At 62.9% G+C, this 56,951-nt stretch carries 52 protein-coding genes, 1 tRNA gene and 4 pseudogenes (2 of these 57 cut by a window edge); 28 read left to right on the top strand and 29 right to left on the bottom strand.

The features are described from left to right. The 5 genes from QW861_RS19640 to QW861_RS19620 form a co-directional block, all read left to right on the top strand. Positions 1–1,161, top strand: partial view of an MFS transporter gene (locus QW861_RS19640; protein WP_316193405.1) — the 3' portion only. Its footprint begins 87 nt before the window's first position; the window shows 1,161 of its 1,248 coding nt (coding positions 88–1,248); its start codon lies off the left edge, out of view; the stop codon is at positions 1,159–1,161. A 64-nt stretch (positions 1,162–1,225) separates the two neighbouring features. Continuing rightward, positions 1,226–2,212, top strand: a complete 987-nt coding sequence (locus QW861_RS19635) for an MDR family oxidoreductase (protein ID WP_315717226.1) — start codon at positions 1,226–1,228, stop codon at positions 2,210–2,212. A 114-nt stretch (positions 2,213–2,326) separates the two neighbouring features. Next, complete coding sequence (locus QW861_RS19630; protein WP_315750438.1) at positions 2,327–2,995, top strand: hypothetical protein; 669 nt, start codon at positions 2,327–2,329, stop codon at positions 2,993–2,995. A 176-nt stretch (positions 2,996–3,171) separates the two neighbouring features. After that, entirely contained in the window at positions 3,172–3,405 is a 234-nt protein-coding gene (locus tag QW861_RS19625) for a DUF6894 family protein (protein WP_315717224.1), read from the top strand. Between the two features lie 650 nt (positions 3,406–4,055). Further along, on the top strand, positions 4,056–5,744 hold the full coding sequence (locus tag QW861_RS19620) for a methyl-accepting chemotaxis protein (protein ID WP_316167488.1): 1,689 nt from the start codon (positions 4,056–4,058) through the stop codon (positions 5,742–5,744). A 12-nt stretch (positions 5,745–5,756) separates the two neighbouring features. Here the strand turns inward: QW861_RS19620 and QW861_RS19615 are convergent, their stop codons facing one another. The 7 genes from QW861_RS19615 to QW861_RS19585 all read right to left on the bottom strand — a co-directional run bounded on the left by QW861_RS19615 (position 5,757) and on the right by QW861_RS19585 (position 11,834). Then, on the bottom strand, positions 5,757–8,438 hold the full coding sequence (locus QW861_RS19615) for a DUF2339 domain-containing protein (protein ID WP_316193404.1): 2,682 nt from the start codon (positions 8,436–8,438) through the stop codon (positions 5,757–5,759). 188 nt (positions 8,439–8,626) lie between these two features. Beyond that, positions 8,627–9,133 (bottom strand): protein tyrosine phosphatase, encoded by a 507-nt coding sequence (locus QW861_RS19610; RefSeq protein ID WP_315754022.1) that lies wholly within the window; start codon positions 9,131–9,133, stop codon positions 8,627–8,629. Positions 9,134–9,234: 101 nt separating this feature from the next. After that, positions 9,235–9,459: a hypothetical protein gene (locus QW861_RS19605; RefSeq protein ID WP_315717220.1), complete on the bottom strand. Its 225-nt coding sequence runs from the start codon at positions 9,457–9,459 to the stop codon at positions 9,235–9,237. Then, positions 9,456–9,695, bottom strand: a complete 240-nt coding sequence (locus QW861_RS19600) for a hypothetical protein (RefSeq protein ID WP_315717219.1) — start codon at positions 9,693–9,695, stop codon at positions 9,456–9,458. The genes QW861_RS19605 and QW861_RS19600 overlap by 4 nt, the downstream gene beginning before the upstream one ends. Position 9,696: 1 nt before the next feature. Continuing rightward, positions 9,697–10,314, bottom strand: coding sequence for an HD family hydrolase (locus tag QW861_RS19595; RefSeq protein WP_315717218.1), 618 nt, complete (start codon positions 10,312–10,314; stop codon positions 9,697–9,699). After that, the gene (locus QW861_RS19590; RefSeq protein ID WP_316193403.1) at positions 10,311–10,940 is read right to left on the bottom strand and encodes a DNA-3-methyladenine glycosylase I; all 630 of its coding nucleotides are present in this window, start codon (positions 10,938–10,940) and stop codon (positions 10,311–10,313) included. The genes QW861_RS19595 and QW861_RS19590 overlap by 4 nt, the downstream gene beginning before the upstream one ends. A 9-nt stretch (positions 10,941–10,949) precedes the next feature. After that, positions 10,950–11,834 carry a folate-binding protein gene (locus tag QW861_RS19585; protein ID WP_315826951.1) on the bottom strand — a complete coding sequence of 295 codons (885 nt, stop codon included), beginning with the start codon at positions 11,832–11,834 and terminating at the stop codon, positions 10,950–10,952. A 198-nt stretch (positions 11,835–12,032) separates the two neighbouring features. Here QW861_RS19585 and QW861_RS19580 point away from each other — a divergent pair, with 198 nt between their 5' ends. Beyond that, positions 12,033–13,367, top strand: coding sequence for a dihydroorotase (locus QW861_RS19580; protein ID WP_315717367.1), 1,335 nt, complete (start codon positions 12,033–12,035; stop codon positions 13,365–13,367). Positions 13,368–13,500: 133 nt separating this feature from the next. Here the strand turns inward: QW861_RS19580 and QW861_RS19575 are convergent, their stop codons facing one another. After that, positions 13,501–14,022, bottom strand: a complete 522-nt coding sequence (locus QW861_RS19575) for a protein phosphatase CheZ (protein WP_316193402.1) — start codon at positions 14,020–14,022, stop codon at positions 13,501–13,503. Between the two features lie 736 nt (positions 14,023–14,758). Here QW861_RS19575 and QW861_RS19570 point away from each other — a divergent pair. Both QW861_RS19570 and QW861_RS19565 read left to right on the top strand, forming a co-directional pair. Then, on the top strand, positions 14,759–15,202 hold the full coding sequence (locus tag QW861_RS19570) for a CBS domain-containing protein (RefSeq protein WP_315754033.1): 444 nt from the start codon (positions 14,759–14,761) through the stop codon (positions 15,200–15,202). Positions 15,203–15,417: 215 nt separating this feature from the next. After that, a pseudogene (locus QW861_RS19565) lies at positions 15,418–15,579 on the top strand (transporter); the annotation flags it as partial. A gap of 62 nt (positions 15,580–15,641) precedes the next feature. On the opposite strand, the gene QW861_RS19560 reads toward QW861_RS19565, so the two are convergent. Both QW861_RS19560 and QW861_RS19555 read right to left on the bottom strand, forming a co-directional pair. Next, positions 15,642–16,019: an Ig-like domain-containing protein gene (locus QW861_RS19560; RefSeq protein WP_315717213.1), complete on the bottom strand. Its 378-nt coding sequence runs from the start codon at positions 16,017–16,019 to the stop codon at positions 15,642–15,644. A 246-nt stretch (positions 16,020–16,265) separates the two neighbouring features. After that, a complete protein-coding gene (locus QW861_RS19555) occupies positions 16,266–17,525 on the bottom strand; it encodes an HlyD family secretion protein (RefSeq protein WP_315754037.1) in 1,260 nt (419 codons plus the stop codon). 357 nt (positions 17,526–17,882) lie between these two features. On the opposite strand from QW861_RS19555, the gene QW861_RS19545 reads away from it, so the two are divergent. Next, the gene (locus tag QW861_RS19545; protein WP_315754039.1) at positions 17,883–19,412 is read left to right on the top strand and encodes a DUF1254 domain-containing protein; all 1,530 of its coding nucleotides are present in this window, start codon (positions 17,883–17,885) and stop codon (positions 19,410–19,412) included. A gap of 53 nt (positions 19,413–19,465) precedes the next feature. Here QW861_RS19545 and QW861_RS19540 read toward each other — a convergent pair whose 3' ends face one another. Then, the gene (locus QW861_RS19540) at positions 19,466–19,924 is read right to left on the bottom strand and encodes a DUF4279 domain-containing protein (protein WP_315717209.1); all 459 of its coding nucleotides are present in this window, start codon (positions 19,922–19,924) and stop codon (positions 19,466–19,468) included. A 254-nt stretch (positions 19,925–20,178) separates the two neighbouring features. Between QW861_RS19540 and QW861_RS19535 the strand changes: the two genes are divergently transcribed. After that, positions 20,179–20,478: a hypothetical protein gene (locus QW861_RS19535; protein WP_315717208.1), complete on the top strand. Its 300-nt coding sequence runs from the start codon at positions 20,179–20,181 to the stop codon at positions 20,476–20,478. 852 nt (positions 20,479–21,330) lie between these two features. Here QW861_RS19535 and QW861_RS19530 read toward each other — a convergent pair. From QW861_RS19530 to QW861_RS19515, 4 genes are all read right to left on the bottom strand, one after another. Next, positions 21,331–21,597 carry a hypothetical protein gene (locus QW861_RS19530; protein ID WP_315717207.1) on the bottom strand — a complete coding sequence of 89 codons (267 nt, stop codon included), beginning with the start codon at positions 21,595–21,597 and terminating at the stop codon, positions 21,331–21,333. Between the two features lie 168 nt (positions 21,598–21,765). After that, a complete protein-coding gene (locus QW861_RS19525) occupies positions 21,766–22,164 on the bottom strand; it encodes a TIGR02301 family protein (protein ID WP_315782189.1) in 399 nt (132 codons plus the stop codon). A 31-nt stretch (positions 22,165–22,195) separates the two neighbouring features. Beyond that, on the bottom strand, positions 22,196–22,615 hold the full coding sequence (locus QW861_RS19520) for an NUDIX hydrolase (RefSeq protein WP_315754043.1): 420 nt from the start codon (positions 22,613–22,615) through the stop codon (positions 22,196–22,198). Between the two features lie 65 nt (positions 22,616–22,680). Beyond that, positions 22,681–23,202, bottom strand: coding sequence for a hypothetical protein (locus tag QW861_RS19515; RefSeq protein ID WP_315828341.1), 522 nt, complete (start codon positions 23,200–23,202; stop codon positions 22,681–22,683). An 86-nt stretch (positions 23,203–23,288) separates the two neighbouring features. On the opposite strand from QW861_RS19515, the gene QW861_RS19510 reads away from it, so the two are divergent. Further along, positions 23,289–24,059 carry an SOS response-associated peptidase gene (locus tag QW861_RS19510; RefSeq protein WP_316167507.1) on the top strand — a complete coding sequence of 257 codons (771 nt, stop codon included), beginning with the start codon at positions 23,289–23,291 and terminating at the stop codon, positions 24,057–24,059. 159 nt (positions 24,060–24,218) lie between these two features. Here the strand turns inward: QW861_RS19510 and QW861_RS19505 are convergent, their stop codons facing one another. The 4 genes from QW861_RS19505 to QW861_RS19490 are packed head-to-tail and all read right to left on the bottom strand — an operon-like array spanning position 24,219 to position 27,725. After that, positions 24,219–24,800 (bottom strand): NUDIX domain-containing protein, encoded by a 582-nt coding sequence (locus QW861_RS19505; protein WP_316193401.1) that lies wholly within the window; start codon positions 24,798–24,800, stop codon positions 24,219–24,221. A gap of 9 nt (positions 24,801–24,809) precedes the next feature. Next, positions 24,810–25,265 carry a GNAT family acetyltransferase gene (locus QW861_RS19500; RefSeq protein ID WP_315717201.1) on the bottom strand — a complete coding sequence of 152 codons (456 nt, stop codon included), beginning with the start codon at positions 25,263–25,265 and terminating at the stop codon, positions 24,810–24,812. Between the two features lie 15 nt (positions 25,266–25,280). Next, positions 25,281–26,708 carry an FAD-binding oxidoreductase gene (locus QW861_RS19495; RefSeq protein ID WP_316193400.1) on the bottom strand — a complete coding sequence of 476 codons (1,428 nt, stop codon included), beginning with the start codon at positions 26,706–26,708 and terminating at the stop codon, positions 25,281–25,283. Positions 26,709–26,726: 18 nt separating this feature from the next. After that, on the bottom strand, positions 26,727–27,725 hold the full coding sequence (locus QW861_RS19490; RefSeq protein ID WP_316193399.1) for an L-threonylcarbamoyladenylate synthase: 999 nt from the start codon (positions 27,723–27,725) through the stop codon (positions 26,727–26,729). Positions 27,726–27,954: 229 nt separating this feature from the next. Between QW861_RS19490 and QW861_RS19485 the strand changes: the two genes are divergently transcribed. Continuing rightward, positions 27,955–28,031, top strand: a tRNA-Pro gene (locus tag QW861_RS19485). Positions 28,032–28,205: 174 nt separating this feature from the next. On the opposite strand, the pseudogene QW861_RS34035 reads toward QW861_RS19485, so the two are convergent. Beyond that, a pseudogene (locus QW861_RS34035) lies at positions 28,206–28,598 on the bottom strand (tyrosine-type recombinase/integrase); the annotation flags it as partial. A gap of 177 nt (positions 28,599–28,775) precedes the next feature. On the opposite strand from QW861_RS34035, the gene QW861_RS19480 reads away from it, so the two are divergent. Together QW861_RS19480 and QW861_RS19475 are read left to right on the top strand one after the other, a co-directional pair. Further along, entirely contained in the window at positions 28,776–29,075 is a 300-nt protein-coding gene (locus tag QW861_RS19480; RefSeq protein ID WP_246741431.1) for a hypothetical protein, read from the top strand. 1,004 nt (positions 29,076–30,079) lie between these two features. Further along, positions 30,080–31,015, top strand: a complete 936-nt coding sequence (locus QW861_RS19475; RefSeq protein WP_315754057.1) for an AraC family transcriptional regulator — start codon at positions 30,080–30,082, stop codon at positions 31,013–31,015. On the opposite strand, the gene QW861_RS19470 is transcribed toward QW861_RS19475, so the two are convergent. After that, positions 31,008–32,216, bottom strand: coding sequence for a Xaa-Pro peptidase family protein (locus QW861_RS19470; protein ID WP_315754059.1), 1,209 nt, complete (start codon positions 32,214–32,216; stop codon positions 31,008–31,010). The two genes, QW861_RS19475 and QW861_RS19470, sit on opposite strands and share 8 nt — an antisense overlap. A gap of 253 nt (positions 32,217–32,469) precedes the next feature. On the opposite strand from QW861_RS19470, the gene QW861_RS19465 reads away from it, so the two are divergent. From QW861_RS19465 to QW861_RS19440, 6 genes are all read left to right on the top strand, one after another. Further along, positions 32,470–33,846, top strand: coding sequence for a M24 family metallopeptidase (locus QW861_RS19465; protein ID WP_315754061.1), 1,377 nt, complete (start codon positions 32,470–32,472; stop codon positions 33,844–33,846). A gap of 128 nt (positions 33,847–33,974) precedes the next feature. Then, positions 33,975–34,703 (top strand): ABC transporter permease, encoded by a 729-nt coding sequence (locus QW861_RS19460; protein WP_315754154.1) that lies wholly within the window; start codon positions 33,975–33,977, stop codon positions 34,701–34,703. Beyond that, positions 34,703–35,773, top strand: a complete 1,071-nt coding sequence (locus QW861_RS19455; protein ID WP_315754063.1) for an ABC transporter ATP-binding protein — start codon at positions 34,703–34,705, stop codon at positions 35,771–35,773. Before QW861_RS19460 ends, QW861_RS19455 begins: the two co-directional genes overlap by 1 nt. Positions 35,774–35,778: 5 nt before the next feature. Next, a complete protein-coding gene (locus tag QW861_RS19450) occupies positions 35,779–36,819 on the top strand; it encodes a PotD/PotF family extracellular solute-binding protein (protein WP_315754065.1) in 1,041 nt (346 codons plus the stop codon). Between the two features lie 2 nt (positions 36,820–36,821). Further along, positions 36,822–37,685 (top strand): ABC transporter permease, encoded by an 864-nt coding sequence (locus QW861_RS19445; RefSeq protein WP_315754067.1) that lies wholly within the window; start codon positions 36,822–36,824, stop codon positions 37,683–37,685. Positions 37,686–37,775: 90 nt separating this feature from the next. Then, positions 37,776–38,402, top strand: coding sequence for a GAF domain-containing protein (locus tag QW861_RS19440; RefSeq protein ID WP_315754069.1), 627 nt, complete (start codon positions 37,776–37,778; stop codon positions 38,400–38,402). A 666-nt stretch (positions 38,403–39,068) separates the two neighbouring features. Here QW861_RS19440 and QW861_RS19435 read toward each other — a convergent pair. After that, positions 39,069–40,004: a LysR family transcriptional regulator gene (locus QW861_RS19435; RefSeq protein ID WP_315754070.1), complete on the bottom strand. Its 936-nt coding sequence runs from the start codon at positions 40,002–40,004 to the stop codon at positions 39,069–39,071. A gap of 182 nt (positions 40,005–40,186) precedes the next feature. Here QW861_RS19435 and QW861_RS19430 point away from each other — a divergent pair, with 182 nt between their 5' ends. The 6 genes from QW861_RS19430 to QW861_RS19405 are packed head-to-tail and all read left to right on the top strand — an operon-like array spanning position 40,187 to position 46,253. Further along, positions 40,187–41,953, top strand: a complete 1,767-nt coding sequence (locus QW861_RS19430) for a CocE/NonD family hydrolase (protein WP_315754072.1) — start codon at positions 40,187–40,189, stop codon at positions 41,951–41,953. Next, positions 41,950–42,483, top strand: a complete 534-nt coding sequence (locus tag QW861_RS19425) for a GAF domain-containing protein (RefSeq protein ID WP_315754074.1) — start codon at positions 41,950–41,952, stop codon at positions 42,481–42,483. The genes QW861_RS19430 and QW861_RS19425 overlap by 4 nt, the downstream gene beginning before the upstream one ends. Next, positions 42,480–43,280: an ABC transporter permease gene (locus QW861_RS19420; protein ID WP_315754076.1), complete on the top strand. Its 801-nt coding sequence runs from the start codon at positions 42,480–42,482 to the stop codon at positions 43,278–43,280. Before QW861_RS19425 ends, QW861_RS19420 begins: the two co-directional genes overlap by 4 nt. Positions 43,281–43,300: 20 nt before the next feature. Beyond that, a complete protein-coding gene (locus tag QW861_RS19415) occupies positions 43,301–44,353 on the top strand; it encodes an ABC transporter ATP-binding protein (protein WP_315754078.1) in 1,053 nt (350 codons plus the stop codon). 32 nt (positions 44,354–44,385) lie between these two features. Further along, the gene (locus tag QW861_RS19410; protein ID WP_315828349.1) at positions 44,386–45,414 is read left to right on the top strand and encodes an extracellular solute-binding protein; all 1,029 of its coding nucleotides are present in this window, start codon (positions 44,386–44,388) and stop codon (positions 45,412–45,414) included. An 8-nt stretch (positions 45,415–45,422) separates the two neighbouring features. Continuing rightward, positions 45,423–46,253 (top strand): ABC transporter permease, encoded by an 831-nt coding sequence (locus QW861_RS19405; RefSeq protein WP_315828350.1) that lies wholly within the window; start codon positions 45,423–45,425, stop codon positions 46,251–46,253. A 92-nt stretch (positions 46,254–46,345) separates the two neighbouring features. On the opposite strand, the gene putA is transcribed toward QW861_RS19405, so the two are convergent. Continuing rightward, positions 46,346–50,044, bottom strand: coding sequence for a trifunctional transcriptional regulator/proline dehydrogenase/L-glutamate gamma-semialdehyde dehydrogenase (putA, locus tag QW861_RS19400; protein WP_315754156.1), 3,699 nt, complete (start codon positions 50,042–50,044; stop codon positions 46,346–46,348). A gap of 146 nt (positions 50,045–50,190) precedes the next feature. On the opposite strand from putA, the gene QW861_RS19395 reads away from it, so the two are divergent. Then, positions 50,191–50,661: an Lrp/AsnC family transcriptional regulator gene (locus tag QW861_RS19395; protein WP_315754084.1), complete on the top strand. Its 471-nt coding sequence runs from the start codon at positions 50,191–50,193 to the stop codon at positions 50,659–50,661. A gap of 340 nt (positions 50,662–51,001) precedes the next feature. Here QW861_RS19395 and QW861_RS34030 read toward each other — a convergent pair. After that, positions 51,002–51,169, bottom strand: a pseudogene (locus tag QW861_RS34030) (ion channel); the annotation flags it as partial. A gap of 223 nt (positions 51,170–51,392) precedes the next feature. Between QW861_RS34030 and QW861_RS34025 the strand changes: the two are divergent. Beyond that, positions 51,393–51,641 (top strand): helix-turn-helix domain-containing protein, encoded by a 249-nt coding sequence (locus QW861_RS34025; protein WP_409998687.1) that lies wholly within the window; start codon positions 51,393–51,395, stop codon positions 51,639–51,641. Positions 51,642–51,892: 251 nt separating this feature from the next. Here the strand turns inward: QW861_RS34025 and QW861_RS19390 are convergent. The 5 genes and pseudogenes from QW861_RS19390 to QW861_RS19370 form a co-directional block, all read right to left on the bottom strand. Next, a pseudogene (locus QW861_RS19390) lies at positions 51,893–52,877 on the bottom strand (NAD(P)H-dependent flavin oxidoreductase). Positions 52,878–53,086: 209 nt separating this feature from the next. Beyond that, complete coding sequence (locus QW861_RS19385; protein ID WP_315754086.1) at positions 53,087–53,758, bottom strand: nitroreductase; 672 nt, start codon at positions 53,756–53,758, stop codon at positions 53,087–53,089. A gap of 34 nt (positions 53,759–53,792) precedes the next feature. Further along, positions 53,793–54,770, bottom strand: a complete 978-nt coding sequence (locus QW861_RS19380; RefSeq protein ID WP_315754088.1) for an NADPH:quinone oxidoreductase family protein — start codon at positions 54,768–54,770, stop codon at positions 53,793–53,795. A gap of 513 nt (positions 54,771–55,283) precedes the next feature. Then, positions 55,284–56,519, bottom strand: a complete 1,236-nt coding sequence (locus tag QW861_RS19375; protein WP_315754090.1) for an ABC transporter substrate-binding protein — start codon at positions 56,517–56,519, stop codon at positions 55,284–55,286. Positions 56,520–56,595: 76 nt separating this feature from the next. After that, positions 56,596–56,951 carry the 3' portion of a CaiB/BaiF CoA-transferase family protein gene (locus tag QW861_RS19370; protein ID WP_315754092.1) on the bottom strand. Its footprint extends 853 nt past the window's final position, so the window shows 356 of its 1,209 coding nt (coding positions 854–1,209); its start codon lies off the right edge, out of view; it ends in the stop codon at positions 56,596–56,598.

Raw genomic sequence — 56,951 nt, 5'->3', positions numbered from 1 at the left:
ATTGCGCTGCTGAGCTTCGGTCCGCGCTCCAGCTTCGGCTTCTTCGTGCAGCCGATGAGCCGTGAATTCGCCTGGGGACGCGACGTGTTCGCCCTCGCGGTGGCGGTGCAGAACCTGTTGTGGGGACTCGGTCAGCCGCTCGCCGGCGCGATCGCCGATCGTTTCGGCGTGATGCGCGTCATCTGTGTCGGCGCGCTGCTCTATGCCGGCGGCCTGCTGATGATGCGCTATTCCAGCTCGCCGCTGTCGCTGAACATCGGCGCCGGCGTGCTGGTCGGCTTCGGCCTGTCGGGCTGCTCGTTCAATCTCATCCTGTCGGCCTTCAGCAAGCTGCTGCCGCCGGAGCGCCGCGGCGTCGCGCTCGGCGCCGGCACCGCGGCCGGCTCGCTCGGCCAGTTCCTGTTCGCTCCGTTCGGCGTCGCGCTGATCGACCAGTTCGGCTGGCAGAGCGCGCTGATGGTGTTCGCAACGCTGATGCTGTTCATCGTGCCGCTGTCGCTCGCCGTGGCGACGCCGCCGGCAGCCGAGGCCAAGCCGTCGGAGGCCGAGCAGCAGTCGTTCACGACCGCGCTGATGGAGGCGTTCGGCCACCGCTCCTACGTGCTGCTGGTGCTCGGATTCTTCACCTGCGGCTTCCAGCTCGCCTTCATCACCGTGCACCTGCCGGCGTTCCTGGTCGATCGCGGCCTGTCGGCGCAGGTTGGCGGCTGGGTGATCGCGGCGATCGGCCTGTTCAACATCATCGGCTCGCTCAGTGTCGGCTGGCTGCAGAGTCGGCTGCCGAAGCGCTACATCCTGTCCTTCATCTATTTCACGCGTGCGCTGGCGACGCTCGCCTTCATCTCGTTCCCGGTCACGGCGGCTTCCGCGATCGCCTTCGGCGCGGTTTCCGGGCTCGCCTGGCTCTCCACGGTGCCGCCGACCTCGTCGCTGGTCGCGATCATGTTCGGCACCCGCTGGCTCGCCACGCTCTATGGCTTCGCCTTCGTCAGCCACCAGGTGGGCGGCTTCCTCGGCGTCTGGCTCGGCGGCATCGTGTTCGAGCGCTACGGCTCGTACACGCCGATCTGGTGGCTGTCGATCCTGTTCGGCGTGTTGTCGGCGCTGATCAACCTGCCGATCGTCGAGAAGCCGGTGGCGCGCGCCGTTCCCGCGACGTGAGTTGCGCGGCCGATCCGATCGGCTAAACATGGCGTGAGACGAAGAAAGTGCAGGGAGTGCGGCTGTGGGAACGTTCAAGGCGATCCGGATCGACAAGGCGGACAAGGGAACGACCGCGACGCTGACGCAGTTCGATGAAGCCGAACTGATGGACGGCGACGTCACCGTGAAGGTCGAGTGGTCGGCGCTGAATTACAAGGATGGGCTGGCGCTGACCGGCAAGGCGCCGGTGGTGCGCCGCTTCCCGATGATCGCGGGGATCGATTTCGCCGGCACGGTCGAGCAGTCCAGCCATCCCGACTGGAAGCCGGGAGATGCCGTGATCTGCACCGGCTGGGGCATGGGCGAGACCCATCTCGGCGCCTATGCCGAGAGGGCGCGGGTCAAGGGCGACTGGCTGGTCGGCCTGCCGCAGGGGCTGTCAGCCCGGGACGCGATGGCGATCGGCACCGCCGGCTTCACCGCGATGCTTGCGGTGCTCGCCCTGGAGAAGCACGGGCTGACGCCGGCGAGCGGGCCGGTGGTGGTGACGGGCGCGGCCGGCGGCGTCGGCTCGGTGGCGACGGCTGTGCTCGCCAAGCTCGGCTACCATGTGATCGCCTCGACCGGCCGCTTGGCCGAGGCCGACTATCTCAAGTCGCTCGGTGCCGCCGAGATCATCGACCGCAACGAGCTGTCCGGGCCGGCCAAGCCGCTGGCGAAGGAGCGCTGGGCGGGCGGCATCGACAGCGTCGGCTCCAATACGCTCGCCAACCTGCTGGCGATGACCAAATATGGCGGCGCCATCGCCGCCTGCGGCCTCGCTGCCGGCATGGATTTGCCAACGTCGGTGGCGCCGTTCATTTTGCGCGGCGTGTGCCTCCTCGGCGTCGATTCGGTGATGTGCCCGCTGCCGGCGCGCAAGGCGGCCTGGCAGCGCCTCGCGACCGATCTGGATCGTGCAAAACTAGCTGAAATCACTCACGAAATCGCCTTGGACCAGGTGGCGTCGCTGGGGCCGCAGATCCTCGCCGGCCAGGTCCGCGGCCGTACGGTGGTAAGAATATCCTGAGGACGTTCAGACTTTTCAAACCATGCTGCTCCATTGTTGCCATGGTTGGTATGGTAAGCATGGGGTAAAGATACCGCCTTACCCGCTGCGTGGGGTTAAGTGGGAGTTTGATGCATGCTCGCGCGTATATTGCTGGGGACCGTGACTGCCGGTGCCGTGATTGCTCCTGCGATGGCGGGTTCGATGACAGCCGACGAGGCCCGCAAATTCGTCGCCGGAAAGGTGTTCGCCTTCACCTGCGTCGACGGCACCCGTGGCGCGGGCCGCATTCTGGACGACATGGGCGCGGCCGGTGCGGTGCAGTTCTCCGGCTCGGGGCCGGTGCGTCACATCCGCCTGCCGGGCAATACCCTGCAGATTCGCGGCCAGAATGTCTGCGCTGCCATCAAGGGCATGCCGTTCGAACCGTGCTTCAACCTCGACAAGAAGGACGATCGCAGCTTCCGCGGTTCGGTCTCCGGGCTCGGCGCCTTCGCCTATTGCGACTTCCAGCACCAGGGCGGAGCCACCATGCTGATGGCCCGCGCCGTGGCGCGGCCGCGCGCCGCACGCGCTGCTGGACCCGCGGCTGACGGCTCCCACACCGAAGTAGCGGCGCGGGTCGAGACCCCGCGGGTGGAACGCAGCAAGGTGGAACCCTTGAAGGCAGATGCCGCGAAGTCCGCCAAGGCGGAAAGTTCCAAGACTGAGAACATGAAGGCCGAAAACGCGAAGACTGAAATTACCAAATCCGATAACGCGAAGTCGGATGCGGCGCCGGAGCTGCGTCGCTCGACCGATTAGTTGTTAGTTCACCGATCATTGAAAAACCGGTTCCCTATTATCATAGAGTAATTTTTTAAGCTGACCGCACGTTAGTGGTCATTGCGCCGTAGTCGTACGGAATCTCAAATTCATGCCTCGGTAGCGACTCGTGTGCAGTTTGCAACCAGGGGGGTGGCCCACGAGAAAGGGTCGTTATGTCGCTTTATTTCTTCCGGATCAGCCAGGGCCGCTATTCTGGCGCGGCTGATCAGCCTTATGAATTCGCCAACCGGGAAACCGCCTGGAACGAGCTGACGGCTGTCTGCTCCGACCTGATCGGCGGGATCTCGAGGTCGTTGCAGCAGGGGGCCGAGTGGCAGATGGAGCTGCTCGACGAAGCCAAGCAGCCGGTGTTCCGGATTCGCCTGGTGTCCGAAGCGGTCGGCTGAGGTCTAGCTGTCCGGGGTGATTGCGCCGCTGGCCGTCGGATTCGAGTCCGGTTTGCCGTGGCGGCAATCTTCTGCGCGCAGGCGCCATTTGATGAAGTCCGCGTCCACCTCGGGCGCGTCAGTCGGGATTGATGGAGTTCGGCCTAGGCTCCGCGTCGTGCCCCGGCGCCGCCGATCTCCGTCACGCTCTCGTGCTCAGTCGCTTGTGATGCTGTCGGACGTCGGTCCTGGCCCGGCCACCTCATCTCCGGATTCATCCGCGCGGTGATCAGCGTCTTCCGGTTGCTGCGGCGCAGGTCGTGGCGGCAATCGTCCTTTGCCCCGTGCGCGCTCCAAAGGTCTTGCTTCGACGCGATCCTTTAGCGGTATCGGGAGACCAGGTGTAGCGGCGGACGGTTTCAGGGTACCGCGTCATCCCTGAGCGCCATCATTTTATGGGCATTGTCAGTAATCTTACGGTTCCAGCATTAACCTCTGATAAGCCTGTTTCGCGCCCAATGAGGTCGGCAGAGACGACATGCGGGTTCGGAATTTTCGGAGCCCTCTGATCCTCTGACCTCGACCGCGCAGCGCAGCGTAGACCTGGATCTTCGGGCCGTCTTTGGCGCTGGCAGAACGCGGCCGAACCACGCAGTCAGCTGGGGTCCTCCGTGTCAAAGATGTCCATCCGTACGAAGATCATATCGGTCATCGCCTTCATGCTCGTCACCATGTGCGGGCTCGGCGTGCTCGCCGTCACCAGCATGCAGTCGATCAATGCCAACACGGTCGACATCGCCACCAATTGGCTGCCGAGCGTGCGCGCGATCGGCGAGCTGCGCGCCGACATCAATCTGCTGCGCATCGCCTTGCGCGCGCATGTGATGTCGGAGACGGCCGAGGCCAAGCAGGGCGCGGAGAAGCGCGTCAACGGAATCCTCGAGACGATCAACAAGGACCGCAAGACCTACGAGCCGATGATCACCTCGGCCGAGGAACGGGCGATCTACAACAACTGGGTGCAGTCCTGGGAGAAGTACGTCGTCGCGGTCAAGCAGGTGATGGACGAATCCAACAAGAGCGTCGGAAAGATCCCGCGCGAAGCCACCGAAATGCTGGAAAAATCGGCCGCGGCGATCGCGCGCGACGCCGACAAGTATTTCATCCAGGACATCGAGTTCAACAACAAGGGTGCCGACAACGCGACGCGGCAGGCCGCGGAGAGCTTCACGCGTGCGATCTGGCTGGTGATGTCGATCATTGCCGCGGCCGTCATTGCCGGCGTCGCCGTCGGTTTCTATCTCGTGCAGAACGTCTCGTCCGGCATTGCGTCGATCATCAAGCCGATGCAGGAGCTCGCCAAGGGCGATCTCGGCGCGGAGGTGACGCATCGCGGCGAGCCGACCGAGATCGGCGCCATGGCCGATACGCTGCAGGTGTTCAAGGAGGCGCTGATCGCCAAGAAGGAGGCCGACGAGCTCGCGGCCCACGATGCCGAGGCCAAGATCGAACGCGGCCGGCGCGTCGACAACATCACCCGCCAGTTCGAGGCGACGATCGGCGAGATCGTGCAGACGGTGTCGTCGGCCTCGACCGAGCTCGAGCATTCCGCCGGCGCGCTGTCATCCACCGCGACGCGCTCGCAGGAGATCTCGACCGCGGTTGCGGCTGCTTCGGAGGAGGCTTCGACCAACGTACAGTCGGTCGCTTCCGCGACGGAGGAGCTATCGTCGTCGATCACCGAGATCAGCCGCCAGGTGCAGGAATCCGCCCGCATGGCCACCGAGGCCGTCGACCAGGCGCGCATGACCAATGATCGGGTGAGCGAGCTGAGCAAGGCGGCGGCGCGCATCGGCGACGTGGTCGAGCTGATCAACACGATCGCCGGCCAGACCAACCTGCTGGCGCTGAATGCGACCATCGAGGCGGCGCGCGCCGGCGAAGCCGGTCGCGGCTTCGCGGTCGTCGCCTCCGAGGTGAAGGCGCTGGCCGAGCAGACCGCCAAGGCGACCGACGAGATCGGCCAGCAGGTGTCCGGCATCCAGGCCGCGACGCAGGAATCGGTCGGCGCCATCCGGGCGATCTCCACGACCATCGAGCGGCTGTCGGAAATCTCGTCGGCGATCGCGGCGGCCGTGGAGGAGCAGGGCGCCGCCACGCAGGAGATCTCGCGCAACGTCCAGCAGGCATCGGAGGGCACGCAGCAGGTTTCCGTGAACGTCGTCGACGTGCAGCGCGGCGCGACCGAGACTGGTACGGCTTCCACGCACGTGCTGGCCGCGGCGCAGTCGCTGGCCTCGGACAGCGACCGGCTGAAGCGTGAGGTGGCGTCGTTCCTGGAGTCGGTGCGCGCAGCCTAATCCGACATGGCGCTATGCCGCCGGCTGAGCCGGCGGCGCCTGCTGCTGCCGTCGGAACAGCACCTTCTGGTACAGCCAGCCGATCGCGACCAGCACCAGGCCGAGCCCGATGAACGACAGGGCGCGCCACACGCCGGTCAGCGCCGACATGTCGATCAGGAAGGCCTTCAGGATCGTCAGCGCGATCACGATCGCGGATGCCAGACGCGCGCGCTGCGACTGCACGATGATTCCGATCCCGAGCAGCATCACGCCGAAGGCGAGCCAGGCGATCGAATAGGTGTACTGCTCGGCGGCGCTGGTCGGTCCTGCCGTCAGATCGGGGCCGTGATAGATGCGGCGGATCTCGAGGCTGACATAGGACAGCGCCAGGATCAGTGCGCCCGCGGCCAGCGTATTGCCATAGGCTGGCGGACGGCGGCCTGCGACCGCGTAGGACAACAGCAGCATCAGTACCGCCGGGAACGCATAGGCCAGGATCAGGATGTTGAGCAGGCCGCCCTTGATCGCGACGTCCGAGATCATCGGGTTTTCGAACAGCAGCAGGCCGAGCACGGTGGCGCCGCCGGCGAATCCGGTGAGGATCACGGCGCTGATGTTGTGCACGATGCTGCCGCTGCGCTCCCGCAGCCGCTCCAGCCCGATCGCCAGCGCCAGGGCCACGCAGACGTCGAGTCCCACTTCGGCGAGCGACGGCACCGCCAGCATGTCGCCGTCGTTGACGGCGTGGCGGATCTCCAGGAAGGCGAGCAGGGTCGTGAACAGGATCGCGGCGGCCTCCACCGCGCGCAGCGGCGCGTCGTCGCCATGGCGGCGCATCAGATAGCTCGCGCCCCAGAACGACGCCGCCGGCACGCCATAGCCCCACAGCAGCCAGTTGAAGATCGGCGTGGTGCCGACATCGGCGCCGACGATGCGCGGATCATGGCCGATGCGCAGCACCACGAGCCCGGCAAAGACGGCCGCGAGCGTGCGCAGGAACGGGATCGGCCGGCTCTCGAAGATCCAGGCGGTGCCGAGCGACATCAGCGCCAGCGCGATCGTCAGCCAGCCCTTCTCAAGCGCGAAGGTCAGGGCCAGCGCCAGCGCGGCCAGCGTGCCGGTCGCGAACAGCGCGATCGAGGCACTGAGGCCGGGACGTTCCTCGCGCCGCGTCAGCGCCTCGGTGGCGACGGCAAAGCCGGCGGCGAGCACGACGGCGAGGATCGCGAACGGGATCGAGCGGTCGAGATGGGCGATGCGCGTATAGAGCGCGACCAGCAGCGCCAGCGGCGTGAACACGCCGGCCGCCGACCACACCACCGGCACGACGGCGTTGTGCGCGCGCCCCTGCGCCAGGAAGCCGGCGCCGCCGAAGCCCAGCGCGAAGATCGCTGCCGTCACCAGATGCGACGTGACCGACGCGCCGAGCGGGTTCGGCCCCATCCCGGGCAGCGCGCCGCCGGGCAGCACCAGCAGGTCCGGATTGTCGCGCAGCGCCCATTCGGCGAACACGAGGAACACGGTCGCAGCGGCGGCGGCCACCGCGCCGACGGCGCTCGGCGCGCGCCAGGCGACCGCCAGCGTCGCCGCGACCAGCACCGTGAAGCCGATCAGCGCCAGGCCGTCATGGAAGCTCGCCAGCACGACTAGCATGGCGCCGAGCAGATAAACCGCCAGGCCGACGGATGAGATCGGCTCGACCTCGTCGTTCTCGGCGGCGGGTCCGAACATGAAGCCGCAGACCACGATCAGTGCGGCCAGCGCGAAACCAACCGCGACGTGGAAAACATGCGGCGCCACCGTCTCGACGCCCGCGTCGAGTCCGGGCAAGGTCCACAGGAACGACAGCCCGATCGTGGTCATCGCGAGCCAGCGCCACAGCCGCACGCGTGCCAGCGCGAACGCGGCGGCGGTGACGATGGCGAGGTAGATGTACAGCGCCCAGTAGTTCGGCTCGCCGGTCGACACCAGCACCGGCGTCGTGAACGCCGCGACGATGCCGAGCCCGGCGAGCGCCGGGCCGTGCAGCAGCGCAGCCGCCAGCGTGCCCAGCGCGACGATGCCGAGCAGCACGAAGGCGATCGCGGGCGGCAGGAAGTCGTACAGCGCGTAGGCCGCATAGATGGTGGCGAAGGCGACCGCCGTGCCGGCCGCCGTGAGCATCGCCGGAATGTTGGCGATCGGCAGCGCCGCGATCTGCGAGATGCTCTCCTTGCGCCGTGTCCATTCGCCGGCCGCGAGCAGCGCGGCGGCGAACAGCGCGCCGAGCGCGACGCGCACCTCGGGGCCGACGAGGCCGGCCTCGATCGAGTAGCGCACCATGAAGAAGCCGCCGAGCGCCAGGGTCAGCCCGCCGATCCACACCACCCAGCGGGTGCCGATGCGCTCCTCGAAGCCGGCCGCGGGCTGCGGCACGGGTGGCGGGGACGCGAGCGGCGGCTGTTCGGCCGCTGCATCGCTCGCCATCGCCGCCGGCTGCAGGGCAGCCTCGGTCACCTCCGGCAATGGGGGCGGCATTGGCGGGGCTTCAGCGGGCTCCTGCAGCGGGCTGAGCGGCGGCGCGACCACCGGCGCGGCCGCGATCGGGCGTGTCGCCTCGAGCTTGGCCAGCCGTGCCTGCACCTCGGCCAATCGGTCGGAGGTCCGGCGCGCGAAGGCGAGCGCCGCGAACGCCACCAGCAGGGCGATCCAATCCAGGGGCCAATCGAACATCACGCGGGAATCCTGAAATCGATGCCGCCGGGAGGCGTCACGGGTGGAGGGAAGCTGCGAGCCCTTGCGGACCCCGGCGAATCGGCCAACCGCTCCGGCGGGCCGCACGATGGCCGTCGTTCCCTCTGTGTCAAACCGTGGAACATAAGTTCAAAGCGCACCGGTACGCGGCTACGCAGCGTTGCAACTCAGTCCAGATCGATCCGGAACGGCGCGCTGTCGACCATCATGGCGCCGGGCCCGATCGCGTCCAGCGCGCGCACCATGCGCCCCTGGCGGCCCAGTGCCCTGTCGGCCAGGCTGACGATCAGCCGGTTCGGCGAGGCGATCGGCGAGGCCTGGCGGATCGCCCAGGCGATATCGAGCTCGTCGCGATTGGGGTTGAGCGCGCAGGCCGCGGCGAAGGCGCTCGCGGTGGAGCGGCTGATGCCTGCATAGCAGTGGATCACCAGTGGCGCCGCACGATCCCAGCCGCGCACGAACTGCAGCACCTGGGCGACGTGATCCTCGCTCGGCGCCATGAAGCCAGGAAGCTGCTCGGTGATGTCGTCGACCGAGACCCGCAGATGGTTCTCGGGGCGGATCGTCTCCGGTCGCCGCACCTGCTCGACATTGGCCATGATGGTCAGCACGTGGCTGGCGCCGGTCAGGCGCACGGTCTCGGGCAGGGCGGCGAGTGAGCAGACGTGGATCATGGCGAGCCTTTGAACGCCCGATTATACGAATGGGGGCACAAGGGCAAAAGCGCGTTTTGGATGTCTGCCGTCGGGCTGGCGCATGTGTGCGCCGACGGCCCTCAGCGCGTGTTCTTGAGCTGCCGCAACTCCTGGCGGACCAGATGGGCCTTGCCCTCGATCTCCGCGTTGAGCCGCTCGAGATGATCGAGCACCCGCTCACGGTTCTGGGGGGCGATCTCGACCGGTTTCTCGGACCAGGGACGGCGCACGAACAGGGCCACGATGGCGACGGCCAAGGCGGTCAGGAGCGGAAAGCTCAGGGCAACGAACTGGTGCGTGGTCATCGAAGACCTCCCAGGATCCACTGACCGAGCAAATGTATGAGCACTCCGGTGATAATGCAAACGACCCCCGACCCGTAGATCAGGCCCGCGGGGGTGCTGGGCGGCAGCACCCCATAGACGAACTGGGCAAGCGGCACGAACGTCCCGGCAGTGACGATGGCCGTCGCCAGCGTGTTGACCCAGTTGGCGGCCAGCTTCAGCCGTTCGTTGCGGCGCTCGTCCGGCGTCAGCGGCATCTCAGCACGCCCCCAGCACCGCGTTGAAGCGGGTCAGGAACTGCTTCTCGGCCTTGGCCGCGCTCCAGGGCGTCAGATAATCCGTCACGGTGGCGTCCGGCAGGCCGGGGTCGCGACCGAACAGCTTCTTCGCCTCGCTTTCCGAGAAGCCGGCCAGCCGGGTCGCCTCCAGAAAGGCGGCGCCGCGGTCGGCCGCCTTGATCTGGCGCTCGATCTCCGGAGCAATCTCCGCCGGCAGCCCGAAGCGGATGTGGATCGCCCCGAGCAGCCGCTTCTCGACTGATTTGTAGCCGTCGCCGAGCACCGCCTTGAACGGCGAGATCATGTCGCCGATGACGTATTCCGGTGCATCGTGCAGCAGCGCGGCGAGCCGCAGCTTCGCATCGATGTTCGGCTTGCGCGCGCGCATCACCGTCTCGACCAGCAGCGTGTGCTGCGCGACCGAGAAGATGTGCGCGCCGGTGGTCTGGCCATTCCAGCGCGCGACACGCGCGAGCCCATGGGCGATGTCGGCGATCTCGACATCGAGCGGCGAGGGATCGATGAGGTTGAGCCGCCGGCCGGACAGCATGCGCTGCCAGACGCGGTCGTGCCCGCTCGGGGCCTTGTCAGTCGTCATTTGGGAGGCTTGAGGCGCGGGGCGCGGCGCTTGCCGCTGCAGGTCTCGTGGCAGAAGCAGGTGACGAGATGGTCGTTGACCATGCCGGTCGCCTGCATGAAGGCATAGACGATCGTGGGACCGACGAACTTGAAGCCGCGCGCGGCCAGCTCTTTCGAGATCTTGATCGACAGCGGCGTCGAGGCCGGCACGCTCGCGGTGGTCTTGAACTGATTGACCTTGGGCGCGCCGTCCATGAAGTCCCACAGCAGCTTGGAGAAGCCGGGACCCTTGTCCTGGATGTCGAGCCAGGATTTCGCGCTGAGAATCGTCCCTTCGATCTTGGCGCGGTTGCGCACGATGCCGGCATCGTTCATCAGCGCGTGGATCTTCTTGTCGGAATAGCGCGCAATCTTCTCCGGCTGGAAATCATCGAAGGCGCGGCGGAAATTGTCACGCTTGCGCAGGATCGTGATCCACGACAGCCCGGCCTGGAAGCCGTCGAGGATCAGCTTCTCGAACAGCGCGCGGTCGTCATATTCCGGCACGCCCCACTCGGTGTCGTGATAGGCGACATAGAGCGGATCGCTGCCCGGCCAGGGGCAGCGCGTCAGGCCATCGGGATGGACGACAGCAGCGCGACCCATGAGACCGGCTCAGGCGACCGTCTGTTTCGGCGCGCCCTGCAGCGCGTCGGGATCCGCGATGCGCAGAACGAGGCCGCCGGCGGTGAGCGGCGTTCCCGCCTCCAACGCCTCGGCGGCGCGGTCGATGCGCAGCAGCGCCATGCCCTTCTGCGCGGCGGCCGAGCCCATGGTGCCGACCGACTTGTCGCCGGCCAGAATCGGCGTGCCCGGCTCGGGACTCGGCCCGTCGAGCAGCACCTTCGCCGCGCGCGTGCGCGTGGTGCCGCGATGATGCATGCGGCTCACGACCTCCTGGCCGACATAGCAGCCCTTGCCGACGTCGACGCCGTGCAGCCGGTCCATGTTGGTCTCGTGCGGGAAGGCGTCGCCATACATGAAGTCGAGCCCGCCGCGCGGCACGCTGCAGTCGATACGATGCGCCTCATAGGCGTCGGAATCGACGATCTCGGCGCCGAGCCGTGCGGCGATCTCCGCGAGCGCCTCCTGCGGCGCAATGACGCGCGCGCCGAGGCGCTCATGACGCGGATCGACGAAGCTCGGCTCCGGCGTGGCGCCGATGGCACCATCCCAGACCGCGATCACGCCGAGCTCTCCGGAGCGATTGCTGACCGCGACCTTGGCCCTGAGCTTGTAGAGGTTGAGCTTGTCGGTGAGCGCCTGCGCCAGCGCGCGCGGACAGTCGAGCAGCAAGCGCTCGCCGGCGTCCGTCGCCGGCACCTGCGCCACCAGGAAATCAACGATGATCTTGCCTTGCGGCGTCAGCAGCGCGCCGAACCGGGCCTCGCCAGGCGTGAGCTTGGTGACGTCGGTGGTGAAGAGACCGTTGAGGAACTTGCGTGCATCGTCGCCGCTGACCTGGACCACGCCCCGGTCGTCGAGAAACGTCGCCTTCATCCGAAAAACCTCTTGCGACAGGCCGCACTGAAACGTAAGCCGCCCTGGCATAAACCACAAGGCTGAAACGCCGCCGCGCGGTGGCTTCATTCTAAAGATCGAGACTCGCGTGCCACCGGAGGCCAGCAAATGGGCAGGCGCGCAGCATGATCGATCTGTCTTGGGGCGGTCAGGAGAATGAAATCCTATGAGGGCTTCATGAGCGCGCGCTTCGACGTCATTCTGAAATCCGGCACCGTGGTCAATCAGGACGGCGAGGGCGTCCGCGACATCGGCATGTCAGGCGGACGCATTGTCGAGATCGGCGATCTCGGCGCCGCCTCGGCCGCCGAGATCATCGACTGCAAGGGACTGCACGTGCTGCCCGGCGTGATCGACACCCAGGTGCATTTCCGCGAGCCTGGTCTCACTCACAAGGAGGACCTTGAAACCGGCTCGCGCAGCGCCGTGATGGGCGGCGTCACCGCCGTGTTCGAGATGCCCAACACCAATCCGCTGACGGTGACCGAGGAGGCGTTCACCGCCAAGGTCGCTGCCGGCCGCCATCGCATGCATTGCGATTTCGCCTTCTTCATCGGCGGCACCCGCGAGAATGTCGAGCAGCTCCCGGTGTTGGAGCGCGCCGAGGGCTGCGCCGGCGTCAAGGTGTTCGTCGGCTCGTCCACCGGCTCGCTGCTGGTCGAGGACGACGACAGCCTGCGCCGCATCTTCCAGGTGATCCGCCGCCGTGCCGCGTTCCACGCCGAGGACGAGTACCGCCTCAACGAGCGCAAGGACCTGCGCGTCGAGAACGATCCGCGCTCACACCCGGTGTGGCGCGACGAGGAGGCGGCGCTGCGCGCCACGCAACGTCTCGTGACCCTCGCGCACGAGACCGGCAAGCGCATCCACGTGCTGCACATCTCCACCAAGGAGGAGATCGTGTATCTGCGCGACCACAAGGACGTCGCCACCGTCGAGGCCACGCCGCATCATCTCACCTTGGCGGCGCCGGAGTGCTACGAGCGGCTCGGCACCTACGCGCAGATGAATCCGCCGGTGCGATCGGCCGATCATCGCGACGTCATCTGGTGGGGCGTCCACCAGGGCATCGTCGACATCTTAGGCTCCGACCACGCGCCGCACACCGCGGAGGAGAAGTCCAAGACCTATCCGGCCTCGCCCTCCGGCATGACCGGCGTGCAGACGCTGGTGCCGATCATGCTCGACCACGTCAATGCCGGCCGGCTGTCGCTGCAACGTTTCGTCGACCTCACCAGCGCCGGCCCCGCCCGCATCTACAACATCGCCCGCAAGGGCCGCATCGCCGCCGGCTACGACGCCGACCTCACCATCGTGGACCTCAAGCGCAGCGAGACCATCACCAACGAATGGGTCGCTTCGAAAGCCGGCTGGACGCCCTATGATGGCCTACGCGTCACCGGCTGGCCGGTCGGCACGTTCGTTCGCGGCCAGCGCGTGATGTGGCAGGGCGAGCTGCTGACGCCAGCGACCGGCGAGCCGGTGCGGTTCATGGAGACGCTGCGGCCGTAACGGCGCTGCGCGTGAGTTTGCTCCGTCATTGCGAGCGCAGCGACGCAGTCCAGAGTCCTTAGCGCGGCCCTGGATTGCTTCGTCGCTCTGCTCCTCGCAATGACGCGGAGCGGGCATCACGCCTCGCCGTCGTTCACGCGAACAGCTTGTCGATGTCGTCCTGGGAAATCGCCACGCCGGGCCGCTTCGGGCCCTCCAGCAAGTCTGGGACGCTCGAGGGGGCAGCAAGCTCGGTGGCCAGCCGCGCCAGCTCCTCTTTTCCCCAGATGCGGACGAGCTTGTTGATGTGGTCCTCCATGAACTGCAGCGACTTGACCACGCGCGTGATCCGCTGCCCTGTGAGGTCCTGAAACGCGCACGCCTCGAACACCTTGTTTGTGCTGTCGACGATCTCGTCGCAGACCACGGCGGCAGTCGGGTCTTTGACTTTCTGCAACTTCGCGACGCTGGCGCCGATCGCCTCCATGCTTTCGAGGATCGCGTTCCCGGCCGTCTCCGTATTCTCGACGATCGCGTCGAGGGTGTCGGTCATCGTCGCGAAACTGCCCTTGCCGTCGCCTTGAAGAGCGGCGAGTTCGCGCCGCATGCTGCTGATCTGGCCGAACATCTCGACCAGGTACGTCTTCAGCAATCTCTCTTCTTCCGGCGCAATCATCAGAAATCCCCGAATTTTCCTTAACGTTTCCTTACCAATGCTTCACGCGGCAGTTGCAAACCCCGGCCTGCTCTTCTGTGAAGGCATTTCGGATTTCGCTTCGGCGGTGACCGGCTCGCCACGCGGCTATCGAGATTTCACGTCAGCGCGAAACGGTACTGTGGTCAGGTGGGTGAAGATCAGCGACCTATTTTTGCCCGTTTTCGTTAAGGGCGCATGTTCATTCACGTCAAAGCCTTCAAATTGCTTTGTGAAGAGTTTCCGAGCGACGTGGCTGCCGGGGGAGGCCATTGGGCAGAGCTCGGTCTGCTGTCGGTTTCCGCAACGCGGGGACAGCGCTTGGAGCCTGGATGAGCGCGCGGGCGTCACGACAGGAGGCAGGCGGCGCGCGGCCGGCCAAAATGAATGCGAATGTCCGCTGCCAGGGACGACGCGGACGTGGGGGAGAAATTCCGGTACGCCGCCCCTTGACCCAGAGCTCTCTACCTGACCGCCATCAGTCGACCGACTTGCGTTTTGCCGAGCAACATTCTTGCCGGCACCCGATGGTTCCGCTCTCGGGGACGACCTGATGTCTGCAATCCCAGGAATCGATGGGCCGCCTGTGACCCCGATCATCGTTCGGTTCACGGCCAGGCGCACGGCATCGGCGCGGCGCTGACGAAGCCGGATATTTCGACTATCCTGCCATGTGGACCATCAAGGCGGGGCAGGATGGGTCCAGGAGGGGACATCGATGAGCACAGTAAGAAGCGCGCTGGCGCAGAAGAGTGGCGCCGTGATCCATGTTCGTTCCGACGACATGGTCGTCGAAGCCTTGCGCCAGATGCGCGAGAACCGGGTCCGGTCGGTGCTCGTCATCGACGACGGCGCGCTGGTCGGCATCGTGACGCAGGGGGACTGCGCCATCAAAGTGCTGCTGCCCGGGCTCGACGCCAAGCAGACGCCGGTGGGCCAGGTGATGACGGGCAACCCGGTGACGGTCAAGCCGGACCACCGGCTGGACAGTTGCATGGCCATGATGTCTCAGCGTGGTTTTCGCCATCTGCCGGTGCTGGACGCGGGCAAGGTCGTGGGCGTGATCTCGATCGGAGACGTCGTCAAGAACATCATCCGGGATCTGGAGCACAACGTCGACGACCTGATGGGCTACATCATGAAGGACGGCCCCGGGGGCTGACGGACGAACGTGGTGCCGTCGCCCTCCGCCTATGTCTGCTTTTGTGAAGGGTTTCGGATGCCGGCCGCATGATTGATGGCGCGGCATATTCGGGCGGCCGGCGTCCGAAAGCCTCCAAGGGAGGAAACCGCGCTTGGTGGGCAGGACTGGTGCGGCAGGCTCTATGGGGATTTGATGGACGGCAGGTGCGGCAGCACGTCTGCGAGGCTACCGCTACGCAGTACCAGAGCGGCATCGACTTCCATTTCGACTGGGGCGTATCGCAATTCCTGTCGAAGCAGGTCTTTGTCGGCTTCGTCGGCTACGCCTACCAGCAGACTACCGATGATTTCAGTCAGCCCGCCGGGCTCGGCGGTTTCCGTTCGCGCGTGCTCGGCTAAACAAAAGCGGCCCACTCCGGTTGGAAGTGGGCCTTTGTCTATCGGCGAAAAAGGAAGTCCTATTGAACCGTCGCGTTCATGGTGATCACCGACGTTCCGGAGGCAGTCGGTCCCTTGCCAGTTGCCGTCACGGCGAAGCTGTCGGGGCCCTTGTAGCCTGCTTTCGCCGTGTACTGGAATGTCGAAATATTTAGCTTTTTCAGGGTGCCGTGAGCCGGCTTCTGTGAAATGCTCGAGCTTTTCATCACGCCCGCTATCCGAATTGGAAACAGGCAGCTTCCACCAGAAGCGACGTTGAAGTAGCCGGTCGAATTGATACCCCAGTCCGATAAGCTTCCGGAAGCTGGACACTCCGAAGCTGCGCGCGCTGGCGAGAGTGACGCCGAGATGGGCGCGGCGGCAACGAGGGCTAAAAGAACTGCTGTCGAACATCGCATGAAAGCCTCCCTTGTTTTTGAGTAACAATAGGATCGCGCTCCCAGCGTTTCCAATATTGACCCAGGATCAACATACACCGCCCACTTGGCTGAAATGCGTGCCAAGGCGTGACCCTTGGCGAAAATTCGCAACTCCTGTGGCACCCAAGACTGCTCAGACAGCTAGATGCCTGCTCCAAAGCGGTCATTAGACCGGAGACTTGATTGCTCGCCGGAGCCGTCGGTGTATTTGAGTTACGCAGAGTCTCACAAGTATGCGAGGTACGAACTTATCCAGACGAGAATCGACGTGATCATTCCGATTGGGCCGGCGTTTGCGGCGATGGCCCATGCGCTGCCGGGCATCCCGAGGCGCAGCCGCGTCTTGTCAAAATTATCCGGCAACGAGATCGTCGCCGGGTAGCCCTGAGCGCCACCGATCGAACCGACGCGTGCTAATTGGCCGGAAACCGCGATCTGGCCCTGACCGATGCCGCGAGGGATTTCGAGTATTCGCGCCCCGAATATCTCGCCGGGATTATCGTCGAAGACCAGCTTTACGGTTGCTCCGGGCTTCACTGTTTGGAAGGCGTTCGGCTTGAACGTCGCGAGAATGGTGATGTCGTTGGTGAGGATGAATGACATCTCGGAACGCGTCTGCAATGCCCGAGCGCCAACCGCCAGTGCCAGGCTGCTGACGTAGCCGTCGCCCGTTGCCCGAATGGTGGTCTGATCCAGCTCCCACCGGGCGTTTTCGAGCTGAGCCTGGAGTTGTGCAACGTTGGTATTCTCGCCTCCGATCTCGGATTCCATTGCGAGCCGGGCGTTCTCTACTGCGGCTTCCGCTGCGAGCAATTGGTATTGCACGGTGTCGTACTGCACCTGCGTGTCCTGCAGACGAAACTCAGCCTGAGAGCCGGTTGCGACGAGCTTCCGAATGTCGGCCAACCTTTGGGTCTGGTAGACGAGCTGTTGCTTCAAGGCATCGGCGTTCGCCTTGGCTTGATCATAGCTGGCCTTGAGTTGTTTGACTTGCTGCTGCGCCTGAGCGAGCGAGGCCTCCAATTGGCTGACCTTGTATTTGTAAGGTGCCGGATCGATCTGGAACAAGATGGCGCCGGCCTTCACCGGGGCGTTGACTTGGACGGGGATGCTTACGACCTGGCCCGAGACGTTGGGTGTGACCTCGACCACCCTAGAGATCACGACAAAGCGGCCGGCGGGCGTGAGCGAGTTGAACAGGCCAAGGAAGACCATCAAGATGAAAGCGCCGATGACAACGGTGATGGTGCCGGCCCCCCATCCCCATTTCACAAGCTTCAGCTTCGAGAACAGGAGCCAGACCATGACGATGTAGAGTACCATCACGAGGACCATGGCGCTTCGCTCCTTCGTATGCCGCGAGACAGCCGAAAATTGAGCCGGCCGCATTACGGCGGTTTGCCAAGGACGATTCGGCTTCTCGCAAACGGCATCTGCAACATTCTCATCCAAATTATTCTGAGTTGGCCTGTTGATCTGGATCAACGCGAAGATCGTTTCTAATGAAACTATTTGTCTTTGGCGGAGGAGGCGAAAATGAAGCTCTCAATCGCAATAGCGACTACGCTGCTGATAACCGGGTTCGTAGCCGCGAGCACTGAGAAAGCCAGCGCTGTGGTGTACTGCACATACGTTGGCTATCCAGCCAATTGCGTCGTACGGCCGGGCGTAGTTCTGAGGCCGCGACCCGTTGCACGACAGGCGGTGGTGGGTGCTGGGACGGTAAATCGCGGTGGCCCGGTCAATCGCGCTGGCAGACGTTGATTGGTCATTCTGCGAGCTGCGAGATTTGTAGCCCTGCACGAAGTCCCGATAATCATGGGACTTACGAAGAGATGCTTTATGAATTCAACATCTGACAAGAAGGGCCGTATCATGAAATTAGCGGCATCAGTAGTTTCTGCGCTGTCTTTCGTGGCGCTCTCGGCAATTCCGCTCAACGCCCAGCAATACAAGATGCAAACGCCGATACCGCCGGGCGTCGCAATCCCGGACAAGGTGGAGACCCGCCTTGGGACGCTGAACTTCTTCGACGGTTTTCCCGACGATGCGACCGTGGAAAAGCTCTACGACAATCTGGATTTCCAACACGCCGTCCAGGCCTACATGTTGGCGCTGGCTCCAGTGAACCAGTTGGCAAATCGGAAGGGCATCGCGGAACTGGGTCCGTTCAATCTAACGGTGCCGATCTTCGAGGATAGGATGGACTCGAAGTCGCTTTTTCTCACCCCGAACAACAACACGCCGTACACTTGGTTTTGGCTCGACCTGCGTGACGGGCCTCTGGTGCTCGAAGTGCCACCCAATGTGCTCGGCCTCATCAACGACATGTGGTATAATTTTGTCACTGATGTTGGACTCGTCGGTCCGGACAAGGGTCAGGGCGGCAAGTACCTGATCTTGCCGCCCGGCTACAACGGCGAGGTGCCGACCGGCTTCTTTGTCGTGAAGCCGGCGACGTTCAGCGTCTGGGTTCCGTGGCGCTCGTTCTTGGTCAATGGCGATCCGAAGCCCGGCGTCGACGCGGTCGAAGAGCACACGAAAATCTATCACCTGAAAGATGCTGCGAATCCGCCGAAACTCAATTTCGTGCATGTTTCCGGCAAAGCATTTAGCACGCTGGCTCCGGGAGATTATCCCTTCTGGGAGTATCTGAATCAGGTTGTGCAGGAGGAGCCGACCGATACAGTCGACCCGGTCACACTCGGCCTCTACGCATCGGTCGGCATCCGCAAGGGTAAGCCCTTCGCGCCCGATACACGGATGAAAAAAATTCTGACCGAAGCCGCCTTGGTAGGTGACGCCACCGCGCGTGCAATCAATGGCCGGTTGCGGATCAAGGAGAGCTACTATTATCCCAACAGCGCATGGCGCACGGGTTTCTTCGGCGGCTACAAGTTCGAGGAAAACGGCGCGCGTATTCTCGATGCCTACTCGGCATTCTTCTTCTACGCGACCGGCGTGACACCGGCGATGGATTCCAAGTCGGTTGGCGAGGGATCGCAATATATGGCCGCGTTCGTAGATAGCCAAAACAAGCCGCTCGATGGCGGAAAGAACTACAAGCTGCACCTGCCACCAAATATCCCGGTCAAGCAATTTTGGTCGGTCATCCTCTACGACAATCAGACCCGCTCCATGCTGCAGACCGACCAGCGTTGGCCAGCCGCAACCAGCCAGAACCCGAAACTCATGGTCAACGCGGACGGGTCAGTGGACATCTATTTCGGGCCCAAGGCGCCGGCTGGGAAGGAGAACAACTGGGTGCAGACCATCCCCGGCAAAGGATGGAACACGCTCCTGCGCCTCTACGGCCCGCTTCAGCCGTGGTTCGACAAAACTTGGCGTCCCGGCGAGATTGAGCCGATATAGCAAGAAGGAGGTCCGAGCTCGCCTCTTCATTTCCGCTTATGGCCCCGAAGCGGTCATTGCGGATGCCCCGGTAGCTCCTGCCGAATACCTGCGAAACATTCCAGCCCCAGGGACAAGTCGAGGTCCACAAGCCGCGCGAGGGTCCCGGTAGGTAATTCATCCGCGAGAAAACCATCCATGAATTGGATGACGATACTTGCCTTTCCGCCGGCTGATTTGACGTCACCAAAGAAGGTTTTGTGAGCCTGCAGCTTATCGATCAGCCTCGATACTTCAGACGCAAACCATTGATCTTCAATGACATGTTCCGTGCTATGTCGCCATCGCGTGTCAGCATAAGTCCCGGAAAGAGGCGTGCCCTTTGGTGTTCTTCGAAGAGCACCGACGCAGTGAGCGACGTCAGCCTCCATTCCAAGGGCTTTACTGATTTCTTCCGGAGTCAAAGTTGGATGCACAATGAATAGTCCCAGAAAGAATCGGTAGTTTGGGAGGTTGGATGATTGGTCGGCCACGGCAAGCTCCACGGGCAGTGCGGCCTGCATAGTCGTATGTAGCTGGAAGTGTCAATTTCCGCTTCGGCCCATAACGGATCTGGTCGCCGGCTTCGCGTGAAGGTCTGCTTCTGATGCTCAACCGGAAGCAGGGGCCTGGGAACAGCGCTCCGACTCGGCTGTATTTTGCTGTCTTCTTAGGGTTGAGGAAACCGGTTCGCGCTATTCGCCTGTGACCTTCAAGACGGTAAGGTTGGCCCCAAGGACAATGTCCGGTGTACTTCATCGCCTTTATGATCGTGGTCGTCTTGACTGCCGTAGTGTCGCTTCGCCGATCCATGACTCTATCACGGAACGCTCGGGGGGCTGGCCCGGCCCAGCGGCTGGCAGCGCGGCGGCGGGCGCTTTGGCCTGTATTCTGCGCGGCAATTTTTGAGCTTGGGTTGATTGGACTCAGTCATGTTCAAGACAACCAGGAACTTGGTCCCTCCGCGACGATCCATCTCATGGCGCTTACGGCTGCTTTTATCGGCGGCTGGTTTCTTGGCGTCATTGGCGGAATGGATTGGGACTGAAGCGCCGCAAGAAACGCCAAGCAAGAAAGCCCGTCGGGCGAATCAGTCGCGCGATCTTGTCTGCAACGCCGTCGTTCTGGCTCGCCGCAACTACACGAAACGCCTGTGCCGAAACGGCAATTTTGCGTATTGTCTCAACGTGATCGCGCCCGCAGCCTCTTCCGGGCGAAAGATTTCACTTTCGTTTTTCCAGAATACGTGTCTATCCTCCACCCATCCCGCCTCAACGAGAGGGGCGTACGCGCGGTCGTCACGAGACGCGAGGCGGGCAGGCGGTGGACGCGTCGGGTTGCAGCGTGGCTTTGGCTGCGCGGACGAACAATCCCGATGCGGACGTGAAGTCGCGTGGTCCTGGCCTCCCGATGCCGAGGTCAAGCCTGAGCGTGATGCGAGAGCATCGGCGCAGGCGATGGGGGCAATCAAGCCGGTCCCCAGGGAGAGCGCGAAAGAAGCGTTAAAACCATCGCGCAGGGAAGGCTGGGCTCATCCGGCTGCACCTGTGGTTCCTGCCCCGTGCACTTTTGTTCGCACGGGGGCCATGGGCGTCAGCCGACGCCCAGCCTTCCCTGCGCCCTCGATTGAATGAGGGCCGAACGTCGGTCATCGCTCGGACGCATCGCGCCGCGAGGACGATGAGGCGTGTCTCGATGCTGTTTGAGATGTGGAGACGGATCTCGGCCCGATGGGCGCTCTCCGTTTTGGCTCCGTCATTGCGCTCGCAATGACGCGGAGTTTGTCGACGTAGTTGTCGTAGCCTGGACGAGCGCAGCGATATCCGGGTTCAACGAGGCTGCGGATGAGACCCCGGATGTCGCTGCGCGCATCCGGGCTACGCGCGAGGAGCGGGAGACCCTACTGCGTCGCGCGCGACAGCGAGAACTCGCCGTTGCGGACGCGCTCCGGCAGGCCTTCGACGAAGGTCGCCACCGCGTCCTCGCCATAGGTGGTGACGAGTTCGGCCAGCGCCGCGAACAGGCTGGCCTGCGCCAGGCAGTCGCCGTCGACGCCGTCATGGCGCGCTTCCGCCCAGGCTTCGTTGAGGTAGCTGAGCGCGGCCTGCTTCTGCTCGTGGTCGGGCAGGACGGCGGGGAGGGCGCTGAAAGTGACGGGAAAGCTCATTGAATTCAGTCTGGCGAGGCCGCGAGGCGCGTTGAATTCCGAACGCGGACGCGCCGGACCAGTGAGGTTTACCACGCAGGCGGCAGACGCCTAGGCCAGTTCTTTAGGAAAGGTTAACAAGGTTAACGCAAACGTGGATAACGCCCGCGCGCCGTCAACCATTGGCCGTCAGTTGGCGTAGCGCGCCGTGAGGTCGCGCGAGATCTTCGAGCCCTCGTCGATGTAGCGGCGGATCGCCACCATCGCCGCCGGCGTGCAGGTCCGGTAGGTCTGCTGAAAGCCGTTATAGCCGCGGTTGAAGCCGGCGATCATCCGGGCGCGGCGTTCGCCCGACGGCGTCTCGGCATCGATCAGAGCCTGCATCTGGTTGCGCCATTTGGCGCCTTCATTGCTGCCGCAGATGCCGCGGAGGTAATGCAGGGTTCCAAGGATCTCGGCCAGCCGCTGCAGATCGCCATCGAACGGCGCGGCCGCATCCTGCGCGCGCGCGGGCACAATGGCGCAGGCGGCAACGAGCATGAGGGCGGCCAGGAGGCGCTTGGGGATCATGGGGAACACCGACGTCATATGCCTTTGCCGGACGGCGGACGCAAGGCGCCTACACCAGGGTCCGTGCGGCGGCGATGATCTCCGGCAGTCCGTCAGTCAGCGTGAGGCCCTCGAGCGCATCGGGGAGGCGCCACTGAAAGTCGTCCAGTTCCGGGTTGAGCCGGGGCTCTCCGGCCTGCCAGCGGGCCGCAAAGGGAAGGATCACATAGTGGCCGCCGCCGCCCTGGGCCGGCAGCACCTCGCGCCAGCCGGCCAGCCCGACAATTGCGATCGAGAGTGCGGTTTCCTCCATGACCTCGCGCGCGACGGCCTCGTGCAGGGTCTCGCCGAGCTCCACCCGGCCGCCGGGCAGCGTGTAGACGCCCTTGGCAGGGGAACGCGCCCGGCGCACCAGCAGGAGCTTGCCGTCGCGGAAGATGGCGGCGCTGACGGCGAGTTGGGGGTGGCGGGGCGGCGTCGGGGCGGTCATGCCAATGGCTCCAGGCGTGGTCTGCGCCGTAGCGTGAAGACGACCGGGCCGGTAGCCCGTGCTGCTCAGAAGCTTGCCATGATGGCATCGACGGTGTCGACCTCGTCGACCGGGTCAGGGTCGACCTCGATGTCGCCATTGATGATGCCGCCGGCCTGCGTCACCAGCGGCTTGACCCACGCCGCAGCCTGCTCGGCGAGCTTGGCCTTGGTGGCGTCCTGCTTGGCAGCGCGCATCGCGCTGCCGACCGCGAGCAGGATGTCGGTCATGGTCTTCGTGAGATGATCGAACTTGTCGCGAATCGCCGGGTCGGCCTGCTCATAGGCCTCGATGACGAGATCGCGGGCCTTGAAATTGGTGTGCGTGAAATGTTCTGGATAGGTCAGCGGCGACCACGCCAGAAAATCCTCGGCGCATTCCGGAATATCGGGAATCATTTCGAGCAGCATCACGGCTTCGTTGAAATGATTCAGATAGTCGGTGGCGAGCCCGGTGCGCGGATTGATGTTGGCGGCGCGCAGCATCGCGGCCCGCGCCGGGTCAATGGCGCTGCCCGCCGGTCGTTGGGTCGTGCGATCGGTAGGCACGGAATGGGTCGCCGCTGCGGTCATCCGCTGCAGTGTTGGCAACCCAAGTTAAAAGGTGCTGAACACACGACGATTTGAGTGAGATTATGTGTGGACGCTTCGTGATCACTTCACCACCCGCGGCTCTCAGGCAGATTTTCGGCTACGAGGAACAGCCGAACTTTCCGCCGCGGCACAATATTGCTCCGACGCAGCCGATTCCCGTAGTTCTTCTGGATCAGGACATCAGGCATTTTCGGCTCATGCGCTGGGGATTCATTCCGGCCTGGGTCAAGGATCCCCGTAATTTCACGCTGCTGATCAATGCGCGTTCGGAGACCGTACGCGAGAAGCCGGCGTTCAAGAATGCGATCCGGCGGCGCCGCGTGCTGGTGCCCGCTGATGGATATTACGAGTGGCAGGTGATCGATGGTCGCAAGCGGCCGTTCTTCATCCACCGCAGTGACGGCGCGCCGCTCGGCTTCGCGGCCCTCGCCGAGACCTGGTGCGGGCCGAACGGCGAGGAGGTCGATACGGTGGCGATCGTCACCGCGGCTGCGAGCCGCGATCTCGCCACGCTGCATCATCGTGTTCCCGTGACGATCAGGCCGGATGATTTCGCGCTGTGGCTCGACTGCCGTTCCGATGATCCTGACGAGGCCATGAGGCTGCTGGTCGCGCCTCGCGAGGGCGAGTTCGCGTGGTATGAGGTGTCCACGCGCGTCAACACGGTGGCCAACGACGACGAACAGCTGCTGCTGCCGATGACCGCGGAGCTGCGTGCCGCCGAGGACGCGCAGCGCAAGCCGGCGAAGAAGGTTGCATCCCGCAAAGTTTCGCCTGCGCCTGTGGATGACGGGCAGGGGAGTTTGTTCTGAGGCGGGATATCTCGACAGAGAAGATCGTCAGTACCGCGAAAGCGGGATCCAGTGCGCCGGGGCCTCTCGTGCCGAAACGGCTGCTGGTGGAATACTGGGTCCCCCGCCTTCGCGGAGGACGACAGAGGAGCAAGACCCGCGACCGAGCGTTGGCCGCGCTCAGGCAAAGATCCTCAGCGCGGCGTGCTGCAGCAGCATGATGGTCTTGGCGTCCTGGATGCGGCCGTCGGCGATCATCGCGAGCGCGTCGTCGATCGAGAGTTCCAGCACCTCGATCTCCTCGCCCTCATGTGCGAGCCCGCCGCCGGCGCCGACGCGCATGTGAGGCTCGTATTCGGCGACGAAGAAATGGATCTTCTCGGTGACGACGCCCGGGCTCATGAACGCCTCGAACACGAACTTGACGTCGTGCAGCCGGAACCCGGTCTCCTCCTCGGCTTCGAGCCGGATGCGCTCCTCCGGCGAGGCGTCGTCGAGCAGGCCGGCCGCGGCCTCGATCAGCAGATCGTCATGGCCGTTGACGAACGCGGGATAGCGGAACTGCTTGACCAGGATGACGCTGCGCTGGGCGAGGTTGTAGGGCAGGATCGCCGCCGCGTTGTCGCGGTCGAACACGTCGCGGCTCTGCATCTGCCACGTGCCGTCGTCGCGCCGCCACTCGAACTTCGTCGAGGTCAGCGTCCCGTAATGGTCGGAGAGCACGCGCGTCTCGTGGACGCGGATGCGGTCGGAGATGCTCATCGCTCGCCTCTATTTCATGCCGGGCGTCGGCGGGCGCCCGTCGAGCCATTTCGAGAACACGACGCTGTCCTGCACGGCATAGTCGAGCGCCTGGTAGAATTCCTGCACCTTGGTGTTGTCGCCGCGCACCATCAGCATCAGCTTGGCGATGCCGCGCGCCCGCAGCCAGTCTTCGGCGGCGGCCATGATGCCGCGGCCATGGTCGCGGCCGCGATGCTCGGGATCGACGCTGACATAGTAGACCCAGCCGCGATGGCCGTCATGGCCCACCATGACGGAGGCTGCGATGGCGCCGCCGCTGCGGCCGACCAGCACGGTGGAGCTGTCGCCGCGGCGGGCGAGCGCGATGTCGGCGGCCGGATCGTTCCAGGGCCGCGTCAGGCCGCAGCGCTGCCACAGCGAAATGATCGCGGGCACGTCGGCATCGGTGATGTCGGAAATGGCGAGAGCGGGAGCAGAATCCATGGGAGCGTCGGCAGCCTAGAGCACCTTGCCGGGATTCATGATCCCGAGCGGATCGAATTGTGCCTTGATCGCGCGCATCAGCGCGATGGCGGTCGGATCCTTGACGTCAGGCAGCTCGTCGCGCTTGAGCACGCCGATGCCGTGCTCGGCCGAGATCGACCCACCCATGCGCAGCACGATCTCGAACACGACCGCGTTGACCTCGTGCCAGCGCGCGAGATAGTCGGCGGTGTTGGCGCCGATCGGCTGGCTGACGTTGTAGTGGATGTTGCCGTCGCCGAGATGGCCGAACGGCACCGGACGCGCGCCGGGCATCAGCTTCACCACGGCGGCATTGGCCTCGGCAATGAAGGCGGGCACTGCGGCGACCGGCACCGAGATGTCGTGCTTGATCGAGCCACCCTCCGGCTTCTGCGCCGCAGAGATGTCCTCGCGCAGCTTCCAGAACGCCATGCGCTGGGCGAGGCTGCCGGCGATCGCGGCATCGTCGACGATGCCGTCCTCGAGGCCTTTCTCCAGGATCGTCTCCAGCGTGGCGCGGGCATCGTCGCGCGACGACGACAATTCCATCAGCACGAACCAGGGATGGGCGCCCGACAGCGGCGCGCGGTTGCCGGCGGCGTGGCGGATCGAGAAGTCGAGCGCGATCGCGGCGATCAGCTCGAAGCTCGTGAGGCTGCCGGCGGCCTCGCGTTGCGCGATCGCCAGCAGCTTGAGCGCGTCCTCCGGCGACTTGAGGCCGACGAAGGCGGTCTCGATCGCGCGTGGCTTCGGGAACAGCTTCAGGCTCGCCGCGGTGATGATGCCGAGCGTGCCCTCGGCGCCGATGAACAGATTGCGCAGATCGTAGCCGGTGTTGTCCTTCTTCAATTTCGACAGCGCATTGAGCACCCGCCCGTCGGCCAGCACCACCTCGACCCCCAACGCCATCTCACGCGCCACGCCATAGGCGAGCGCGGCGGTGCCGCCGGCGTTGGTCGAGAGATTGCCGCCGATGGTGCAACTGCCCTCGGCGCCGAGCGACAGCGGAAACAGCCGGTCGACCTCGGCGGCCTTCTGCTGCGCCACCTGCAGCACGACGCCGGCCTCGGCGATCATCGTGTTGGAGGCGGTGTCGACGTCGCGGATCCTGTCCATGCGCCTCAGCGACACCACCACCTCGCCATTGTGCGGCGTCTGGCCGCCGACGAGGCCGGTGTTGCCGCCTTGCGGCACCAGCGCGATGCGATGCTGGCTGGCAAGCTTGCAGATTGCGGCGACCTCGGCGGTCGAGCCTGGGCGCAGCACCAGGGGCGAGCGGCCGTGGAACAGGTTGCGCTCCTCGGTGACGTAAGGCGCGACGTCGGTCTCCGCGGTCAGCGCCTGGCGCTCGCCGACGATGGCAGCGAATTGCGCGATCAAATCGGGCGGCAGCGGCGGCAGGGCAGGCTGGCTGATGTTCATGCTTAGTCGCTTCCAGTGTTATCTCGGCGCGGCGGCGCGGCGCAGCCGGTCGTTGATGGCCTCGCCCAGTCCGTCGTTGGGGATCGGCATTACCGCAATGCTGCGCGCCCCCTTGGCATCGAGGCTGCGAAGATAGCCGAAAAGATGCGTCGCCGCCTCTGCCGGATCGCCAGAGGGCGACAGGTTCAGGATCGCGGCGGCCTCGTGGGCTCCGGGCAAGGTGGTGGGTCCGAAGGCGAGCAGCGCCTCGCCGGGCGCGACCTCGCTGGCGTCGAGGCGCACGCGGGCGCGCGGGGCATAGTGGGAGGCCAGCATGCCCGGTGCCAGCGGCTGCTCGGACGTCTCGGTCTCGGCGGCGGGCCGCGCCAGCGCCTGGCCGAGCACGGCCTCGATCGCCTCGCTCGGAACTCCGCCCGGGCGCAGCAGCGTCGGCGCATCGAAGCAGCCGACGATGGTCGATTCGACGCCGACCTCGACCGGCCCGCCGTCCAGGATGAGGTCGATTCGCCCGGTGAGATCGGCCGCGACATGCGCCGCCGTGGTCGGCGACACGTGGCCGGAGATGTTGGCGGAGGGCGCCACGACGGCGCCGCCGAACGCCATGAGCAGAGCTTGTGCGGTCGGATGCGCCGGGACGCGGATCGCCACCGTATCGAGGCCGGCGGTGGCGAGGTCGGCGACGGGACAGCCGTCGCTCTGCGGCACCACGAGGGTCAGCGGTCCCGGCCAGAACGCAGCGGCCAGACGCTCGGCGGTGGCATTGAAGCGGCCGATACGCTGCGCCGCCGCGATATCGGCGACATGGGCGATCAACGGATTGAAGGCGGGCCGGCCCTTGGCCTGATAGAGGCGGGCGATGGCCGCGGCATTGGCCGCATCGGCGCCGAGGCCGTAGACGGTCTCGGTCGGGAACGCGACCAGTCCGCCGCGCGCGAACGTCGCCGCGGCTTGCGCGATTCCAGCCGCGTCGGCGGGCAGGATCCTGGTCTCGATCGCTTGCATGTCTGGGGCGGGCATCGATGGTACGGGACGGCGGTGGCTTCCGCGCTCGGCTATAGCGGGCGCGGACGTCCGAATGAAGCGCGCAAATCGCCTGTCGCCTTGCGCTCGCGCCATGGCCGCCGGACAAAGCCCCACGGCCTCAAGCAGTTAACCCCTCCGCCGACGATCGACGATTTCGATGCGATTTCCTGCCTTGTGTCCTTGCGAAGACGGAAACCCGACGCTATAAGCCGGCTTCCCAAGTCGGAGCGTGGCTCAGCCCGGTAGAGCACTGCGTTCGGGACGCAGGGGTCGCAGGTTCGAATCCTGCCGCTCCGACCATTTTTTCCCAGAGTTTCTCTCCTGCGTACGATCTTCGATGGGGCTGGCCACCGTTTTGGCCACCGAAACATTGAAGCCCTTTTGACCGATCGCAACCGCCGCACCTTGCAGGTAGTCGGGGTGATGGTGGCCATAGGTGTCTTGCAAGATCTCCGGGGACATTCCTAGGAACCCGGCTGCTTCCCAGATTGATACGCCCCGCTGCATCAGCCAGGTCGCGGCGGTATGGCGCAAGGTATGCGGGGTGACTTTGCCGGGCAGGCCAGCCAGCCCGACGGCTCTGCTGAACCCCTTCTTTACCGATGCGACTGGCTTGCCGTTGAACTCGACGAAGCACGTGGCGATCAGCTTGCGATCTTTCCACCGCCGCAGGTGGGCGAGCAGCCGCGGGGGTATGGGCGCTGGAGTCTGGCGCTTCTTGGTTGCACGCTTCCCGATCGGCTTTCGGTAGAATATCCCGTGCTCAAGGTCGACGTAAGAGCGGTCCCGCTCCGTATACGGCGAGGCTGACGCAATAGCCCCAGCCCGAGTGCCAGTGTAAAGGCCGATCAGAATAAATCTGGCCACATGTCTCAGTGGCCGACGGTTCGTGCTGACCGGATCACCTTTCGACGCTCCTGAATGGATCGTCTGCTTCTCTCGATGCCGCCAGCAATGCCAAATAAGCGCCGCAGCTTCCTGTCGCGTAAGCCATCGGTCGCGCGGAACTCCCTTCGGCGGAAGTGATACGCGCACTAAGCCCCGGTGAAAGCCTTCTTTCGCATGATGGTTGATGGCAGCACGAAATGTCTCCAGGTCCCGGCGTGCACCACCGCGGTTGCCACGATGCCTGACATATGCGGCGCAGGTCTGGGCATTGACCGCGGACAGTCTCTTGCCGCCCCAGAATTCATTGAGGCGGTCAATCCTAGCTCCGATCTCGAACTGGTCGCTCGGTTCGCCAATATCGGTCAGATAGATCGACAGTACGTCAGCACAGTCGATATCCTCGATATCCTGCCGGCGGCGTTCGGGTTGATACTTTTCGGCGATGTAATCCGCTAGGGCCTGCTCTGCCTCTCGAGGCGGTTTCGTTTCAGTCGGGCTTGCAACGCATCCCGTGGCGATGTGGCGATCTCCATCTTTGATAATCCAGACCGCCTGGTGAACAAGTTTTCCGTCTCGGTATCGGGCCTTTCTCTTGTAGAGTCTGATCCCTTTGCTTGGACGCGACATAACTCCCTCATGGCCTTGATAGCTTCAAGGGTAGTATAGTCTCTATTCGCGATCCGTTCGAGAGTCAGTCGACCTCTAGCGCCTTCTCTTCGCAGGCCAGAAGCGGTCATAGATCCATCCGGGAAGGCTATTTTGGCGGCAACATCTAGACGTAGCGGCGCAGATGGGTCGATCGTGTCAGCCGTAGGCTGCATGACTCGTTTCGACATTAAGGGCCTCAATCTCGACAGCCGCGGCAGTCGTATGGATTCCAAGCGCAGTTCGTGGGACTTGTCCGGTCACAAGCGACCTACATCTATCATCGCCAGACTTCCCAAATCAGAGACGAACTTGCCAGGTCGAAGCTTGTCGCAGATTTTCGCGCGCAAAGGACGGGCAATTCTGACTAAGAGCCCCGAGAGGGGAAGCAGAACACCTATCCGATGCACGAAGAGGCGCGGCACCAGTCCGATCTCGAAGCAACCCGACTTACCGCAAATTGGTGCGTTCCTGGTGTCGCACCCCATCCGCCGGGCCTCCACTCACCCGCAACCGATTGTACACACGGGAAGCCCGGGGAATTGAACTTGCAACCAGATCGTTATGAGCGGCGGTATATTGGTCGGGTTCGTTGGTCTTGCTATAATTTTGCTTGCTTTCGATCGCTTTCGTTGCGTTTCGGTGTCGTCGTTTCTGGTGCGAAACTGGGACGGTAGGGCGGTCTCGGCTATGGCGCAGAACGTGCGGAACATTCCACTTTGTCTTTTGAAATCTACGTAGTAGACCGTCTCGGAGCACGTAATTTTCGTCTTGTTTTGCCCCCGGGGTTCTCCCGCCCTGAACGTAGAGTAGGGATGCGCAATGTCTCCCTCACTCAACGACGTTCAGAGATCGCCGAGGGCAAATATGGAGTTTCGGAAATGACATCCGTGACTGAGGCCAAGATCGCAGCCAGATGGGGTATGCCTCCGGCGGCATTTCTTGAGCCCTTGCCGAAATCCGGCATCAGCCTCGCTCGTTGGCGGCGAACGGAGGCGGGCAGTCCATTCAGTCAGAAGGCTCCGCGAGCGAACCACTATCTCCTGTCGCTCGTCTTGAAGCCTATGAAGGCCCGATCGTTCGTCGACCGACGTCAGATCTGGGCTGGACCGATCCCCGCAAATTCGGTGCGAATTGTCGATCCGGATTGTGAACGGGAATGGTCCACCGACGACGGCTTCGATTTGCTCCACTGCATGATCCCAAGGACCGCTATCGCGGAAATGATCGATAGTGAGGAGAGGATCCGTTTCGTCGATCCGCTCTACTCGCGCGACGACAGGATTCTTCAGATCGGAAATCAACTGCTGTGGGCCATGCAGCAGGACGGCCGCTTTGGCGTTGAGTTTGCCAACGGGCTCACACATGCCCTGCTGGCCTATCTGCTGCAACAATACACGCGGAATAGCCTGCCGCATTCGGCGTCCGGCTTGCGTCCAGCGCAGCTCAGACGGGTGATGGATCTCATCGCCTCCAGAATCGCGAGCGGCGTATCGCTGCACGAGATGGCCAGGGAAGCCGGAATGAGTCCGTTTCACTTCTCGCGCCAATTCCGTTCGTCGACGGGCCTATCTCCTGCTCGATATGCGCTCGTCAAGAGGATCGAGTGGGCCAAGGAACAGCTGCTGGATCGTCGTGCCGACATCTTGGAAGTTGCGCTCGACTGCGGATTCAAGGATCCCTCGCATTTCAGCCGATCCTTCAAATCCGTCGTTGGCCAGTCTCCACGGGATTATCGTCGCCTCAACTGATCGCGGCCCTCTGCTGCACGTTCAGGGCGCGCTTGACGAGCGCCCCCTGGATGCGGGCGCTAAGCCTCGCTCCACCTACAATGAGATCATCCAGTCCGTCAGGGAATTTTGTCAGCATTTCCGCGCCGTCTCGGGTGACCAGTATCGTGTCCGAGTGACGAACGCCGCCCTCTCGCTTGTCGTAGATGCCGGGCTCGATGCTGATCACCATGTTCTCCTGCAGAGTCTCCTGGCTTCCTTCCGAGATCCACGGGCCCTCGTGGTTACCCAGGCCAAACCCGTGACCGACCCGGTGCAGGCGAGCCTCGTCGCCGGAATACCCCTCGGTTTTCAGGAAATCCGTTACGCGCTTGTCGACTTCCGCGCATGGAATGCCAGGACGCACGAGGGAAATTGCGAGCTCGCGCGCAGCCATCATCGCCTTGAAGGCGCCAACCGACCAGCCTTGCGGTCTTGAGGTGAAGAAAGTCCGCTCGCACTCGGCAGCGTAGCCGTTGCAGCGCGTCAGCGCGAGCGCTACGTGCGGACCCTCGAGGGTTCTGTCCGATAGCGCGGGGATGGAATGGGGCTGAGCGCTTTGGGGAGCTGCCCAGGTCGCCATGAGAACGTTGGAGTCGGCCAGTTCGAAATCGGATGTTTCGCGGATCATCGCGGCGGTCACGTGTCGGGTGCGGGCGATCCCTTCGGCGACTGTTGAACCGAAATAGGCCGCTGCGATGAGCTGCTGCACGGCAGTATCGGCATATCGCGCTGCGCGGCGGATCATTTCGATCTCGGCCGGCGATTTGATCAGCCGTAATTCCTCGACGAGCGGCAGCACCTGTACCTCGTGAGGAAGTGCGGCCCGGATCTCCATGCGGAGGCTCGCTTCGACGCCGATGGCCGAATGCGAGCCGATCAACTCCAGCAATGTCTCGCGCCAACCTCTGCCATGGGGCGCCGGGTAGTCCCAATAGGCCTTCAGGTTCGCCGGCCTGATATTGTGCGCCTTACCGAGGTGATCGAGGTCGAGCATCGGCGTCAGCAGCGTGGGAGAGCCGCTGCTCGGTACGAGAAGGAAGAACGGCCGTTCCAACGGCTCGAAACCTGCGCCGGTCAGGTAGTAGATGCTCTCGCGCGAAGTAACGATGAATACATCTAGGTCGCGAATTCTGTCTTGCAGACGCTTCAGCCGGTGAGCGTATTCCGATTTCGAGATCATTGGAGAGTCCATCCAAAGGGCGGCATTGCCGGCTCGACGGTCGGCATTCATCCGTCGTGGTGCATGGTTGCAAAACCGCTGCGACCGCCGAATTCGTGCGGGGCACCGAACAGGAATTGACGATGACCGTAAAGTGACGCGGTCGAAAATAAATTGGCAGGATCGGGCAACATTCCGCACGAAACGGCCATTCGACCGGCGCGTGCGCCTTCGGCGGAAGCATATTGCAGGGAAGAACGCGACGATCCCTTGGGTGAAAAAAGCAGGAATTGGCCGGTCTCAGCAGGAATCTGCCGGATGCTTTCGCCCCTTCACACCCATTATGCCAACGTCATTTGAAGGCAGGTTCGCGGGTGCGGGCGGGGCCCCGCGTTCGGGCCGCGTCGATTGGGCGATGAGCCGGGACAATCGATCGCGCGACTGGGAGAGTTGGAGAATCATGAAGTTTCTGAGCCGTTCGGTCTGGGACTATCGACGAAAACTGATGCGTGACGTCATGGCCCGAAATCGCCTCGACGCGCTTCTGTTCTCCACCGCCGACTTCTTTCAGTTTGCGACCAATTTCAACGTCGATGTGCAGACATGGGAGCGCCCGATCTTGGTTTGCGTGCCGTTCGATGGCGAGCCGCGCGCGATCATGAACGAACTGTCGACGCACCACGTCCGCATGGCGCGCGAGCGGGAGCAATTCTGGGTCGACGACGTGCAATTCTATTTCGAGCATCCGAAGCTGACGGAGCGCGGCTTCTCGCTGCCTCAGCTTCCCGAGATGATCCACGATCTGTTGAGTCGCTGCGGATTGAGGGCATCTCGCATCGGTATTGATGCGAGCCAGCCTAGTCTTGCCCGCGCCGCCGGAATGTCGCCCGAGGTCAAGCTGATCCCGTGTCTGGAGGACATGCGGGCAATGCGCTGGGTCAAGCATGCCGAGGAGCTCGAGATCATGCGGCAGGCAGCCTCGCTGTCGGACTACATCCAGGATCGCTACCGGGAAAACATAAGGCCCGGCCGCCTGGTCCAGGAGCTGGACTGTCAGATGGCGGTCAGCATGGTCGAGGAGGGGGCGCGGCGCTTTCCCGGTGCAAATCTCGAAGTGCTGAGGTGCTGGACGCTGAGCGGTCCCGCATCGGCGTCTCCGCATGGCGACGGTGCTTCATGCGGAGCGAAGATCGGCAAGAGCGACGTTCTGGTCAACATCGTCATTCCGCGCCTGAACGGCGTCGTGATCGAAAACGAGCGCACCTGGTTTGCAGGCGAGCCTTCGCCGGATCAGCGCAAGTACTACGAGGTCGCTCGCGCGGCCAATGAAGCCGCATCAGCAGCGGCCGTGACGGGTGCGCCGGTGTCATCGATCGATGCAGCCGCGCAGAAGATCATCGAAGAGGCTGGATGCGGCAGCTTCATTCGTCACCGAACGGGCCACGGAATGGGGTTGCTCGGTCACGAGTACCCGCATGATATGGCCTTCAACCATCGGCCCCTTCTGGACAATGAAGTGTATTCGGCGGAGCCCGGCATCTATGTCTATGGTCTCGGGGGCTTCCGCATGGATGACACCGTCGTCGTGGGGCGCCAGCCGGAGATCTTGACCAAGGCGCCAAGAGACATCAAGAGCCAGATCGTCAATTGATGTCCGAGGATGCACTCCGAAGTCTGGCATCGTCACCCTCGACAGGTCGGGGATACCCGAGACTTGGGCGCCTGGTCTTCGCGGCGAGCGTCGCCGGCGCATACCTCTTGGTGTTCGCTCCGGTGGCGATGATCGTGCTGATAAGTTTCTTCGCCCAGGAGATCGTGAGTTTTCCTGCGGATGGCTTGACGCTGGGCTGGTACGAAAACGCGTGGTCCAGGCCGGAGTTTTCGCGTGGGCTTCTGACCAGTCTCCAGATTGCGCTGGCGACGACCGCGGTTGGGGTTCCCATCGGGGTTGCGGCTGCATTGCCGCTCGTGCGTTCGAAGTTTCCGGCAAAGGGTGGCATCAATGCGCTCCTGCTGGCCCCTTTGGCCTTGCCCGGTGTCGTCACCGGTGCGGGAATCTATATGACGTACGTTGCCGTCGAAGATGCCCTCGACACCGATATCAAGGGGACGATGGCCGGTCTGGTGGCTGCCCACACTATGCTCACCATCCCGTGGACGGTGCGGCTGGTCGTCGCCAGCCTTCAAGGTATCGACCAAGCCATCGAGGAAGCTGCGGCAAATCTCGGAGCCGGACCATTCACGGTCTTCCGGCGGATCACGCTGCCGGTGATGAGGCCGGGCATTGTCGCCGCCGCCATGTTCTCGTTCATCCAGAGCTTCGAGAATCTGGATCTTACGCTTCTCCTGGTCGCGCCCGGACGCATCACGTTGCCCGTGGCCATGCTGAATTATTTGGAATTTCGCATGGACCCGACGCTCGCGGCCGTGGCGACGGCTCAGATTGTGCTGGTCGGCGCGCTCATGCTCGCAACCGATCGATTCGTGAAGCTTTCGAGGATTGTTTGATGGCCAGGCTGACAGTCGAGCGGCTCACGAAGCAGTTTGGAGCCTCGGTCGCGGTGAATGATCTCAATCTAGAGATTGCTCAGGGGGAGATGGTGGCGCTGCTCGGGCCATCGGGCTGCGGCAAGACCACCACGTTGCGCATGATCGCGGGTTTCGTGACGCCGACGAGCGGCCGAATGCTGTTGGCGGAAACCGACATCACACGAAGCCCGCCGCATGCGCGTGAAACGGGTCTCGTGTTTCAATCCTATGCGCTGTTTCCGCACATGACCGTTGCCGAGAACGTCGGCTTCGGTCTGGAGATGCGCGGCCTTGGCCGTGCGGAGCGCGCACCGCGCATTGCGGACGCGTTGAACCTCGTCAGGCTGTCACATCTGGCCGACCGTTTCCCGAAACAGATGTCTGGAGGACAGCAGCAACGTGTCGCTCTTGCCCGCGCACTCGCGATCAGCCCGAAGCTGTTCCTGCTGGACGAGCCACTCTCCAACCTCGATGCCAAGCTCCGGGCGGAGGTCCGTACCGAGATCCGCGCGCTTCAGCAGCGGCTCGGCCTGACGACCTTGATCGTCACGCACGACAGAGAGGAAGCGCTGACGATGGCCGATCGGCTGGTCGTGATGGAAGGAGGGCGGGTTCGGCAGGTGGGCTCCGCGCGCGAGCTCTATGAAGAACCTTGCGATGCATTCGTCGCCGAATTCGTCGGACGCTGTAATCTGTTGCCGGCGAGGCGGGAAGACGATGAGCGCGTCAGAACGCGCGGCGGTCTTCTGCTGCCGTCCAGGAAACGACAGGACGAACGTTCCACGGCAGACACGATTGCCATCCGCCCCGAGCGCATCGCGATCGAGCCCGGCCATCGCGCGGCGATCCAGGGGCGGCTCGAGGCTGTGACTTATCTCGGCGCGCAGACGGAGTACCAGGTGCTGCTGGGCGAGGCGGAACGGGTGGTCGTTACCCGTTCAACGCCGGTCCGGGACGACCCGATGCTCTCAGTGCGCCCGCACGATCCGGTCTCGCTGAGCTGGGACATGGATGCTCCTCGGCTGATTCCCGAAACCGCGAAGGATTAGGCAAGATGAGATACTCACGGCGTAACTTTCTATCGCTGGGCTGCGGCACCGGAGCCACCTTTCTCTTCGGCAACCCCCGATCGGTCGCAGCGGCGAATGGACCCATCGTGGTAGGAACATGGGGAGGCGACTACGGCCAGCTGTTGGGTGATCTCCTGGACAAGCCGCTGGCTTCGGTCAAGGGCGTCGAGGTCGTTCAGGACGTCGCCAATGTCGATCCCAGGAAGACCAAGTTGCTGGCCGAGCGAGGCAGCCGCCGTGGCTCGATGGAGATAGCCTGCCTGTCCGATACGGACGCCTACCTGATGTCGCAATCGGAGGTCCTGGAGGAGATCCGGCCCGAGCAACTGTCCAGACTTGACGCCGTGTTTCCGGAGTTGCGCAAGCGATATTCGATTCCGCACATCTACTCGGCGCAGGTCATCCTCTACAATCCGACCAAGGTGACCGTTCCGCCGCAGTCATATGCGGATCTATGGGATCCGAAATGGCGTGGTCGTGTCGGGCTTTCCGATATTCTTTATGGGGCGAACACGCTTGCTGCAGCGCTCGCGGGCGGCGGAAGCGTCAACGATTTCGAGCCGGCCGACAAGAAGCTCCTGGAGCTGCGGTCACTGGACGCGAGGATATATCCGTCCAACGAAGCGCTGGCAGCGGGCCTCAAATCGGAGGAAGTCTGGATCACGATCATGTGGCTGGCGCGTGGCTTCATGTGGAAGAAAGCCGGAATCCCCCTCGCCCATGTGGTGCCGAAGGAAGGAACTCCTTCCGTTGTGTTCGAGGCGGGTATTCCCCGGAACGCCAGGAACAAGGCGGGAGCCTTCGCTTATCTCGATGCGATGCTGGACGCCAAGGCGCAAACGGGCTTCGCCGAAAGGATGGGATATGCCCCGACGGTGCGCGATGCGGTGCTCCCGGAAGATCTTGCCCGGGAGGTGCTTCTCACCGAGGAGGAGCGGACCAGGCTATTGAAGCTCGACTACGCCTACTCGACGGGGCGCTCGCAACGTACCCTCGATTTCTGGAACAAGCAGTTCAAGGCCTGATCATGGCGATCCTGCTCGTTCCCGCATGTCTTCTCATTCTCGGCTTGCTCGTCGGTCCGCTCGTTCTGATGTTCAGGATCTCGTTGAACGAGCTAGGTCCGACGCAGATGATGGTAGAGGCGCTGACCGCCGGCAACTACCTACGCGCAGCGACCGATCCGTACTATCAGCAGATCGTTCTCACGACGCTTGGCATTGCGCTGCTGTGTACGATGGTCACGCTCATCATCGCATTTCCGGCAGCCTATTGGCTGGGACGCATCGAGAGCCGGTGGAAGAGCATCGTTCTGATCGCTACTCTGTTTCCCCTGCTTGTGGGCAACGTGGTCCGGTCCGCGGGCTGGATGGCATTGCTCGATCGCGACGGTCTCATCAACTGGGGACTTGCGCGGCTGGGTCTGATCGCACAGCCTATGCAACTCATATATACGCCGAAAGCGGTCGTATTCGGCATCATTGCGGTGGTGTTGCCGTACATGATCATAACCATTTCGTCGGTGATCGAGAGTATTCCCCTCCAATTGGAAGAAGCGGCCGCCAACCTCGGAGCGTCCCCGGTCGTGGTCTTTCGGCGCATCGTTCTTCCGCTCGCGCTGCCGGGCGTCGCAGCTGGATGCACGCTTGTGTTCGTTCTGTGCATGAACACCTACGCGACTGCGGTTCTCCTGGGCGGTCCCAGGTTCAAGATGATGGCGCCTGCCGTGTACGACCAGTTCATAAGGAGCAACAACTGGCCGATGGGAGCGGCGTTGGCGTTCTTGCTTCTGATCTTCACCATGGCCTTCACCGTGCTCGGGAGCGTTGGTTTCGCTCGGCGCTACGGCAAGCTGTCTCGTGCTCCGCCGGAGCGACTTGCGCCGGCGTGAATGTTTCAATCTGGATTCCGCTCCGCGGTCGTTGGCGCCTCTCGGGAGAGAAGCTTCTATTGTCAATTTTTGATGGAAAGGAGATACGCAATGCTGTCGATCAGCTCACCGGTCTTCGCGCGCCGTGGCCTATTGACAGGAGGACTGGGGACGGTTCTTGCGACGCCGATATGCGGTTCAGCTCGGGCCGCGACGGAGGCGAGCATCGCGCCTGATTCGAAGGTTCGTCTGGCTGCGATAGACGAGGTTGCGCGGGCGGGGACAGAGCCGGGGCAGCCCAATGTCATTCTGGCCAGCCTCAACCTCGCGTTGGCGCAAACGGTTGGACACAAGCTGTTCACCGTTCTGGTGCTCAACGAGGATGTCGGGCAGAACCAGCGCTACTATTCCAACCAGCCAGGGGCCTATCCCGTCGGCGGAAGCAAGCCCATCGATCGATCAAGCGCATTCTACAAGGAGATCGTGCTGACCGGTAAGCCGCGCATCTGCTACGACTACGAAGACATGAAGCGCGCATTCTTCGATCATGAGCTTATCCGGTCGCTCGGCTGCGAAAGTGCCGTCAACTATCCCTTGCGCTGGAACGGAAAGACAATCGGATCGCTCAATTTACTTCACCAGGCCGGATGGTATGACGAGCACAAGGTCGCCGCGATCGGTGCCTTCGCTGCACTGTCGGCTCCGGCCCTCCTCGATATTGTGCGCGGCTGGAAGTGACGAACGCTTGCGTCGGCATTTCTGGCGCGGAAGCCGACTTCGGCGACAGTCCGTCTTCGCTTTCTCTCGCTCCTCGGTCTCCGCATGGCTGCGCCACGCGTAGCCCGAAGGACGAAGCGTGGTGGGCCCGGCAGGACTCGAACCTGCAACCAGACCGTTATGAGCGGCAGGGTATTGATGAGGTTCGTTGGTTCCGCAGAAATTTCATTCGATTTCGAGGAGTTACGCTCTACTTCGTTCACCAGATCGAGCAAGCGAGCGCGGAAATCATCGTCAACAGCCGGGCAACGCACGTCTCGACTCGCTTAGCGAGTTTCAACCAGGGTTTGCGATGAAGTCTGAAGGATCAAATTGAAACTTCGTCAGATCCGCTTAGCGGACGCAAGAAGCCGATGACCAATCAACTACCATTTGAGCGGCAAGCTTCTCTATGCTGCGAGCCGGCGACCGAGCGATCAGCTTCCTTGCTCTTGCTAGCTTTCGTTCAGGTTGATCGTGCTTTTTGCGCCTGGTTCTGGTGCGAAACAGGTTCGCGGACCATGGCGTCTTTCTTAGATAGTTTCTCTCAGTGGAGCAGGCATTTCGCCGCTGGGGTCTCGAGAAAAGAAGCCAGAATACGGCCGGCACCTTACAAGCACCGGCGTCAGAACAGCCTGATTGGGCGGCTCAACGAGGGGCCTGGAGGAATGCTTCGGACTGAGACTTGGCGACCCCGCTGATTTCCGCAGCCAGCTCGACGACCATCGGCGAACGGGATTGCCAGATGGGATGCAGGAAGCCGTATTGGAGCGGAAAGGCCGGACGAAATGGCCTGAGAACCAGATCCGGCACACCGCTGGAGCGGGCGACGAAGGGGTCGGACAGGCAACATCCGAGTCCTCTCCCGGTGAGCTGACAGGCGATCACGCCATTGGTGGCTTCAAATCGCACCTTTAACGGCTTGCGGGCTTCACGGCTCAGGCGTTCGAGATGTTGTCGCAGGATCGAGCGCGGATGCGTGACGATGACGTCCTCGGCGGCGAACTGATCGAAGGTCACGATCTGCTGCGCCGCGAGCGGATGATCCGGGCGCATTGCGACCATGGCTTCGACGCGCAGGAACTCCTCGGTCCCGAAAGCCGCATGCGAGAGCGGCAGGATGGTGACCCCGAGATCGAAGGTTTCCTGGCCGACCCAGGTCTCGATATCCAGGCGCACCCGGGATTCGATCGAAGCCGTGAAGTTCGGAGAGCGCTTGGCCACGGTGGCTACGGCATCGGCAACCATGGCGTGAGCAATGAAGGGAGCAGTGAGGATTCGCAGATGATGGCGCGTTCCGCGGCTCATCTGCACCGCAAAACGTTGCAGTCCATCATGGCCAAGGAGAACGCGCTCCGCATGGGCGTAAAACTCCCGCCCCTCGCGCGTCAGCGTCAAAGGACGGCTGTCGCGTCCGAACAGAGGAAAGCCCACCTCCTTCTCCAGCGCGCTGAGCAGCCGCCCGACCTGGGGCTGCGTGCGCCCCAGCCGCTCGGCCGCCCGCGACACGGACCCTGTTTCCACAAACGCCCGGAGGGCTTCCAGACCACGGTGATTGGGCAAATCCAGCTCCTGAATGCGCATTCCGCATATAATACGACATATTACGCATTTGACGCATGAAATTTGCAATGTTTCTTTGCAGCTCAAGTGGAAGCCCAAATGATGGGCATGTGAGAGCCGCAATGACCGTGTGTGCCGAAACCGATCGCGCCTGGCAGATGGCCCCGGGCGACTATGTTGAGCGTCGACCAGTGACGTCCCGCTTGACGGAGCCTGTCTCGTGCTACGTCACGATGCGCGATGGTTGCCGCATTGCCGTGGACGTCTATTTGCCCGAAGCCATCGACGGCGCGGCACCCGACAAATCGTTCGCAACGATCGCTCTGTTCACCCCGTATTATCGCCGCTTCAAGCTGCGGCCGGGCGGGAGTGGCGAGGTCAATCCCAACACCGGTAAGTTCCGCGATTTCTTCGTGCCACGCGGGTATGCGGTGGTGGTGGTCGATGTCCGTGGCACGGGCGCCAGCTTCGGCACCCGCGACAGCTTCCGCTCCCCCAAGGAGCGCGAGGACAGCCGCGAGATTGCCGATTGGATCGTGGCCCAGCCCTGGTCCAACGGCAGCATCGGCGCCACCGGCGTGTCCTATCTCGGCGCGGCGTCGGACTTCCTGGCCAGCACGGGTCATCCGGCCGTCAAGGCCATCGCGCCGCTGTTTTCGGTGTGGGACACCTACACCGACAACTACTTCCCGGGCGGCCTTCAGGTCACGTCGCTGACGCAGATCTATGATGAGCTGCTCATCGGCCTGGATCATGATCGGCGCGACGTGCTCCAGAAGTTCTCCTACTACAGCAATCCGGATTTCGAAGGCCCGCAGCCGGTCGATGCGGATACCGACGGCGTTCTGGTGCGGGAAGCGGTCCGTGAGCATCTGGCGAACTTCCGCCAGACCGATTTCATGGCGGAGTTCAAATTCCGCGAAGAAGCGCTTGTCTACGATCCCGGCTTCAGCTCTGCCTCGTTCAGTCCCTATGCGTTGTCTGCGGGCGTGCGGCGCGACGTGGCGATCCTGTCGGTCTCCGGCTGGTGCGACGGGGCCGGCTACATGAATGGTGCGATCTCGCGCTTCCTGACCATGAAGGACAATCCGCGCCATCTCCTGCTCGGCCCCTGGGACCATGGCGCCCGGATCGACATCTCGCCCTGGCGGACCTCCGAGGTCGTGGATTTCCCGCTTCTCGGCGAAGTCTTGCGATTCTTCGATACCTATCTTCTCGGGTGGGACACAGGCCTTAAGAACGAGGCCCCGATCCACTATTTTTCCCTCCATGCGCAGGCATGGCGAGCGTCTCGCGCCTGGCCGCCGATTGAAGCGCAGCGGACACTGTTCCTCACGTCCGGCCACGGTCTCGGCGACACCGCCACCCATGGCGGCGCGGAGTCCTACAAGGTCGACTTCACCCTCGGCACGGGGCAGCAGACGCGCTTTGAGCGCATCGCGGGCGTCGATAGCCGGAGCTACTACACCGACTGGCAAGGACGCACCGATCGGATGCTGAGCTACACCTCGGCGCCCCTGGTCGAGGCCATGGAGCTCGCCGGTCATGGCGTTGCGGATATCTGGCTATCCTCCAGCGAGCCCGATGCGGCGCTGTTCGTCTATGTGAGCGAAATCGAAGCGGATGGCACCGAGCGCTACGTGACCGAGGGACTGCTGCGGGCTCTGCACCGCAAGGAAACCCCGGCGCCGGACAGCTATAGCACCACCTGGCCATTCCGGAGCTTCTCGCGGGCCGATGCGGCACCGCTGGTCCCCGGCGCCTGGGAGTGCATCCGCATTCCATTGCTGCCGACCGCCTGGCGTTTCGCAGCCGGCAGCCGCATCCGTCTGTCGATTGCCGGCGCTGACGCCGATCATTTCGCGCAGGTGCCGCACGGCAGGCCTCCGCTCCTCACGGTGGCGTTTGGCGGCGAGCGCCCATCGGCACTGCATCTTCCGCTTGTTGCAAGCCGGGGACCTGGCGCATGAGCACCCGCGACGCGCTTCAGTATAGTAGCTCCATGGCGCCGCTCGCGGCATTGGCGACTGCGCTGGCCGAGCGGGACCAGCCCGGCGCGAGCCTGCGCGTGCTGGACCGCCTGCTCGCCGCGGCCGTCGGCCACAAGCTGTTTACGGCTCTGCTCTACCGGCCGGCGGACGGTGTCGCCGATCGGCTCTATAGCAGCGCGCCGGATCGGTTTCCGGCCCAGGGTTCAAAGGCCTTGGAAGAAGCCCCCACCATGCGCCGCGTGCTCATGTCGGGCGTGCCCTATATTGGTCGAAACGCCAGCGACATTGCACGCGACTTTCCTGATCATGAGAAAATCCTCGCGCTCGGATGCGCAAGCATCCTGAACATGCCCGTGCGCTGGAACAGCGAAGTCATCGGCCAGATCAACCTGCTGCACGAGGCGGGGCATTTTCACGACGGGCATTTGCCCATCGTTGAAATGCTGGCGCAAATGGTCGTCCCGGCATTTCTCCTCGCAGCTCAGCAGGCACGGAGGGGCGGGCCATGACGTCGAGCCGTCTCGCTCATCGCACATTGGTGGCGATCGCCTATGTGCTGATGCTTGCGCCAGTGGTCATGGTGATCATGACCAGCTTCTTCCGCGACGAGATCGTGTCGTTTCCACCGAGCGGCCTGACCTTTCGCTGGTACTTCAATGCCTGGACCCGGCGCGAATTCGCCAATGGCTTTCTGCTCAGCCTGCAAGTGGCGCTGATCGCAACCGCAATTGGCGTCGCGTTCGGCACGGCAGCGGCGCTTGCGCTGTCGCGCAGCACCATCGCGGCGAAGTCGGCCATCAATACGCTTCTGCTCGGTCCGCTGGCGGTGCCCGGCATCGTCGCCGGAACGGCGTTGTATCTGTTCTATCTCAAGCTGGAGAACAGGCTCGACCTCGACATCGTCGGCACCCTGCCGGGCCTGATCGCGGCCCACGTCCTGCTCACCATCCCCTGGACGGTGCGGGTGGTGACCGCCAGCCTGCAGGGCTTGGACACCATCGCCGAAGAAGCGGCCGCCAATCTCGGCGCGCGCCCCTGGACCGTGTTTCGCCGCGTGACTTTGCCGATGCTGCGGCCGGGGATCGTTGCGGCGACCATGTTCTCCTTCATCCAGAGCTTCGAGAGCCTCGAGCTGACCCTGCTCCTGGTGGGCGCTGGCAAGACCACGCTGCCCGTCGCGATGCTCAACTATCTCGAATTCCGCATGGATCCGACCCTTGCCGCGGTCGCGACGGTGCAGATCCTGGTCGTCGCGGCGCTGATGCTCGTCACCGACCGTTTCGTGAAATTGTCCCGGGTCGTCTGACCCTTTGAGGAGGATACACCGTGGGCACGCTCCGTCTCGAGGGACTGCGCAAGGAATACGGACTATCCGTCGCCGTCGAGCGCGCGGACATCGCGATCGCCGAAGGTGAACTGGTTTCGCTGCTCGGCCCCTCCGGCTGCGGCAAGACCACTACGCTGCGGATGGTCGCCGGCTTCATCGAGCCGACCGCCGGCCGCGTCGTCATCGCGGGGCAGGACGTCACGCGCACCGCGCCCTACGCTCGCCAGACCGGCATGGTCTTCCAATCCTACGCGCTTTTTCCGCACATGAGCGTCGCCGACAACGTCGGGTTCGGCCTCGAAATGCGCAAGGTCAATCGCGCCGACCGCGATCGGCGCATCGCCGAGGCGCTGAAGCTGGTTCGGCTCGACCATCTGGCGGATCGCATGCCACGCCAATTGTCGGGCGGCCAGCAACAGCGCGTAGCGCTTGCGCGAGCGCTGGTCATCAATCCCGCCGTCTTTCTACTGGACGAGCCCTTGTCCAATCTCGACGCCAAGCTGCGCGCCGATGTGCGTACTGAGATCCGCGCCCTGCAGCAGCGTCTCGGTCTCACTACCCTGATGGTGACGCACGATCAGGAGGAGGCGCTGACCATGTCCGACCGTCTGGTGGTGATGGAAAGCGGGCGCGTGCGGCAGATCGGGACCGCTGAAGAGCTCTACGAGCAGCCCGCGGATGCCTTCGTCGCGGATTTCGTCGGACGCTGCAACATCATCACCGGCACCATCGAGGGCCAGGCGCTGCGAAGCGCAGGCGGCAGCCTGCTGCCCTGCGATGTCGCGGCGGCTCCCAGCAATGCCAGTGTGCTGGCTCTGCGGCCGGAGCGCGTCGCGGTCCACGCCGCTCCCGACGCTGTCGGACTTCCCGCGCGGATCTCCGGCATCTTCTATCTCGGTGCTCAAACCGAGTACCGGCTCGAACTCGACGGCGTAGCGCTCACCGCCATTCGAGCGACGCCGGCCGCCGGCGATGCCATGCGTCAGCTCAAGACCGGAGACGTGGTTCGCGTGAACTGGGAGCCGGCTGCTGCACGGCTGATCCTCGCCTGAAAATAGAAAATCCAATCCAGAAGGTTACGACAATGACCGCACTCACCCGTCGTGGATTTCTCGGCGCTGCCTCAGCCGCCGCTCTGCTGCCAGGCATGGCATCGGCCCAAAGCCGCCAGGTCACCGTTGGGACCTGGGGCGGAGACTTCGGCGATCTGCTGCGCGAAAGCGTTGACATCGCCATCATGAAGCCGACGGGTATCGACGTTCTTCAGGACGTATCCAGCCCTGTTCCGCGCCGGACCAAGCTGCTCGCCGAGCGTCAGAGCCGGCGCGGGAGCATGGATGTCGCCTGTCTCGCAGATTTCGACATGTTCGCCGCCGCTCAGCGCGACGTGCTCGAAGGCGTCTCGGAGCAGGTCGTGCCGCGGACCGCCAAAGTGCTGCCGTTCCTGCGCAAGCCGAACTCCATTCCTCATATCTATTCGGCCCATACCATCGTCTACAACACGAACCGCGTGCCCACGCCGCCCAGGTCGATCAACGATCTCTGGGATCCGAAATATCGGGGCAGGGTCGGCCTCTCCGATTTCCTCTTCACCACCAATATGGCGTTTGCCGCGATCGCCGGCGGCGGCTCAATGAACGACTTCGAGCCCGCCAAGAAGAAATTGATGGAATGGCGGTCCCTGGACGTGAAGGTATTGGCCTCCACGGAAGCCGTCGCCGCGGCCCTGAAATCCGAGGACATCTGGTTCACCATCATCGCGGCCGCGCGGGGCTTCATGTGGAAACAGGCCGGGATCCCGCTGGGCCATGTGATCGCCGAAGAGGGGGCTTTCCCGACGATCTATGAGGCTGCGGTTCCCAAGAACGCACGCAACAAGGAAGATGCTTTCAAATATCTGAACTCCATGCTCGAGCCCTCGTCGCAAATCGCCTTTGCCACCAAGATGGGATACGTCCCGACCGTCACGGACGCACCGCTGCCGCCCGAGCTCGACAAGCAGATCAACTTCTCCGAGGCCGAGCGGGCGCGCCTCTGGACGCCGAACTTCACCTATCTCGTGGAGCAGCAGGCCGCCTTTCTCGATTTCTGGAACAAAGATTTCAAGGGCTGAGGCGCGATATGGCGATCTTCATCCTGCCTGCCGGTCTTCTCGTCTGTGTGCTCCTTGTCGCGCCGATGGTCATGATGGCCCGCATCTCTCTGAACCATTTTGACGCGGCCTCGCTGATGATCGAGGCCCTGACCGGTGAGAACTATCTGCGCGCGGTGGCCGACCCCTACTATCAGCGCGTCCTGCTGATGACGTTGGGCGTCGCCGTCCTCTGCACCCTGGTCACGGTGATCCTCGCGTTTCCTGCGGCCTACTGGCTGTCGCGGATGGATAGCAAGCTCAAGAGCCTCGTGACCATCCTCACGATGTTCCCGCTGCTGGTCGGCAACGTGGTTCGTTCGGCAGGCTGGATTGCCCTGCTGGGAAATGACGGGTTGATCAATGCCACGCTGCAGGGCGCAGGCCTCGGCACGGCTCCCCTGAAACTGCTCTATACCCCCGGTGCCGTGGTCATCGGCATCATCGGCATCGTCCTGCCCTACATGGTTCTGACCCTCTCCGCGGTGATCGAGGGCATTCCGCGCCAGACAGAGGAGGTCGCAGCCAATCTCGGGGCGCGGCCGTTCACCGTGTTTCGGCGCGTGGTCCTGCCGCTGGCGATGCCCGGCGTCATTGCAGGTGGGGTCATGGTGTTCATCCTGAGCATGAACGCCTATGCCACCCCCGTCCTGCTGGGAGGGCCACAGTTCCAGATGATGGCCCCGGCGGTCTACGATCAGTTCAACCGTGTCAGCAACTGGCCTTTCGGCGCCGCTCTCGCCTTCATCCTGCTCGCCGTCACGCTGATGATGACCATCGTCGGAAGCGCTGCGCTCGCCCGCAAGTACAAGGCTGTGTAGCGGCGTCGATCTTCAGGCTGCTTGGCCAGGACGTACGTCTGCTGCGATCGCATCTCGAAGTGCACGCGCGGGAAGCGCGTGCGCTCGACGTCCTACCCGATCGTCATCAGGCTCGCATTGCCGCCGGCCGCGGCCATGTTGATCGACGTCGACACCTCCTCCAGCAGCCATTGGATATTGTAAGCATTCTGATTTCGGGCAATTTCGTTTGCTGAAGCTGCCTGAACCGGCACGAGTGGTCCCGGGATGGCGGCGATCCGCTTGCAGACGGACTGGACGCGCTCGACCCCGCCCTCGACCAGGGCGCCCCCGAAGAGACCGTGAGCGTCCCAGTCGGTCGACCAGGACACGCGGCCGGCCAAGTGTGGCGGTAGCCCCGCCAGCGAGCTCTGCAATCCCGATGCAGCGTCGATTATCGCGTGATTGCCGGTGGCGATGACTGCGCCAAGCTGATGATAGAGGCCGGTCACCGTTTCGGGTGCCAAAAGGATGAGGCCTCTCGGATGCAACGCGTAGACGTTGCGTTCACCGACGGGCCCGGGGAGCTCGACCTCATGCCAGAGCGCGGAGACTTGACCGAAATAACGAGCCGCGTCGGCGGCCGCGTTCGCCCCCTTGTCCTCAAGCCACTTCGCCCAATCGAGAAGCGCCGTGTTGGTGTTGTTGGAGCTGGGCTGCAGCGCGATCGGGGAGGGCGTGACAAGTCGCCCCAGATATTGCGGGCCGCCGGCCTTGGGGCCCGTACCGGACAGTCCGCGGCCGCCAAATGGCTGGACACCGACGACAGCGCCAATCACATTGCGGTTCACGTAGATGTTTCCTGCTTTGACGCGATGTGTGACGTGCGCGATCGTTGCGTCCAGACGTGTATGCAGGCCAAAGGTGAGGCCATAGCCCGTTGCATTGATGTCGTCGATCAGGGCATCGAGATCTTCACGGCGGTATCTCAGAACGTGAAGAACAGGTCCGAAGACTTCCCGTGTCAGATCAGAGAGCCTATCGAGTTCAATAATCGTTGGAGATACGAACGTGCCATTGGTGGTGTCCGCGCTCTGGCCGATCCGTTCGACCGCGCAACCCAAGCCGCGCATCGTCTCAATGTGCTCCTCGATCGTCTTCTTTGCTTCCGACGTGATGACCGGACCGACATCGACCGACAGGCGGTCTGTGCGCCCCATGGTCAGCTCACGCGTTGCGCCTTTCAGCATGTTCAGAATGCGATCCGCAACATCTTCCTGGAGACAAAGGACCCGAAGAGCCGAACAGCGTTGGCCAGCGCTATCGAAGGCCGATGCAATCACGTCACCGACGACCTGTTCTGCAAGCGCCGAAGAGTCGACAATCATCGCATTCTGCCCGCCGGTCTCTGCGATCAATGGGATCGGCCGACCTTCCATCGAAAGTCGGTTTGCAAGCTCCGACTGGATCAGACGCGCGACCTCGGTCGATCCAGTGAACATCACGGCCGAGATCGCCGGCGAGGCGACCAGAAGGGCGCCGACGCGGCCATCACCCGGCACCAGTTGCAGGACGTCGGCCGGAATACCCGCTTCATGCAGGATGCGAACGCCTTGGGCCGCGATCAGCGGGGTTTCTTCGGCAGGTTTTGCCAACACCGGATTGCCGGCGACCAGTGCGGCTGAGATCTGTCCGATGAAAATCGCCAGCGGGAAATTCCACGGGCTGATGCAAACGACCGGACCAAGCGGCTTTTGAGCCGGGCCGAGGGTGCGGCGTGCTTCCGCTGCATAATAGCGCAGGAAATCGATCGCCTCGCGCACCTCGGAGATCGCATTCGGCAACGACTTGCCGGCTTCACGCGAAATCAGGCCGAGAAGGGTGGGCATCCGATCTTGCATGAAATCGGCAGCCCGGGTGAGGCATTCGGCGCGCTCCGGCGGTGGTACGGACGCCCAACTCGCGGCTGCAGCGGAAGCCTGCTCAGTCGCCCGCAGCACATCGTCGTCCGATGCGTCAGTCACCCAGCCGACGATGTCGCGGCGATCTCCGGGATTGCAGATCGGACGTGCTGGAGCGCTCGCCTCGTTGGTCGTGAGTCGAGGTGTCGCCTTCCATTCGATGCCGGTGCTCGCCTTCAACGCGCGTGTGAGCGACGCGAGGATGGCTTCATCGGTCAGATCAAGGGCTGCCGAATTCGTTCGACTGCTTCCAAACAGCTCGGCCGGCAGTTTGATCTTGCTGTGCTGTGCGCCCATCGTCGCCATCGCCTTGACGGCTTCCACGGGATCGCTCACGAGGTCGTCGACCGATATGTTCGGGTCTACGATGCGGTTGACGAAGGAGGAGTTCGCCCCGTTTTCGAGCAGGCGCCGAACGAGGTATGCGAGAAGGGTCTCATGCGTGCCAACCGGTGCGTAGATCCGCACAGGGCGGTTGAGCTTGGCGTCACCGACGACCTCTTCATAGAGCGGTTCGCCCATGCCGTGCAGACACTGGAACTCGTATTGCCGGGGCTGAAAATTCTGACCGGCCATATAGTAGATCGTGGCGAGGGTCTGGGCATTGTGGGTCGCAAACTGGGGGAAGATCGCGTCGGGTGCTGCGAGCAATTTTCTGGCGCAAGCAATGTAGGAGACGTCCGTGTAGACCTTGCGCGTGTAGACGGGAAACCCGTTCAGCCCATCAACCTGGGCGCGCTTGATCTCAGCGTCCCAATAGGCGCCCTTGACGAGGCGGACCATGATGCGGCGGCCGGCGCGGCGCGCAAGATCGACGATGTAGTCGAGTACGAATGGGCAGCGCTTGCCGTAGGCTTGTACGACAAACCCCATTCCATGCCAGCCTGAGAGGTCCGTATCCAGGCAGAGCTGTTCGAGAAGATCGAGCGACAATTCGAGCCGTTCTGCCTCCTCGGCGTCGATATTGAGGCCGATGTCGAATCGCTTGGCCAGGAGTGCCAGCGCCTTCACCCTGGGTAGGAGTTCATCCATGACGCGCGTGGACTGCGCCCGGGAGTAGCGTGGATGCAGTGCGGACAGCTTGATCGAGATGCCCGGGCCCTGATAGACGCCGCGTCCTGCGGACGCTTGTCCGATCGCGAAAATCGCGTGTTCGTAGTCCTTGTAGTAGCGTTCGGCGTCGGCGGCGGTCATTGCCGCTTCGCCGAGCATGTCATACGAGTAGCGAAAGCCTTGTTGCTCTAGAGAGCTCGAATGGCGGAGCGCCTCCTCGATCGTCTGGCCTCGGACGAATTGTTCTCCCATCATGCGCATCGCCATGTCGAGGCCGCGACGTATGACCGGCTCGCCGCAGCGCGCGATCAGGCGAGCCAGTGCGGAAGCCAGACTGCCGTCGCTGACGGTCGAACTCAATTTGCCGGTGACGACGAGTCCCCATGTCGCGGCATTGATGAACAGCGACCGTCCGCCGCCAAGGTGCGACGTCCAGTCACCGGTGGCGATCTTGTCGCGGATCAGTGCATCGCGCGTCGGCGTATCGGGGACGCGAAGCAGCGCCTCGGCAAGGCACATCAGAGCCACACCTTCCTGGCTCGACAACGCGTACTCCTGAACGAGCGCCTCGACTCCGGAACGTGTTTGCTTGGCGCGCAGCTTTTCAATGAGACGTCGTGCGGTCTCCGTCGCCGCCGACTGGAGTCTCGCCGGGAGTGTTGCGGCCGCCACGAGTGGGGGCAGGCACTCCGTTTCCGGACGCCGGTAGGCCGCCGTGATCGCTTGACGCAATGCGCGCTGCGGATGGATCGGCGGAGCGAAGTTGGAGAAGACTGCATGCCGGTCCGCCTCGGAGTCGCTTTGCGGAAGAACAGTCATGGTGGAGTTGGACATCACCTCAGCCTTCATCTGACGCTTGATCGAACCGAGTTAGAAATAGCATTGGCGGCTCCGGCTTTCAGACTTTGTTTCTGCCGAAATATGGTATTATCGACCTTTCATCTGGAGCAAGTCGGTCCAATCGCATGGCGAAAACGCAGGAAAATAGTGAAATAGACCAGTTCGATGGGCGAATTCTGCAGGCCTTGGCCGAAGATGGCCGGATGTCGGTAACCGACCTGGCCAAGCAGGTCGGCCTATCCAAAACGCCGTGTCAGGTGCGATTGAAGCGCCTGATGGACGACGGCTACATCGTTGGTTTCAGGGCCGTGCTGGATCCACGACGGCTCGGACTGGAGCACGTTGCTTTCGCGGAAGTCCGGCTTTCGGACACACGGGAGAAGGCGTTGACCGAGTTCAACTCGGCGGTCATGAAGATCAAGGAGGTGGAAGAGTGCCACATGATCGCAGGTTCATTTGACTACCTGCTGAAGGTTCGAACCGCTGATATCAAAAGGTATCGGCAGGTATTGGGCGAAAAGATTTCGAGCCTTCCGCATGTGTCGAATACGTCGACATTTGTCGTCATGCAGTCTGTGAAAGACAGCGGATTATAGTCGGGCGGCGGAGGACGTCGCATCGTCGTCGGCCGTGACTTTCCGCCACGGACAAGGCCACGCCGCGAAATCTCGGAATCGTTTCATCGAGCGGTCGATCTCCGCGCCGTCCCGTCACCCAACTGCCGATCTGAAACAACGCATAGTCGGCCGCGGGGGGAGATTGTTCTCGATCTTGCCGATCTTGCGGCCAGAATCGCTAGCCCTGATCAGCAATCAGCGAGAACCTGAAACCAGGCCGTTATGAGCGGGCCTGCTTGCTCGAAGGTCTTGAAAAACATTGACGTTTTTCGTGGCGTCGGCTCACGAGCTTCCACGTTCGTTCACGGTGTAGCGGTGGTCAATCGGTGGTCGAATACTGAAGGCGGCGCTTAACTTCGGTGGATCTTCGGCCGACGAGCCCAGTAGCATTAAAAAAAGGAGCCCAATGGCCCATCACAAGCGACCGCGCCGCGGCGGTCTTCGGCACGATATCGCCATAGCCAACTGTCGCTATTGTGATGGTGCTGAAATAGAGCGCTGTTCATAGCCCATCCAGGTGCTGTTCAAACGCGCTATGCTGAAGAGCCTCAACGAGGCGATAAGCAATGGCGAAGGCGTAAATCGTCAAGAAATATGAGGTCGCGCCAGCTCCCGCCGCTACGACCGCCCGGATGGGCACATCCAACCGCCCGAACGAACTCAGATCTGGATAAAACTTGGGGGCAAGGTCAGGAGACAGAGGCGAAGGGGTGTCGATTGCTTCATCCAAGCCATTTGGAGAACCGAGGTCGATTCCGTTCGTTCTACGGCTCACCTGCACGATTAACGAAGCATGCGAGATCACTGGCTTGGGACGCACGAAGCTTTACGAGTTGATTGGGACAGGGGATCTCATTACTACAACCGTAGGACGTCGGCGGTTGGAACTCGTGAGCTCGCTCCAAGCACTGCTCGACGTGAACCCGTCGGAGCCTGGAGGTATGAGAAAGATTTGGTAACAGTTCGCGCCTTGTGAGACTTGGCCGCGTTTGTCCGTCTTTTTCCATTCCAATCCACTAAGTGGGTGAGGGTAATTTTGTGGAACCGCTGGTCCGTGAATCTCCCAACCAGTTGAATAAAAGAGATATTTTGCGCCGTCTCGCGGACTCCCTCTCCGCCATTTGCACGACGTCGTGCGCCAAACTACGATTTCCTGCGACACGGTTCGCCTGCTGATCATGCGTTGACTGTCGCGCGGCGGACCAGTTCGTCACGTTCGCAGTTGCTTGCTGCTTCGGACTAGATCCGAATTGACCGACGCTACATATTCTCTGGCGATCTCGTCGATCAATTCCGCCGCTCCCATCACGGAGCGCACGCCGGACACGGAGTGGCCTGCGCTCCAGACCTCGGCCCAACGACGCGGGCCGCCCGACTTGGTCCCAAACACCTCCTTGGCACGCTCTTGCGAAACGGACTCATCCAAATGAGCGGGATCGAGACCGGCGTCGACGATCGAAGGACGCAGCATGCTCGCCTCGAGTCCGGTGAAGGCCTTCGTCAAGATCACGTCATCCATGGTGCTGTCGATGAGCATTTGACGATAGGCGTCACTCGCCATGCTTTTCCCGCGTGGCGATGAAGCGCGTTCCCATATAAGCAAGGTCGCAACCGAGCAGCTGCGCAGCAGCCAACGCGACGCCATCGCCGCCCGCAAGAACGATCGGTCCGTCGAAGATTGCTCGGACGGCTCGGACGAAGGAAAATGGATTTGCCCAGCCGGTCTGGCCGCCCGCCCCGGCACTCAACAGGATCAGCCCATCCGCCCCGGCCTTGATTGCTTTCTCTGCGTGATTCAGAGACGCGATATCGGCGAATACGAGACAGCCTACATCCTGCAGCGGTCCAACGGCCGCTGCAGGAGACCCGACGCTGGTGATGACGATCTCCACCTTGTGGCGGACGAGACAAGCAAGGTCTTCCTGGAAGCGCGGCTGCCGCACGATCAAATTGGGGCAGTGTGGTGCAGCCTGATGACCCAAGTCTGCAACGCCATGCTCGATCGCTCTCAGCCAGTGATCGAGTTCTTCGACCGATCCAGCGTTGGCAGTGGGAAAGGCGCCGATCGCCCCCGACCGGCAAACCGCCGTGACGAGGTTGACGCCCGATACCCGGAGCATCGGAGCGGCCACCAAAGGCAGGCGCAACCGCGATGCGATCTTCGAGGGCAGGCCGGTTCGGTTCGTGAGAGTCATGTCGCCTTAAGTTGCTCTTGGAAGAGCTATCCTGCGCTTGCGCCGAGCTCTGTCATTGGAGTCTAAGCGCCAGCGCTGCACACGACAGGACCCTTGGAGCACCTTGCTCCAAGGGTCATTCGCGAAGGGATGGTGCCGCCATGATAGCGAAGCCCCTTCAGACCCAACATGAAGGTGGTCGTGTCGATGATTTCATCGTGCCCCGCAAGTCAGAAGCCTCGAAGCGTCGCAAATTCCGATAAGTCGGCGCGCTCCGTGCGAAGGCTGTTGATGGGATGCTCAGCATCCGCGTAGCCGAGAGCCATGCCGCAAAAGATCATGAGATGAGGCGGCAAAGCGATGAATTCGGCTATCGTCCTGTGCCAGATTGCCCACGCTTCCTGCGGGCAAGTGGCCAATCCCTTTTCGAAGGCCAGCAACATGACGGATTGCAAGTACATGCCAAGATCAGCCCACTGTCCCGGCTCCATCTCGCGATCGATGGCAAAGAACAAGCCGACCGGAGCGCCGAAAAATCCAAAATTCTTCGCGAGCTGCTTCAGGCGCGCGGCCTTGTCCTCGCGTGGAATTTCAATTGTGCGATAAAGATCTTCGCCGTTCTTGAAGCGTCGGGTCCTGTACGGCTCCTTCAGCTCGGGTGGATAGATGTTGTATTCTGCTTTTTCGCCCATTGGGTTGATCTTCATCCGCTCGGCGACGAGCGACCTGAACCGTTCGAGCTCTTGACCAGCCAGCGCCCAGACATGCCAGGGCTGAAGGTTGCCGCCCGAAGGCGAACGACCGGCCGCCAGCAGGATATCCTTCACGATCTCTCCCTGGACCGGCTTATCCAGAAACGCGCGGACCGACATTCGTGAGTTTAGGGCGTCGGAAACTTTCATAGGTTGTCCTCATGCAAAGCGTCGAAGGCGATCGTCAATCGATCCGAACAACCATCTTTCCCAGTGCGGAACGCGTGGTCATTGCCTTGAAGGCATCGCGGAAATCCCGAAAGGCGAAGATCTTCCCTACGACCGGAAGGAGTGTCTTTTCGCTCAACCAGGCGAATAGCTGGGCAATCAGTTGGTCGCGCACGTCCGGTTCGCGGCGGCCGATCTGAGCGAGGTCGACGCCCAGCAATGCGCCTCCTTTCAGAAGTGGTAAATTGAACGGCAGCGCGGGAATGCTGCCGGCCGCAAACCCGACGACAAGATGACGCCCATTCCAGGCGATCGAACGGAATGCCTGCAGACTCAGGTCACCGCCCACCGGGTCAAAGATCACGTCGACGCCGCGGCCACTGGTGAGAGTCTTTATCTCGTCACGCCAGCCGTCGACGGTGTAGTTCACCACTGCGTCGGCGCCGTACGCCGTCGCAAACTGCCGTTTCGCCTCAGTCGATGCGGCTGCTATGACCGAGGCGCCCAGTAGCTTTGCGACTTGTACCGCGGCGATGCCAACCCCGCCGGCTGCGCCAAGCACCAGCAGCGTTTCGCCCTGACGAAGCGTTCCCCGCACCTTCAGCGAATAGAGCGCTGTAAGATAATTCGCAAAAAACGAAGCGCCAACTTCCGGTGCCACGTCTTCCGGCCTGACGAAAAGCGCTGAAGCTGGGAGGCAAATATACTCAGCAAGCCCACCCGATCTGGCCATACCGATAACCGGCGTCCCTGGTGCAAAGCCTTCCACGTCCGGGGCGACTGCATCGACTGTGCCGGCAAACTCTGTGCCCGGTGTGAAGGGCAGGGGATCCCTGGTCTGATATAGGCCCCGGACCTTCAAGCCGTCCACAAAGCCAACGCTTGCAGCCTGTATCCGGACACGAACCATCCCAGGCGTTATGTCCGGTTGAGCCACATCCTTTAGAGCGACATTGTCGATGGCTTCGTAGTTCTCGACGACGACTGCTTTCATGATAGCCTCTTACGGAATTGGAGTGCGTATAATTGATCGAACGCAAGATTTTCGTTTCTTTTCGGTCGAGGCGCCGCAATGACGGGCCTGCGAATATCATCCGCAAATGTATCGCGGCGGTTCCGACGCCTCCGGCTGGGCGCGGGACGAGCATCTGGTCGCCAGCTTGTAGCTTGCGCCCTCTGTCAGCGCAGAATGGGCCGTGAGATATCTGCGCAAAATGAGGCCCTGCCTCGGCGGAAGTGCCATCCAGCAGGATTAGTGCTGCTTCCGCTGGAACGGCGACGTACTCGGCGAGTGCGCCCGAGCGATAAATTCCCATGACCTGCATGCCCCCGGGGCATACTCGGTCACCCCCTCTCCGACGCTTCATGAGATAGAGGTCCTGCACCTTGAGGCCATCGACGAAACCGATTCCCAGGGCTCGCAGACGCACGCGCGACGATGGCGTGAGCCGAGGCATGGGATCTGCTTCTCGCATTTGCGTTGGGAAAGCACAGGACCGAGCTCACCTCAGTTGGTCCCGGCGCTTCCGACTTCGCCGTCGATCAGCTCTCCGAGAGGCTGCCACCTCTGACCGTCGAAGCGAATGAGTTGCATCTGTTCGACTGGAAAATAATCCTTAGCAGACGTATTGATCTTGATGCCGGGCAAGAGCATCGGAACGTCCAGGTCCCTTAAGTTCGCGGCCTGCCGCATGATGTTGTCGCGCGTGGGGTTGTCGCCGCATCGCTTGAGGACTTCGAGCAGCGTGTGCGCAACGGCGTAGCCATAGACGGTGACGCGGTCTGCCTTGTCCCCATCTGGAAGATACCTGTCCATGAACGCATTCCAACCTCTCGTGGCCGCGTCGTTGCTCCAGGCGGGATCGCTGGGGTCCTTTAAATAGGCATTCGAGATGATCCCCTTGGCGTTCTCCAGACCTGCAGGACGGAGCACACTCGCCACGGAGGTGGAGACGCCTGCGAGGAAGACGACCGGCCTCCACTCGAGTTCTGCAAGCTTGCGGATGGCCTGAGCGCTTGCTTTCGGCGTGGTCCAGGACACGAAGATGTCCGCGCCGGAGTTTCTCAGCCGCGCGATGTGAGCGTCGATCGTCGGTTCCGACAATTCAAATGACGATTCGGCGACGATCATCGAGGCCCTTTCTCCCAGCCCATCGCGCAAACCCTTCGCCTCGTCGCGCCCTCCGTCGTCATTCTGCCAGAGCATGGCAATCTTCGCGTTCGGATAGTTCTGCAGGATGTATTTTGCGTAGGCGCGCCCTTCGCTCTGGAAATTTGGCTGCCAGCCCATGGTCCATGGAAAATGGTCCGGATCGCCCCAGCGGGTGGCATTGCTTGCGACAAAGAGCTGCGGCACCTTCCGGGCATTCAAGAATTTCTGGATCGCCGCGTTCGAGGGCGTTCCAACCGACTGGTAGATCATGAGCACCTCGTCGCTCTCGACCAGCTTTCTCGCCTGCTCCACGGCCTTCGGCGGACTGAACGCGTCATCGTAGCTGACGAAAGTGATCTTCCGCCCGTTGATGCCGCCTTCATCGTTGACCTTGCGGAAAAACGCTGCAGCGACGCGACCGATGATGCCGTAGGCTGATGCGGGCCCGCTATAGGGAGCGAGATTTCCGATTTTGATCTCTTGGTCTGTGGCGCCCGGATCGTACTTCTTTTCGGTTGCATTGGCCGGTAGAGCCGCGAGGCTCGCCGCCAACCCAACGGCGGCGAAATAGGGCAGGTATCTTCGTGGCATGGTTGATCCTCCCATCGACATAACTCAGCTCGGTTACGACCGATTTGGAACAGTGGGCCGGGACTTCGGCCGTCAATCAGCCGACAACGCCAGATACTTTCAGGCGAGCAATGTCCTCGTCGGAATATCCAAGCTCCTCCAGGATTTCCCCACTGTGCTGGCCCAATTCCGGTGCGGGGTTTGGGGGCCTCTTCGTGATACCGCTTATTCGGAACGGGCTGTCCACGATTGCGCCATGCCCCGGCATCCACTCGGCTCTGACAAGCGCACCGGCATGATACATCTGGTCGTCGCCGACCAGATCTCCGGCCTTGGCCACGATCGCCGCGGTCAGGTCAGCCGCCTGAAAGATGCGTTGCCAATCGGACGAGATGCGGCTCGCAAACAGGTCGTCGAGAAGTGCCACAAGCTCGGCCGCATTGGCGCGCCGTG

It is taken from the genome of Bradyrhizobium sp. SZCCHNRI1029, assembly GCF_032487555.1.
Lineage (GTDB): Bacteria > Pseudomonadota > Alphaproteobacteria > Rhizobiales > Xanthobacteraceae > Bradyrhizobium.
The sequence above is the reverse complement of the archived record's forward strand: the minus strand, read 5'-3'. Positions and strand labels throughout refer to the sequence as shown.

Excerpts from the sequence above, each read along its gene's own strand:
- QW861_RS19505 (WP_316193401.1), bottom strand. The coding sequence starts at position 24,800 with ATGAGCATCTCCGACCGCATCCGCGTCCACGAGACGCGCGTGCTCTCC.
- QW861_RS19530 (WP_315717207.1), bottom strand. The coding sequence starts at position 21,597 with ATGAGCTTTCCCGTCACTTTCAGCGCCCTCCCCGCCGTCCTGCCCGAC.
- QW861_RS19590 (WP_316193403.1), bottom strand. The coding sequence starts at position 10,940 with ATGGGTCGCGCTGCTGTCGTCCATCCCGATGGCCTGACGCGCTGCCCC.
- QW861_RS19460 (WP_315754154.1), top strand. The coding sequence starts at position 33,975 with ATGATCGTGCTGATAAGTTTCTTCGCCCAGGAGATCGTGAGTTTTCCT.
- QW861_RS19475 (WP_315754057.1), top strand. The coding sequence starts at position 30,080 with ATGCGCAATGTCTCCCTCACTCAACGACGTTCAGAGATCGCCGAGGGC.
- QW861_RS19490 (WP_316193399.1), bottom strand. The coding sequence starts at position 27,725 with ATGCCCGCCCCAGACATGCAAGCGATCGAGACCAGGATCCTGCCCGCC.
- QW861_RS19495 (WP_316193400.1), bottom strand. The coding sequence starts at position 26,708 with ATGAACATCAGCCAGCCTGCCCTGCCGCCGCTGCCGCCCGATTTGATC.
- QW861_RS19580 (WP_315717367.1), top strand. The coding sequence starts at position 12,033 with ATGAGCGCGCGCTTCGACGTCATTCTGAAATCCGGCACCGTGGTCAAT.
- QW861_RS19615 (WP_316193404.1), bottom strand. The coding sequence starts at position 8,438 with ATGTTCGATTGGCCCCTGGATTGGATCGCCCTGCTGGTGGCGTTCGCG.
- QW861_RS19395 (WP_315754084.1), top strand. The coding sequence starts at position 50,191 with ATGGCGAAAACGCAGGAAAATAGTGAAATAGACCAGTTCGATGGGCGA.
- QW861_RS19575 (WP_316193402.1), bottom strand. The coding sequence starts at position 14,022 with ATGATTGCGCCGGAAGAAGAGAGATTGCTGAAGACGTACCTGGTCGAG.
- putA (WP_315754156.1), bottom strand. The coding sequence starts at position 50,044 with ATGACTGTTCTTCCGCAAAGCGACTCCGAGGCGGACCGGCATGCAGTC.
- QW861_RS19600 (WP_315717219.1), bottom strand. The coding sequence starts at position 9,695 with ATGCCGCTGACGCCGGACGAGCGCCGCAACGAACGGCTGAAGCTGGCC.
- QW861_RS19405 (WP_315828350.1), top strand. The coding sequence starts at position 45,423 with ATGGCGATCTTCATCCTGCCTGCCGGTCTTCTCGTCTGTGTGCTCCTT.
- QW861_RS19380 (WP_315754088.1), bottom strand. The coding sequence starts at position 54,770 with ATGAAAGCAGTCGTCGTCGAGAACTACGAAGCCATCGACAATGTCGCT.
- QW861_RS19610 (WP_315754022.1), bottom strand. The coding sequence starts at position 9,133 with ATGATCCACGTCTGCTCACTCGCCGCCCTGCCCGAGACCGTGCGCCTG.
- QW861_RS19375 (WP_315754090.1), bottom strand. The coding sequence starts at position 56,519 with ATGCCACGAAGATACCTGCCCTATTTCGCCGCCGTTGGGTTGGCGGCG.
- QW861_RS19500 (WP_315717201.1), bottom strand. The coding sequence starts at position 25,265 with ATGGATTCTGCTCCCGCTCTCGCCATTTCCGACATCACCGATGCCGAC.
- QW861_RS19450 (WP_315754065.1), top strand. The coding sequence starts at position 35,779 with ATGAGATACTCACGGCGTAACTTTCTATCGCTGGGCTGCGGCACCGGA.
- QW861_RS19560 (WP_315717213.1), bottom strand. The coding sequence starts at position 16,019 with ATGCGATGTTCGACAGCAGTTCTTTTAGCCCTCGTTGCCGCCGCGCCC.
- QW861_RS19410 (WP_315828349.1), top strand. The coding sequence starts at position 44,386 with ATGACCGCACTCACCCGTCGTGGATTTCTCGGCGCTGCCTCAGCCGCC.
- QW861_RS19420 (WP_315754076.1), top strand. The coding sequence starts at position 42,480 with ATGACGTCGAGCCGTCTCGCTCATCGCACATTGGTGGCGATCGCCTAT.
- QW861_RS19455 (WP_315754063.1), top strand. The coding sequence starts at position 34,703 with ATGGCCAGGCTGACAGTCGAGCGGCTCACGAAGCAGTTTGGAGCCTCG.
- QW861_RS19570 (WP_315754033.1), top strand. The coding sequence starts at position 14,759 with ATGAGCACAGTAAGAAGCGCGCTGGCGCAGAAGAGTGGCGCCGTGATC.
- QW861_RS19425 (WP_315754074.1), top strand. The coding sequence starts at position 41,950 with ATGAGCACCCGCGACGCGCTTCAGTATAGTAGCTCCATGGCGCCGCTC.
- QW861_RS19585 (WP_315826951.1), bottom strand. The coding sequence starts at position 11,834 with ATGAAGGCGACGTTTCTCGACGACCGGGGCGTGGTCCAGGTCAGCGGC.
- QW861_RS19510 (WP_316167507.1), top strand. The coding sequence starts at position 23,289 with ATGTGTGGACGCTTCGTGATCACTTCACCACCCGCGGCTCTCAGGCAG.
- QW861_RS19470 (WP_315754059.1), bottom strand. The coding sequence starts at position 32,216 with ATGATCTCGAAATCGGAATACGCTCACCGGCTGAAGCGTCTGCAAGAC.
- QW861_RS19525 (WP_315782189.1), bottom strand. The coding sequence starts at position 22,164 with ATGACGTCGGTGTTCCCCATGATCCCCAAGCGCCTCCTGGCCGCCCTC.
- QW861_RS19385 (WP_315754086.1), bottom strand. The coding sequence starts at position 53,758 with ATGAAAGTTTCCGACGCCCTAAACTCACGAATGTCGGTCCGCGCGTTT.
- QW861_RS19445 (WP_315754067.1), top strand. The coding sequence starts at position 36,822 with ATGGCGATCCTGCTCGTTCCCGCATGTCTTCTCATTCTCGGCTTGCTC.
- QW861_RS19520 (WP_315754043.1), bottom strand. The coding sequence starts at position 22,615 with ATGACCGCCCCGACGCCGCCCCGCCACCCCCAACTCGCCGTCAGCGCC.
- QW861_RS19625 (WP_315717224.1), top strand. The coding sequence starts at position 3,172 with ATGTCGCTTTATTTCTTCCGGATCAGCCAGGGCCGCTATTCTGGCGCG.
- QW861_RS19435 (WP_315754070.1), bottom strand. The coding sequence starts at position 40,004 with ATGCGCATTCAGGAGCTGGATTTGCCCAATCACCGTGGTCTGGAAGCC.
- QW861_RS19630 (WP_315750438.1), top strand. The coding sequence starts at position 2,327 with ATGCTCGCGCGTATATTGCTGGGGACCGTGACTGCCGGTGCCGTGATT.
- QW861_RS19595 (WP_315717218.1), bottom strand. The coding sequence starts at position 10,314 with ATGACGACTGACAAGGCCCCGAGCGGGCACGACCGCGTCTGGCAGCGC.
- QW861_RS19605 (WP_315717220.1), bottom strand. The coding sequence starts at position 9,459 with ATGACCACGCACCAGTTCGTTGCCCTGAGCTTTCCGCTCCTGACCGCC.
- QW861_RS19545 (WP_315754039.1), top strand. The coding sequence starts at position 17,883 with ATGAATTCAACATCTGACAAGAAGGGCCGTATCATGAAATTAGCGGCA.
- QW861_RS19440 (WP_315754069.1), top strand. The coding sequence starts at position 37,776 with ATGCTGTCGATCAGCTCACCGGTCTTCGCGCGCCGTGGCCTATTGACA.